The sequence below is a fragment of the Roseburia sp. CLA-AA-H209 genome (assembly GCF_020687575.1).
Classification (GTDB): Bacteria; Bacillota; Clostridia; order Lachnospirales; family Lachnospiraceae; genus Roseburia_C; species Roseburia_C amylophila.
The window spans coordinates 1-42,424 of the sequence record NZ_JAJEQU010000020.1 but is presented as its reverse complement, the minus strand read 5'-3'; the positions used below and the strand labels follow the sequence as shown (position 1 = coordinate 42,424).

Genomic DNA, 42,424 nt, shown 5'->3' with positions numbered 1-42,424 from the left:
TTAGGATTATCAATCATGCCTTTTTCCCTGAAACTGAAAAATTCACGATTGTCTCCACCGACTATGATATGGTCAATGAGCGGTATTCCCATCAGTTCACACAGCTTGTTCATGCGGTCTGTCATCATGGTATCAGCCTTGCTTGGGAATACATTCCCGGATGGATGACAATGGATTAACATCATGCTTGCCGCATTGCTTAAGATACTTGATTTAAACAGTTCCCTCGGATGTGCCATTGCCTCATTTAAAGAACCAACACTTGCAAAATGCACATTGATAGGTTTTAAATCTGACCTTAGATTGACCACACACACTACCTCCCTGTCAAACTGGCACATACAGTCTCCCATGACAGCAGCTATATCCGCCGGATTGTTAAAGGTATGCTCCGAATAAATCGGAGCATCCTTTACAAGTCTTACCGAAACCACATCAAGCTTGAAGTCATTCTTCTTTGGCATCAGACACCGCCTCCTCTCCAAACTCGACACGGATAACAAAGTCACCTTTCTGGCTGTTTATGAGAGCAATGAGTTCTTCCATTGTAAGTTCCTGCTCCATAACTGCCTCCTATCTGGACTTTTCCTTCGCATCATATACAAGGGGAGGTTCTGCAACGATACCATCAAGTCTCTTGTTTGGTGTATCAGTTGCAAGGGTGAGTTTTCTTAAATCCTTATCATAGTGATATACCTGATTGGAAAGTCTCTCGTCCAAAGACACCTCCTGCATATTTACCTCGACTACCATCTGTGCTAGCATCTCAGGGCTTCCCATATCTGAAGATACTGCAATAACCTCATGCACGCTCGAAGGGAGAATATAAAGGTCACTCTCTAGACTCTCTGCCAGCTCATGAAGCTCATTCTCATAAAGCATGGATGCTGCACCATTGATACCCTTTTCATTGGAAATCACCCACATCGTCTGCTCCGGTGGAATCTCAGCTATCATCATCTCTGCGATCTCCTGTGGCATCCCATCCCTTGCGAACATTTCTTTCATAATGTCATTCATGCTACGAACGACAGGTGGGAAGAGTCTTCTTGTGTTTTCCGCTGCACACTTAAAGAGCTGTTCCTCGCTCATTCCAAGTCTTTTTGCAAATTCATTTGTAATTTTTGAACTCTGCACCGCATCCTTATCTGCACTGATTATTACCTTATACACAATAGAAAGATCCTGGAACTCCCTGTGCGGCACCTGTTCCAAAAATGTCTTATTCTGCTCTGTATTGATGAGCTGGAATACAATCTTCTCGTTAGCATCCTTCATAATGCTGTCCACATCAACATCCGGAGCCTGCTCATATGCCCTTTCCATGAAGTCACATGCAGCCATAAGTGTTTCCTCAAGATCACCACAGTCCTGATACTTCTTATACATGTCATTGATATAAATCGTAGGCGAAATGTTCCTGCCTTCTTCTCTTAAGATGATGCCATCAAGAGTCACATTCACCTTTTCCACTGGCTCTGCCACAAGTTCCACTCCTTTGAACTTCTCAGGCATATAATCCATAAACTTTTCTTTTACTACTTCCTTAAAAATCTCATAATTCATCATATTACGGTTCCTCCTTAATCTAAAAAAGCAGGGAACATAAGTCACTGGCTTACATTCCCCGCAAGGTTAATTGTTACTGTTTATTCTTTTTCTTTCTTCCACGAAGTCCGACTCCAACACCTGTAATAAGTGCAAGTGCACCAATTCCAAGATAAAGAAGCGGATTTGCATTGTCTCCTGTCTGTGGAAGCTTAGGCTCTGTCGGTACATTGACAAGCTTAAGAGTTGCTACAACAACATCCGGTGCATTATCATCATATCGAAGTGTTACATCGTGCCATCCACCCTTGCAGTGAACTATTTATCTGTAATGCACGGGACACATAGGACTGTCCCGTATTCTGTGCATCTTAAACTCCTTTCATTATACCAGCTCTCTTATTTTAAAGAAATACTGCATAAGTCTTCTGTTTTTCTTATAATTTAAGAATAAACCCTTTACCTGCATACGCTCACCTCCTCTCAGAATGTGCCCATTCTTACGAATGAAAGAAATATCCTTGCCACCATAGCGAATAGAAGAAGAATTATTCTGGCAAGTCCTAAGACCAGCTTCAACGCTCCAAGAATTATCCTTAATATCCACTTGAGTATCTCTAAAATTACTGTTCCTACGGCTCCCATAACTCTTCTCATAATAATCAGTCTCCTTTCGACATCCATCCCATTGCAAGTCCTGCAACATCTGCATCGTCCATAACATCTTCTGTAGGTTCTTGTGCTTCACTATTGGCTGCCTGCATTATTACCGGCTGACCAACATTCATCCCGGATATCACTCCGCCTAACAGCCTTATGACCTCTTTCCTAGCCTCATTGGTTGCTACTTCAATGACTTCTTCCTTAATATCCTCAATATCTTCTGACCGGATATATTCAGCCCTCTCTTTTTCCTTCTTCTTGATAACAAAGGTTTCTTTTCCATAATTATCAATATAGAACTGAATCGCATCTATGATGAACTGGTTCTTAGATTTGAAAATCTTCGGATCAAGGTTCTGAATCACATCATTGATTTTCACATGCTGAGGATTGCTCATGTTGAGGCGGACAGAAGTTTTTACTTCATATTCAAGTCTTCTTCCCATCATCTGCCTCCTTATGATAATCGCTTAGTGCTTTTAAGTCCCATTGTGGCAAGCTGCTCATATCCTCTTGCATTTGCCTTTACATCAAGGTTATAGGAAATGTTCTTAGCATCATGACTACCAAAATTCTTCATCACAACTGCCCCGCCTCCGACAAATACAATCGGTGTAGTTTTTAAGTTATACCCAAACTCACGGATTGAGTTATATACCTTATCGACAAAATCCTCTATCTCTGCCTTGATAATGGCAAAGTATTCATCATCAATATCTGACCTGCCATATCGCATGATATTCTGTATCTCTGACTCGTCTACCTCTCCGTTAAGCTGTCTTACACACTGCTCATTGATAGAACGCATACAGGTAATAAGACCTTTTGGAATCGTCACACACTTTGATTCATCCGGTGACTTGTTGATTACCGGCATAATGTCGATTGTCCAGCTACCGATATCTACTATCAGCGTTTTCTTTGCCATTGTAGGAATCTTGTCCACTACTGCTGCATAGCACTGAGGAAATACTGCCACATCATCAATTTCAATATGATACGGCTCATTCTCATATTTGAAGCTTACACGCTTATTCTTTGTCAGGTACTTGATAAAATCATTCTTCTCAGCTCCAAATCTTGTAAGTGGAAGTCCTACAGCAAGGAATACTTTTGCCTCTTCAAGACCTCTTCTTTTAAGTTCCTTAGCAACTGTTGCAAGAGTGAGAAGATAAAAGCTGTCATCTTCAACCTTGGTATCCTTTACTTCCTGCCTCACAGTTCCAACCTTATAGAACTTTCCTTCATACTCAAGTACATCGCCGAAAAGTGCCGGAGTTGTTGTAATCTCCTTAACACCTGTGACAAATACCTGAGAGATTGTTTTCATCATTGACCAGCCATGATCAATGCCGATTACTTCTAACTTGTTATTCATGTTCCTTTCACTCCTTTTCTGTATTGTCTGCATTATTGTTTTGCAAAATTTCATATAATTACCCACACCCTTTCAAGTGCTCAGTTTTGTCAGATGCAGGTATATCATCAGACCTGCCATAAAAATGCTTTCTCACTAATTTCTCATACAGTTCATCACTCTCTGCCTTAACTTTCATAAGACAGTAGAGAACCACTGTACTAATAATGATTACGAACCAAATTAACACCTTGCCCATTCGACCACTCCTCTCAAATAAAAAGAGGACCAAACCAGCTGATGGAATATTCCATCTCAAGTGCTAATTTAGTCCTCACTAAATGTTTTTGATATAAAATTGTACCTAATCTAAGCGCACAGATTCACTCTCAGACTGATTGTGGACATCTGTGATGCTGACTTGGATTTTCGGTTTAATATTGCAGCGCTGCCCTATCTTTACCGCTAAAATGGTATAAAAATAAGGACTAAATTAGTGCTAACCCCTTGATTTTACTGGGTTTCATCTAACTTGGTCCTATTATAACTCAAACACCCCTTTCCCATTTTGAGATTGTTTTATCGCTGATACTAAGCTTATCTGCCAATTCCCGTTGAGTATATTTTTTTGCTTTTCTTTCTTCAGCAATAAATTTACCTATCTTAATTTGGTCCATAGGTTCGTGTCCTCCTTTCTGGATTTATTGTATAAATTCCCACTGTTTATTTACACCCACGTAACGTAGAATATGGTGAGTTTTAGCGGTTTCTATGCTCCGTAGAGTTGTAATTTACTTAAAAAACTTCAAATTTGTACATATCTTTTTACACAGTATAGCACATACCTATCTCTATGCACATCAACAATTTAATCATCCTTATCCTCCTGTCGATCCAAATGCCCCGGTTCCACGTTCTTCCCATGATTCAAAGGTAAAATCTGGTATCAGAACCGGCATGATCACAATCTGTCCGACTTTGTCACCTATCTTATCATCTGCTGCGCCTGCCAGTTGTCTGCAAGCTCCGGCACATAATGAAGCATATCCAGATCAATTCTCTTTCCGATCAGCACATCCATTTCCACACCGTCATCCAGATTGTTTGGATCAGCTACCCTGATGCCGATTGCCGGTATTCCATGCATGCCAGACAGTTTCTCGCCTTATGTGAAATTCTTGAAATATACGATATCTATACAGAGTTTGTTGGCCAGAGTCCTCTTAATCCATTCCGGAACCTGAATGAAAATGGAATGAACAAAGTGCTTGAATATATCAGCGATCTGGAAAGCACCGGCAACTATAAACCGGCAGAGATCATTCCTATCCATGTGATCAGGGAAAAAAAAGTATTTTACAATACCGTTTCCGCTGGTACCGGCTCTTTTCTTGATAGTGACGAATATGAGATATTCTCCTCTCCTGACATTCCGGAGGCTGCCACATTTGGCGTATATGTAGATGGTGACAGTATGGAACCTAAATACCATAATAAGGATCTCATCTGGATTGAACAGACAGCATGCCTTGATGATGGCGAAATAGGTATCTTCTATCTTGATGGAAACGCATATGTGAAGAAATTTCAGAATAACAGACTCGGAACCTACCTCATATCACTGAATAAAAAATATGATCCGATTCCGGTTACAGAGAACAGTTCCTTCAAAATATTCGGCCGTGTTCTTTCATAAGTCCTTTTTTTGGAACACTTAAAACTGTAGGATTATTATAGCGGAACAGACCTGAACAATTCTGAATTTGGAGGTGCATATATATGAATACTGATATGGATATAGACATAAACACCATGACAGACACAATTACCTGCAGACTTGTTGAAGCGAGGGCAGATCTTGGCATTACCCAGAAAGAACTTGCATCAGCAACCGGCATCAGCCTGAAAACTATTGCCAATATCGAGTCAAAACAGCATATTCCTTCTCTGCTATACGCCATGAGAATTGCAGATTTTTTTCACAAACCGGTAACAAGCCTGTTCTGCTATCATCTTGGTGTTCAGCAGACTCCCTCTAAAGGAGATGATCTGAATGAATAATAAAAAAATGTTAGATTTCCAGACAATCGCTGTTGATTTTGATGGCACTCTCTGCTACAGCAAATGGCCGGAGCTTGGTCAGCCAAACCAGGCACTGATCGAATATCTCCAGGAATGGAAACGCAATGGCAACAAACTCATTCTCTGGACCTGCCGCGCCGGTGAAGCTCTGTCGAATGCTGTCGAATGGTGCCGGGAACAGAATCTTGAATTTGATGCAGTTAATGACAATCTTCCGGAAAACGCAAAGGCATAGAACCCGTAATGGGGCTATGCCTTTGTGCTTATTCTGGCATTCATTTTTAGTTAGTGCGGGTTATTTACCTAATACAGTTCTTTTCATAATAAAAATCTGTTAGTTAAACTTTTTCAAATTTTGCTACTTCATCCGATAAATCTTCCGAAAGGTTCTTATTTTCGTCCGCCTGCACTGTAATTGCTGAAATTGCTGTTACAAGTTGTGATATCTCTTGTGCTACGTTTGTAACACCTTTTGCAGATTCTTCAATCGCTATAGAAATGTTATTGATACCTTCATTCATATCATTCATTGTACCTAAGCTATCTTTTGACTCAACTGCAAACTCGTTAAATGTATTACTTGCCTGATCAGAATCAGCATCATAATTTCCAATAATTTTTACAAAGTTGTCATAATCAAGTGCTACCTTTTCATCTACAAAACGAATCATTTCTGTTGCATTTCCAGACAGATTGTTTACTGCCTCAATAACTTTTCCACTGATTTCCTGAATATTGTTTGCTGTCTCACGTGAACTATCTGCAAGCTGTCTGATTTCATCTGCAACAACGGCAAAGCCCCTGCCTGCTTCCCCTGCTCTTGCTGCTTCAATCGATGCATTAAGTGCTAGAAGATTTGTCTGTGCTGCGATATTTAAGATATTTTCTGTAAGTTTTGCAATTTCATTTACAGACTTAGATGCTTCTACTGCCTCCGCGACATCCTTTTGAATGCCATCAAATGTTTCTACTGTTTTTTCTTTTGATGCAATCGCTTCTTTATAGCTATTTTCTGCAGTAAGCTTCACTTCATGCATCTTCATTGCAGAGTTCTTAGCATCCTCATTCATGCCTGCCATTTTCTCCAGCAGATTATTACATCCTTGGGCTAAATCAGATAGAGAAGCAGATACCTCTTCCATGGATGCTGCAAGTTCTTCCGATGTTGCACTCACATTGGATGCACTCATATTTGAAGATTCCGCCTCATTTTGTACAAGATAGGAAGATTTTTTCATATCTTTTGATACACTCTGAATCTTTACCATAAGATTTTGTAATGTTTCAATAAAATGGTTGACACCATTTGCAAGCTGACCAATTTCATCACTGGTTTCATCAAATACTCTTAACGTAAGATTACCCTGTCCTGATTCTATACCTAAAATGATATCATCCAAATCATTCTTTGCTCTTTTTGCTGGACGAACAATGGACTTATTAATAACAATCGAAAGAAGTACGATTACAATAATATCAGCTACCACAAGTGCAAGATCAAAAATGATGCTTCCATTTATTCTGTAGTTGATATGTCTGATGGCTTCTGCCACTTCTCCTTTTGCTGTTTCAAAAACTGCGGTATCATTATTTTTCACTGCTTCTTCATATTGTTCAAACTGTTCTATAAGCACATCATTCTTTCCTCGAATAGCTTGTAATGCCATTAAATTCAAGACTGTAACCAAAACTGCAAAAAAGCCTACAGACACTAACATTGTTACTAACTTTTTTCCCAAGTTCTTTCTCTTTTTCATGTTTATTTTTCTTCTTTCTGCGAAAAGCGCCAATGCGTTATGTTTTGGAATTTTTTACCATCATTCTACCCCACCCCACAAAATTTTGTCAATACTTTATTCTCTTGATAGAAAATTTTAATCTTTACTCTGATGAGGATGGCGTGAAACACATCCGTATCAAAGCCAGACCTAATAAATGGCATGAGAATGACTGCCCTTTCTGTCACAAGTCATGTCCTGCTTATGACAAACATTCCAGCAGACCAACCACTTGGAGGGGGCTGGGAAACTGTAGGTCGCTGTGTCAATCGTGCTCTTCACGATTTAGAACCGGAGCGCTCAAGAAGACTTGATGGTCTGGTTAATATCGGCATTGACGAAACCAGTTACAAAAAGGGTCACAGAGTGTGTAAATGAATACACTCCTGACTGCGCCCGTTGTGTTGATTCCTTTCACGTAGTCGAGTGGGCTATGACAGCTCTCGATGAAGTCAGAAAAGATATCTGGCATGATGCCTACAGCGAATATAAGCAGATCAAAAAAGATAATCCATATGGCAAGGGTCGTCCTAAAAAGGATGATCCTGAACTTGCTATTGTGAAAGCAGCTAAAGCTAAAGCAGATGAGATAAAAGGCTCTGCATACATGATAAAGGTTCTCTGTTTCCTTTTTGATACCAAATATCATATGCATTATATAATATCTTTCTTGGGTGGAATTGGTTATCTAATTAACTACATTATTTTCTATCTAAAATATTCATAAATTCGTCACCTGTAATTGTTTCCTTCTCATACAGGTACATAGCCAGTTCGTCCAGTTTTTCCCTGTTTTCAGCAAGGATTTTTCTTGCTTTTTCATGCTCTGCTTTTACGAGCTGCACAACTTTTTCATCAATTTCCTTCTGGGTATCTGCAGAACAGGAAAGAGACGTATCGCCGCCAAGATACTGGTTGGTCACGGTTTCCATTGCCACCATGTCGAATTCATCTGTCATGCCGTAGCGGGTGATCATCGCTCTTGCAATTTTTGTTGCCTGTTCGATATCATTGGAGGCTCCGGTCGTGATCTCACCAAATACGATCTCCTCTGCCGCACGTCCGCCTGTAAATGTAGCAATCTTATTCTCAAGTTCTTTTTTCGTCATCAGATATTTATCACCCTGCTCAACCTGCATAGTGTAGCCGAGTGCACCTGAGGTACGCGGGATGATCGTAATCTTCTGGACCGGTGCTGAATGACTCTGCAATGCAGCTACCAGAGCGTGTCCTATCTCATGATATGCAACAACCTTCTTCTCCTGATCTGAAAGAACCGCATTCTTCTTCTGATATCCTGCAATAACCACTTCTATACTTTCTTCGAGATCAGATTCATTTACAACGGTCCTTCCACTACGGACAGCACGTAATGCTGCTTCATTTATAATATTGGCAAGCTCCGCACCGGATGCACCGGATGCCATACGTGCAATCGTATGCAGGTCAACATCATCAGATGCTTTTATCTTCTTTGCATGAACCTTTAAAATTGCTTCACGGCCTGCAAGATCCGGCAGTTCAACCGGCACACGCCTGTCAAAACGTCCCGGACGTGTAAGTGCCGGATCTAACGACTCCGGACGGTTCGTTGCAGCAAGAATGATGACACCATTATTTCCTTCAAATCCGTCCATCTCTGTAAGAAGCTGGTTTAAGGTCTGCTCCCTCTCATCATTTCCGCCCATTTGTCCGTCACGCTTTTTACCAATGGCATCAATTTCATCAATAAACACGATACATGGTGCCTTTTCCTTTGCCTGTCCGAAAAGATCTCGAACTTTGGAAGCTCCCATACCGACAAACATCTCAACAAATTCTGATCCGGACATTGAGAAAAATGGTACATTTGATTCACCTGCAACTGCTTTTGCAAGCATTGTTTTGCCGGTTCCCGGAGGTCCTACAAGAAGGACACCTTTTGGCATAGACGCACCTACATCGGTATACTTCTTCGGATTGTGAAGATAATCAACGATCTCTGAAAGGTTTTCTTTCGCCTCATCTTCTCCTGCAACATCTGAAAAACGGATTCCCTCGCTGGATTGCACATAAATCTTCGCATTGCTTTTTCCCATTCCAAAAGCCATCGAATTTTTTCCTCCGGCATGCTCCATCAGTTTCTTCGCCATATAATTTCCCAGTGCGATAAAAAGGATCAATGGCAAAACCCCGGTCAGCAGGAAGCTGATGATCGGTGACATCTGCTTATCGATATCTTTTGCGAATACTGCTCCACATTCATATAGCCTGTCCGTCAGGTTCGGATCGTTCATCAGACCTGTTTTATAAATATTTTTTTGATCTTTATCTGTAAAGATGATCTGATTGTCCTTAACTTCTACTTCACCGATATTCTTCTTCTCGATCATGCTCATAAAAGTTCCATAATCCGTTTCCTTTACCTGATGCTCCATAAGGATTGGTGTGACAACCAGATTAAATACGATCAGCACTATTAACACAATCCCATAATAATATGCCAGTGGTTTTTTCGGTGTTTTAACTTCTTTCATGGTCTTTCCTCCTGTTGTTCTGCGTTATGCTTTCTCCGTGCATTTTCGTATTATTTATTCTGCCATCTGACTTCGCCCTTGGACAGAAGCGGATAACAGATCAGCTGATCTGAATCCAGATTTTCGGCATGCATGTCAACCGCTGTGATCTGATGATTATCATAAGTCGTATAATAATAAATACCTTTTGCTGTATTACAACAGGATGTGTATATCGTGATCTCATATTTGCCTTCTGTCACCTCACAGCATCCACGTTGCTGATCTACGGATCCTAAGATATGGAAGAACTGGCTTACACTCTCATCCTCTTCTTCACCGGAGATCGAATTTAATTTTGTAAAGGCAACTTTCACAAATCTTGACTGGCTGGAAAGATCTCCAGGTATTCCCATTCCACCCATTCCTCTGCTATATGCATCAAGCTGTAATACTCCTGCAAAAGTACTCTCCGGCTGTTTTCTGGATACTCCGGCATAATTATTAAGTGCAAACATCTGACCCGGGAATGGTGGATTATTGGTAAGCACTCCTACCGGATTATCATATACATGCAGCCCATCCTTCATAGACTCAACAACAATACAGGAGTCTTTGTCTGCAATGATCCAGTGAAGCTGTGCTGTCGGCAGCTGTTCGCTGAATGCTGTGCCTGTCAGTCTCATTGCTGCCAGCTTCTCTCTCACCTCTTCTACAGTAGCACACTGTGCAAGGATCCATGGGATGAACTCGAACTGTGCCACCTGGCTGACTTCTGTTTCATCTTCCGGCAAAACCTCTTCATATGCCGCATTGCCAACAAAATTAAGACCTGCCATTCCAAGGCCTTTTTCATTAACAGCATCATAATAAAGCGGATAACCTCCTGCAACAAATGCCATTCCGATCAAAGCATAATGGCTTTTTATCTTCCCGGCAAACCGGAAATCAAATTCGTAATTTCTTGGCGTTATCGTGATCTGTTCCCCATAGGAAAATTCATAATCAAGCGTTCTGCCCATATAAAAATCTTTTGTTTTGTAAGTTGCTGCTGTACACATATCGAACACCTCTTCTTTCTGCTATAATAGTCCTGCAAACAATCTCATAAACAACTGTCCGATCCGTAAATATGCACTCCGTCCTGTGCGGTACTTTTCGGTCACTTCCCTGCATTCATTCATGGTTGCTCCAAGATCATCTCTTATATCCAAAACTGTCTGACTACCATTATACTGCATTATAAGGCAGATAAGCAATCTGTCTTTTTGTCATAAAAAACCTTATCTAAATGACATTGAATGACTTATTTTCTATCTAAAATTTTATTAAACCGACTAAAGACTCCATAGTTTGTGTGTTTGACTTACTGTTTATATCTATCTTCTCCTAAATATTTTTCTAGTCATTGCAATATAAAATTGCTTATACAGTCTCTCCCTTAAGAGTCCTGGTATTCTGGATAATATACAGAGCGACCGATATGACCATCATGATAGCGCACAAACCAATCAACAGATCTGATACCATCGGTGTAATGTGGAACCATATAATATGCACCGCTGCAGTTCCATATAATAAAAAGGTTACTATCTTTCCATGCCAGTCTGCACCATGTACTTTTCCTGTCTTTCGTATCACAAGACATCCACTGACTACCATATACAGCTCCTTACCTGCCATTATTACGATTAAAAGAAGCATATGCTGAAAACGAGTAAACAGACAGATTAACATCGCTGCCTGTGTCAGCTTATCAGCCACCGGATCAAGTATTTTTCCTAAATTACTAATCCTATGGAATCTTCTTGCGATATATCCATCAGCAAGATCCGTAAGACCAGACAGCAATAAGATTTCACCAGCTAACAGAGGATTTTTCTTTACACAATAACTCCATATAATTACCGGAATCAGACAAAGCCGAAAAAAAGAAAGAAGATTAGGAACCGTAATAATTCTATTCAAATTTTCTTCCTGATTCACTTCACTCTGCATGTACGGTCACATCACTTTCCTTTTTTTTAGACATAAACCAATAAAATATAACACAAAATGCTAAAGCAAACACAACACCAAAAACATTTTGAATCACTCTAAGACTAACCGCTCCTTGTAGTCCATAAGTCTCTGCAGCAATGGCTAAAGCACCAAATGTGTTAAATACTGCCTGCCAGCCATATTTTGCTGAAAATCCTACACCGATTCCACCAAGAATTCCTATATATGCATAGATTGACGAAGGAAGCAGAAAATATAATATTGTAAAACATATAACACCCGCAATATTTCCGACAATCCTTTTACGGACTCTGTAGTGCATATCTTCCATAAACGGCAAAATCGCGGACATGGCCGCAATACCAGCCCACATTGCACGTGGCATATTACAAAGTTCTGCAATGCAAAGGACAATCGGTACGCATAAAATCTGACATATCTGCCATTTTGTTCTGGAAGAAGTGATATCAAATTCTTGTATCAGATCTTTCAGATTTCTTTTATAAGTTCTGTTTTTATGATTTCGATAAAATACGAAGCAGGTAAGTGCTGCACCTAAAGCCATTCCGACTAATCGCATCTGATAGCTTTTTCCTGTAACATCATAACCATATAGCAGCAGATACCCAAGAACCAATGTAGATTGATTAAACATGAATGGATTATGGCATCCGAACAGAATCAATACAGCCAGTGCCGCAATATTTAACAGCATTCCCAATACCGGTGAAAACTGATTTGCTAAATGCGGACATACAGCCATAATTACAAAGAACAAAGCCAAAAGCATCGTAGATTGTCCGGTATGGATCCCCAGATCCGCATTCCGAAATACCATAAGGCATAATAAAACTACTACACCCACAATACTATTCTCATTTCCAAATAAGATACTGAAAATAGTAACAAATAAAAAACAAAATGCCATTGTAACAGCTATCTTCACCAGATATACCCACATATGATATAATTTTTCTTTTCGTGTTTCACTCTTTTTCAACAGATTTTTAGAACCTGCCTGATTTAACTGCAATTCCTGATAAAATGTCATGTAATTCCTCCTCTATCTGTTTTTCTTAAACTTATATGGCCTCATCTTTCTGTATTGGAAGCTCTACAACAAATCTGCATCCACCATATTCACGGTTTTCTGCTTTGATTGTTCCTCCGGCACTATCTACGATCCGTTTTACAAGTGCAAGACCTAGGCCATTTCCTTCTGCTTTATGAGATCCATCTACCTGATAGAACTTGTCAAATATTCTGGATTTTACATCATCCTCTATTCCTGGTCCTTCATCTTCCAGAATGAACTTAACAGAATCCTGTTCTTGTTTCAGAAACATCGTAATTGTCCCCTTTGAAGGGCTGAACTTAATCGCATTATCCAAAAGATTTATCCAGATATGCATAAAAAGTCCTTCATTCCCAGTATATTTAACTTCCTCCAATTCTACCTGAAAACCAATTTCTTTTTCTGTCCATTTTGTTTCCAATGAAAGAAATGCCTGGCGGATCTGTTCATCCAGACGATATTCTGTTTTTTTCATTGGTATATTCTGATTCTCTAACTTGGATAACAGCAAAATATTACCAACCAATCCGGAAAGTCTTTGGGTGTTAAATAAGATTTTTTCTACATATTCCTCTTGATCCGGAGACAGTTCTTCTCCCTGAAGCAGCATTGTATATCCTTCAATGGCATTAATCGGGGTCTTAAACTCATGAGAAACATTAGATACAAAATCCATCTGCAGCACCTCTGTTGCACGAAGTTCTTTTGTCATAACGTTAAAACTTTGATAAGATTCTCCAACTTCTGCTATACGGCTGTTCGTTTCCAAATGCTGTTCAAAATCTCCCCGAGAAACTTCCTTCATTGCTTTACTAAGTCTGGTAATTGGTTCCAATAACTTTGCATTAATAAAGGAAGTGATCAGCCCTGCAATCAATGTATTGAAAATCAAAAGCCAGCCAAGCACAGGTATGCTGCCCGGCAGATTAAAAAAATGATTCAAAATAGCAAATAATAAAGCAGATATAACTGTTGAAAATACAAGTGCCAGCCAGATTGCACCAGTCAGACAGGATCGGATCCGCAATCCTTTTTCTTTCTTTTGTTCCATTATTTTTTCACCACCTTGTATCCAATTCCACGCATTGTTACGATTTCAAAATCAGGGTTATCTTTAAAACGCTCTCTGATTCTTCCTATATGTACCTCTATCGTATGTGGGTCTGCCTCCGTCTCGTATCCCCATACTTCATCCATCAACTGTTGTTTTGTAAATGTTCTGCCTGGCGAAGCTGCAAGCTTATATAAAAGCAGGAATTCTTTTTTAGGCAAAACAAGACTTTCCTTATCAGTTGTAACCGTCATTGCATCATAATCAAACTCTGTTGAACCGATCACAATTTTGTGTTCATTCAGTATCTGTGCACGGCGAAGCAGTGCTCCGACTCTTAAAACCATTTCATTCACATTTACCGGTTTTACCATATAATCGTCACTTCCCGAAAGAAATCCCTGGCGCATATCATCAAAGGAACCTTTCGCAGTGATCATAAGAACTGGTATCTGATATCCTGCTGAACGAAGTTCTGACACCAGTTCATAACCATCCATAACCGGCATCATAATATCAGAAATGATCAGATCAATATATTCCTTATCCAATACTTCTAATGCCTGTGCTCCATCCGATGCACTTTTGACTTGATATCCATTCTTCTCAAGCACTTTTTGGAATAGCTGGCTTAATTCTTTATCATCTTCTACAATCAATATTTGGAACACGTTTTCCTTCCTCCTTATTAAAACAGATACCTTGCCCATCCAAGCAGATGCTGTACCAAAAATATTTTTCTCTGACGCTTCTTTGTCAATTCAATTGGCTCTACATGATACGGATCACGATAGGTTCCATCTTCCAATACCTGTCGGGACACTCTTTCATATTCCACCATGCTCTCTTCCAACTGTTTATTAATATCTTTACTGCGAATTACAAGCATCAGTTCCGTATCCAGATATGCACTTCTCATGTCCATATTAAAGGAACCGATTACAGACAGATCATCGTCAATCAGAATACTTTTTCCGTGGTATGAATAACCGCCTTCATATTCCCAGATATTAATTCCTGTACTTAAGATTCTATTTCTGTTTTTCGCATAATCGGCAGCCCCAAATGGATTCCCATTATTCGCAACTGAATTTGTCATGATAGAAAAATCTGAAACGTTCTCTGCAATCTCCTCCCATGTATTATACATCATATCATTACAGATAATGTATGGCGTGTGGATCTTCACACGATTTTTTGCATTTTTCATCAATTCTCCCAATTGATACCACACTACTGGTTCTTTGGAACCTGTGTGAATAGGATTTGACACTAATGCAATCTTTTCTGTCTCAAAAGTTTCGTCCGTGTAATCGGTATCGCAGATTCTTTCCTTATTCTCTTCAAAATATTTCTGATAGCCGTTCTGCAGCTCTAAAACTGCGTTCTTTACAGATTTTCTATTTGCCAGTTTTTTATTGTCATGAAAATAACCACTGTCTTCCTGATTCCATATGGTTTCAAAATACTCTAACAACTGGTTAACTGAATTTTCTTTCTCAGGTTCATCGCAAACCACTAACACGTCTCTATCATAGTTCTTATGTCCCGGAAAATCACCCAGGAAATAATTGTATGTATTTCTTCCGCCAAGAATATATGTCTTACCATCTGCAATCAAATATTTATCATGCATTCTACCCATCATTTTCCATGGTTTCAACGGGTTGGCTTTATTATACAGTTTAATTTCAACATTCTCATGAGAAGATAATCCATAGAAATACGGATTTCCTTCCATATCAATCCAGCTCTCCATTCCATCTACTAACAGACGAATATGCACACCTCTGTCTGCCGCATCATGCAGTGCTCCTAAGATTAATTTTCCACTTTCATCGGATTTAAATGCAAAAGTAGAAAGAATAATTTCCTCTTTTGCATTCTGGATCAAACGCACTCTTTGTAAAAGCGCTTCTGGATTCTTTTCTATGATCACTGCACGTTCCGTATTTTCACTGCATTCGTTCCACGAACCATTTTTTGTTTCTTTTTTGGTTGTATTGGACACTTCCGGCTGCTTTTTATATGCAATGCAGATTCCGATCAATTCATAAAAAGCCACACATAAAAAAATTGCCAGTATAACAAGAAGGATTTTACATATTTTATGCTTTTTCATTGTACATCACCTGATTCCTTTTTATTTCATACTTATACAATACAAAGTCAATCTCAATTTAACCTCAACAAGGTTTGTTTTTTTCATCCATGCAAAATTTTCTTTGTACAACAGACTGTTAGATATAGCAAAAACGGCCTTTCAAAAACAGTTAACTTCTAAATCAACTGTTTTTTGAAAGGTCGTTTCATCAGATTCTTATAGCAATCCAGCAAATAATCTCATAAATAATTGTCCCAGTCGCAAATATGCACTTCGTCCGGTTTGATATTGGTCTGTCACATCACGACATTCTCCCATCGTTCTTATCAGATCATTTTTTATTTCCACAACTGCCTGACAATCTACCATAAAACAGCCGTTTTCAAAATGGTGATATAAACTTCGATAATCCAGATTAATTGTTCCACAAGTTGCCATACAGTCATCTGCCACACTCATTTTTGCATGACAGAAACCAGGAGTCCACTCATAAACACGAACACCATGTTTAACTAATCCATGATAAAAAGAACGAGTTATATTATAAATGAATTTTTTATCAGGGATACCAGGTGTGATAATTCTTACGTCTACCCCTCGCTTAGCAGCCAGACATAACGCATGCGTCATTTCATCTGTTATGATTAGATATGGAGTCATAAACCAACAATATTTTTCAGCTTTATTTATCATACTGATATAAACTTCTTCTCCTACTTGCTCATTATCCATAGGGCTGTCTGCATAAGGTTGAACAAACCCAGTTTGCTGTGCCGCATAATCATATTGGAAAAGGTATTTACTAAAATCAGAATCATTAGCATCCTTATCACTTACTGCATTCCACATTTCCAAAAATGTCACCGTAAGCGACTGAACAGCATCTCCTTCTAAACGAATACCTGTATCTTTCCACTGTCCATACGGGTGTGTGTAATTAAAATATTCGTTTGCTAGATTATATCCACCTGTAAATCCGACTTTTCCATCAATAACTGTTATTTTTCTATGATCACGATTGTTCAAAAACAGATTTAAACCTGGCATAAACGGATTGAATACACGGCAATGAATTCCTATTGCCTCCATCTTTTTCACAAAATCTGTGTTAATAAAGCCTATAGAACCCATATCATCGTAGAATACTCTAACTTCCACACCTGCTTTTACTCGCTCTTCCAGAACATCTTGAATCTTATGCCATGCTTCAGCGTCTTCTATCGCATGATATTCCATAAAGATAAACTTCTGTGCTTTCTCCAAATCCTTAAGCTGTGCCTCTAATCCTTTCACTGCTTCATCAAAATACACAATATCCGTATTCTGATAGATTGGATACTGCGAATTTCTTTGTATGTAACTTGCTATATTTCCTGCTTTCGGAATTGTTTCTTTTATTCTGCTCAAACACTCCTGACTGTCCGGAAGCATTGGTAACAATTTGCTATCAATTTCTGCATATCGCTCACGCATTTTATGTGTGCCACCATTCAAACCAATCAACAAATACAGGCCTACACCCATAACTGGGAAAATTAGAATTAAGATGACCCAAGGCATTTTCATAGAGGATGTCTTATTTGATGCGTACAATCCCAAAACCAAGATCCCACTCAAAATCCTTGTAAATAAATTTATGATTTCTGCATATTCATTCAAGCGTGTTACGATAGTAATAATAAAAATCACTTCCAGAAGAATGCAGATTATGGAAAAACACAGCCGTTTTACCCCATTTTTTGTTTTTGCTTTGCCCTCTAAAGTATCTTGTTTCATATATATTCCTCCTTCCTACTTGCTCAGTTTTCTCCCTAAATTTCGTGGAACATACCAATTTTGTCTTTTATTCTCTGCATTTCATTATCTGCTTCAATGATAGCTCTTGCAGAATGAAGTAATTCTTCACTTATCTCATCATAGCCAGGCATTTCTTCAATTCCTTTTTTATAGCGAAGTTGATGTTCCAATGTTGCCCAGAAATCCATACCATTGGTTCGAATCTGTAATTCTACACGCATAGGTGTTTTACCCTTAGCAAAAAATACTGGTATTTCAACAATCATATGATAGCTTCGATAACCATTCGATTTTGGATTTTTTATATAATCTTTTATTTCAATAACTTTAATATCATCCTGTTGGGTAATCAAATCTGATATCATATAAATATCGTCAATAAACGCACAAACTATTCGAACGCCTGCTACATCATTGAGATATGTCTGTATATTTTCTGTTGTAAATTCATATCCCATCTTCTGCAGTTTATCGTAAATACTATTGGGCTTCTTAATTCTTGTTTTTATAAAAGAAATAGGATTTCGATTGTTCTCAACTGAAAATTCATCATCCAAAACCTCAAGTTTAGTTTGTATCTCCCGAATAGCACAACGATACATCATCATTAAATTATAAAATTTTGTAGCATTATTTAAAAACTGTAGTGATTCCGGACTGGCCATCCTAAGTTTTTTTACTTCATCTTTTGTCATGGAACTTTCCTTTCTACCTCATCCCTGATTTCAAAACATTATTTATTTTGATAGTTGATTCGTTCTCCTTGAATTACTGGATAACAAATCATTTTATCACTATCCAGATTTTCTACATGCATATCTACTGCACTGATCTGATGGTTTTCATAAGTATTATAATAATAAATACCTTTTGTAACATTACAACACGACGTATACAATGTGATTTCATATTTTCCATCCGCTACTTCGCAACATCCTCTTTGCTGATCCACAGATCCGAGAATGTGGAAGAATTGGCTAACGCTTTCTTCCTCTGATTCACCTGAAATTGCATTTACCTTTGTAAAAGCTACACGTACAAAGCGTGAGGAAGATGAGAAATCTCTCGGAAGACCTAATCCTCCCATACCTCTAATATATAAATACATCAAGAGCCAAATTTTCGCAAAAAGTATTTCTGGGCTGTTTAGGAGATAAATACATATCATTATTTAGTTGAAACATCTGCTGTGGAAATGGCGGATTATTCTTAAACACTCCTGATATGTAAATTTGTTATTAAATTGCGCGTGAATCAGACAAACTTGAAGTTAGCGATTTCTTTTTCCGGTATTCTCTGTCCCACGGATTTCCTCATGATAGAAATAATCTACGATCACCGGATGCCCCTGCGGGACTCTGCCATAAGGCATTTCATTATCCACAAAGGCACAATCATACTTCTTAGCCATTTTCTCAGCTTTTACTTCAAGTGCTTCAAAGTAGCTGCGGTTATGCTTGTTATAGATCTCGTCGTAAAGTGGTACAAGATCAGGATATTGTCCGGCGATATAATCCATAATTGTCTTTTTGAAACCGCCTCGAAGATTGAGATTTTCGAGCCAGAACAGATCGCACTGATCCTTTACCCGCTCAAAGATTGCTTCAAAATCCGTGATACCGGGGAATACCGGGGATACGAAACAGACTGTACGGATACCTGCTTCATATACCTGCTTCATAGCAGTGATACGGCGCTCAATGCTCGAAGCAGAGTCCATATCGTTCTTGAAATTTTCATCTAGTGTGTTGATCGACCATGAAACGGTTACACGTCCAAGCTTCTTCAACAGATCAATATCCCGTACCACAAGATCCGACTTTGTGCAGATCAGAATATCTGCGTCACTGCCGATCAGCTGCTCCAGAAGTTTTCTGGTATTCCCGAATTGCTCCTCCTGTGGATTGTAGCCATCTGTCACAGAACCGATGACCACCCGCTGTCCGGCATATTTCTTCGGATTTTTAATTTCCGGCCAATGCTTCACATCAAGGAAAGTGCCCCATTCCTCCTTGTGCCCAGTAAAGCGCTTCATAAAAGAAGCATAGCAATACTTGCAGGCATGTGTACAGCCCACATAGGGATTGACCGAGTAACCGCCTACCGGCAGACTAGACTTAGTCATGATATTCTTTGTTTCCACCTCACGAATGAGGATTCCATTTATTACTTCTTCCATGATTTCTGTACCTCTAACACTTTATTAAATTCTTCCGGCATTTCCTGAATCATATTTTCATCCCCTATGATAGGGACAAGGTCTTCCTTCATAAACACCGGAATGCCGAGCTTATGTGCCTGGTCCGCCAGAGACCATGCCCATTCCGGCTCCGTGTGAATCTTCCTGCTCTGAGCTCCAGTCATGGTGCCGACAACGATCCAATTGATTCCGGAAAGGTCAACTGTGCCGGGATCGTCGAATAACGGCTCAAAGGTAACATGGTAATGTTTTGCTCTGACATTTTTCCGAAGGGCGTCGATACGCCACAGTTCTGCTTTCCTCGTCACCGTAACGCCAAACCATACGTTTTCCAGATCGGTATCAAAATCCAGCAAATCAGGTCGCTTGGTAAGGAACAGGAACTGATGCTGTGGATTTTCACGGATTTTTGCAAATACCTCGTCTCTCCATTCCGGCTTCCATCCGGAGAGATCGCTCATGCCGGTAAGAAGAAAGTTCTGCGGACGTTTCTTTTCCATCATCTTGAGCTTACCCGGAAAGAATTCAGGGTCAGCGAAATCATCAATCATATGCCAGCGTTTCATGTTGTTGCGGGCATAGCAATATGTACACCCCACTGTGCAGCCAATGACGATATTCATGTTCTGAATCTGATCTTTGATACAAATACTCATGACTTCTGCCACTCCTCAAGATTCTTTCTGATGCGGTCGAGGCATTCCTCAAACCAGGTAATTTCTTCCTCTGAAAAATCTTTGTAGTAAATACTGCCCATCTCATCAGATACAGAATCGTACTCACCCTTTAAGACTTGTGCTTTCTCAGTCAGAAACAGGAGTGTTTTCCTTTTGTCCGTTTCAGACTGAACACGGCTTATCAGCCCTTGATTTTCCATTCTTTCCAGCATCGTAGTAAGAGATGTTATCGCTAATCCGCATTTAGTCGAGAGTGATCTGATTGAGATACCATCCTCTTGCCACAGCACATAAAGAATACGTCCCTGGGCTCCATTAAACGCATCAATATTCTTTTCACTGAGAATCTTCTCAAAAATCCGGTCTCCAAGCTGTTTTATTTTGGTGACAAGAAATCCTCCATTCATTTCCATACAAAAGCTCCTATATAGTAGTTTATTAAAAACATACTATATAGGAGCCTTATTGTCAACAGTTTATATGTCTTAATAGGTAAATTCCGTTTTTTCAATTCTCCAAACTTGAATTGAGATTTCACATATTCTAAGGGATTTAATAATTGTTATATTATGTTATCAAATTCCTTACAAGCCCTTGAAAACACTAAGTTTATCGCAGGTGAGCTTTCCCTTAGGCTTTCCCTTATGTTATATCTTCCCATACGAGTTTACGAACTCTGATAAGGGAAAGAAAATTATATAAAACAATATAACACAAAATAAAACTGACATGGTGAACTGATTGAAATGCTTCTGATTTTTTTACTGATGATTGAATGATAAGGAGATTCGATACGATGAGAACAATATTTGCAGAATACAATCCTAATCAAAACAGCATTGATGTTTATACCTGTGCAGGCTTTACTTGACAAACTCATCATTTCTTCCATGTCAATACATCCCGGCATACTCATATCAGTTTCTATGCCAGCACATCAAATGTCGAAACTCCGCTTTCCGTCACTCCTATAGAAGTTGAAGTACCTAGCAATTCCACCATTTTTCCTGTCAGGTCAGCTACATCTTTTCCATCAATTTTCAGATTATATTGCCGTTCTTCCTGCTCCTGTTTTTCGGCACGCTGTTTTTCCAGTCTTTCCTCTGTCTCCTTCTTTTCTGATTTCCTTTTCTCGAGTCTTTCTTCAAGTTCTTTCCTTGCTTTTTCTGTTCCCGGATCAACTTCATCTTGAGTACACATTACAGAACTCATGCTATCATATCCATTTATAGTAATACTATAACTCAGTATCTTTGCTCCTCTTGCTGCCACATAAGCTCTTGACTGTTCTATTGTTTTTGGTATTAGCGATAAATTGTACTCCAACCATTGTTTTGTCTTTTCATCTCCCATAGCCTCTGACAAAAGAGAACTGCTTATATTTACGGAATAATCCCTGCTTCGCAAGCAATCGTATTTTTGTGTTAAATAGTTCTTATATTCATGGGCATTCTTATATGTCCTGCCCGTTTTGTTTCCAGCATTTTGTGTATCGCCATAACGATTCGTATATGACGCATAAGTTTCTATTCCTGTAACTGCCATATTAACATATCTCCTTTCATTATTCGGAGTCCTTCCAACTATGCCACCTGTTGGATTTCTCTCAGAATCAATATGATATTGATCACACGCTAGCTTCAAATATACTTTGACTAATACCTTTCATCCACATATTCTGCGTTGCTCCATACCCTCTTTCCTGCCCTATATCATACAACCCACTGCTGTCAAAGCCTATTTTCAATACTAAATCATTTTCTTTTTTCCATCCATTCTTAGCATATTCCAACCATCTATTAGAATAAAGTTCATACCCTGCGCCATTTTTAGACTTTTCCTTAAACAAGGCAAGTAAATCTGTGCCATCCTCTGCAATAAAAGTACCATTTCTATATGTCGCATTGCGTGCATCATACCCTGTTGTCTCATAGACTTCATGCCATAAAGAATATTGGTTCGCCTTTTTCATATTTGCTTGCGAATTAACAATTTCATTGTCTGAATCATGCATACAAATCCACGCATGCGTCCAAATATTTTTTGCATTATCTCCTTCATTCAGCAATTTTTCTATCTGCGATAATGTGTCTCTATCTGCATTTCCTGACACAGTTAATTGATATGTATATGGATCAATAGAAAATGTCAAATCTGCTTGTTTTGATAATGATATTCCATTTTTTGAAAACAGATTTGAAATTTGCTGATTTACAACACTTCTTGCATATTGCTTTTCCTTGTCAGTATTGCGTATATAACCTGTACTTCTTGAACCTCCTGTATATACATCCTTGTAATTTCTTAATGCATAATCATACCGGGCAAATCCAGCCGAATATTTTCCTCCTGTTTGTAACATTCTTTTCTCATTGCGGTAAGCTATGGAACGCTGATCTTCTGTCATATATGAGCAAAAATTAGGTGAGGTCACATCACAATATTTTGATTCGATATATGCCATTGGATCAGAATGAGACAAATTTTCTTTGTACACTTTATCATAATGCTCCTGCAAAACTTTTTGTACGAAACGATCTTCCTCGGTAAGTCCATCATATTGATAACCTACAGTTGTACCTGCACTGGAAGTGTTTGGCAGATTATTTAAATCCCTGCCTACTGGAATGTTATTATAATAGTCAGAATTATTTACAGTAACCATACTATCCCCTACCTTATATAAGTCTCATAACAACTGCCAACATTCTCTTACAACATTAAACAACCTTTCATGTCTCTAGAAAATATTTTTTTTAGCATTGTGATATATTGTTTTAGCAAATAACCTCTGAGTCGTTTCCATAAAGTTCTTATCGCTACTCATAATATCCCCAATTACACTCTTTGCAATTCCTGCTGTGTATTTCGGTTCTTCACGCATTTCTAAAAATCTTTTTTGTGCTTTCTCCATCATGGATACCGCAGTATCTATATATTCTTTTTGTTCTGCTGTATTCTTCTTCACATTAGTTGTTTGAAAGAATTTAGAACCGTCATTTGTCTGCTGACATACAATATATCCCGCCAGATTTGCTAATCGCTTATTATATGCCCTGTCTAAACCTGCCAAGTCTTCATCTAGTGTTAATGAATTTTCTCCTGTGAGATTATAAGAAACCTGACGTTCTCCATTCTCATGTTCTTTCACAATATAATTGTAACGTGTTTCATAAGCATCCATCATAGACTTCATCACATCTTCTAGATTGTATTTTCCGTCTTTTAACGTCAGTCCACTATATTCTCTCATAGAAATATAATGTTCCCATTCAACCTCATTTGTATCTTGTATTGTTAATTCATATCCTATCGGTTCCTCAACTTTTGGCTTTACTTCTCTTAATTTTTCCCGCAATGCCTGCCTTCCTTCATTCGATATTTCTACATTGTCTATCTGCTTATTTTTATAAGCAACATTGTCATCCATACCTCTGAAATCTTTACTCTTTCTTTCCATTTCGAATAAACAAAACCTATCGTAAGAAGGTGTTTGAAATATTTTCATATCCGCTCCTTTCACATTTCGCAATCGCCTATTCACTTTCATGTTTACTAATTAGTGATATACATTTGCTTAAATTAGTCACTCATACAATATTCCTATACTTCCTTATCAATCTTACTTGACGTTAGAGAAGAATTCGTTTTAGAATATGTACCATTGTTTGTATAAGTCGCACTTGCGCGATTCGCAGCATTTGATATACCAGCTGCTTTCTGGGCTGTTTTGCCTGCAAAGGAATTGTAACCTGTAAAAACCGTTTTCAATGAACTGATATCTGCTTTCTTCAATTCATCTTCATCCAGCTCCAGCTTATTCCCCTTTCCTATGGTAATACCTATTTTAGAAAGTAAATGACTGGTTTTGTCTGTCATGCCTGTCATCCATGAAGCATTTCTAAGGACATCTTTTGTATTGGATTCTCCTGCCTCCTTAACAACATCATTATAATCATCAATAAAAGATTTCACTTTTTTGGTAATTGCATCCCAGTCATAATCCTCTACCTCTGTTTCTTCCCCGGTCTTTTCATCCTTCTTTTTTATTTTCTTTTTTTCCCAGAGTGACGCATCGTTTAGTGCATCTGCTGATTTTTTCAGGGAATCCGCACTTGTTTTCATCAGTGTAAGCTTCTGTAAAGTATCGCCTTTACCCGATAATTTTTCTGCATCCTGCTTTGCATAATATGCTTTCATAAGTTTTCCATAGCTTCCGTTTTTAATCGCAGCATAATCAGAAAGCATATTGGTGTTTCCTACGGATGAACTGTCGGAAGTTCCTCCAAATAATGCGGAATAATCTACATTGCTGTTATATTTACTTGTGTAATCACTAAAACTCTTAATCTCTGACATAATACCATTCTCCTTTACCAACTATAAACGAATATCAATCGGTGTATACACTGCCTGCTGTGTTGCATTCTGTGCATTTTCCAGAGTCGGTGTTTCTACTGTCACCTGTGTTTCCCCTTTGATATCCGTATTCTTTACGCTGTCTGTCTCCTCTGCCGCAGCCCCCGCAGATTCCTGTGTTTTCTCGGATTTATCAGTATTGTTCTTTGTTGCAGTGTCTTCTGTATTGCTGTTCTCCGCTTTTGCAGCTTCTTCTACTGATTTATTTGCATCTGCAAGTGTAGACATCTGTGCTGCTGTCGCAGACTGTGCCTTTGCCTGCAGCTCTGCCAGTTCTTCTTCCTTCTTCTCAGTATTTCCTTTTCCGGCATCCTGTTTGATTTCAGATTCAAGCACACTGGCACGTCCCTGTATCTGTGTTGCCATACTTCCCTGCACCTTTGCCTGTTTCATGGAAGAATCTGCGGAGATCATCGCCTGCATACTTGCCTGTGACAATCCGGTGTCTTTCTTTTTAGAAGTGCTACTTGTTCCAGCCACCATATCATCCATAGATGACGAATTTTTACTCTGCTGTTCCTTTCTCTGCTCGATCTGGTGCTGTCTTAACTGCTGATTGAGATTGTTAATCTCCTGCTGTATCTCCTGACGCTTTTTCATCTTATCCTCTAATGACATTTCTTCATTCGATGATAAATCCTGTAGCTTCTGCTGTGCATTTGCAATCTGATTCTGAATATTTTTACTTACAGAATCATTCCCCTGTGTCATTCCCATTGTTCCTGTCTGCGTATTTGTCCCACTAAATCCATTGATCCTCATCGTATTGTCCTCCTTGAGCTTAAATTCTGAAATCCGTTTCCTTAAAAATCTGTACAACATGATTTCTCTTTACTGATTCTTTCGGCATATCTTTCTTTACAATAAACAGCGATGTTGTGAACCGCCCTTTTTTTGTTGTGAAGCAAATAAAAAACACTAAATATTCTGATGTTTCACAGATTACTTAGTGCTTTTTGTCCTTATTCTACCTGTAACATAATACTTAGAACCACTTCCTGATTCTCCTGCTCTAAAAATATATCTCCCATATACATCCTTGCAACCCTCCGGATATTATGCAGTCCAATTCCATGCTCCTTCCCGGATTTCGTTGTTTCCGGCAGATCACTGTCCTTATAATTTAACTCTCCCTCATATCTGTTCTTTATGGTTATCATAAAAATACTGTTTTTCCGAAAAGAAGAGATACTGATATAAGGATTTTCTCCACTTACATTTTCCATGCAATTATCCAGTGCATTGTTTAAGATCACGCTTAAATCAAATGCATTTAATTTCGTATCTTTTGGATAATGAAAATCTGATATAAAACGAATCTGCTTTTCCTTTGCTTCTCTTAACTTTTCCATCAGAATCACATCAATGACAGGACTCCCCGTTTTTATCTCAGGAGATATTTCATTCCACTCCTTTTTCAAATGCTCCATATATTCTGCTGCATCATCCATATGATTCTCTGCCACAAGATGTTCCAGCATCTGTATATGATTCCCCATGTCATGACGCAGGCTGCGGATATCCTGATACAGCTTTTCCACTTCCCCGATATGCTTTTTCATATCACTGACCTGATTTAATACCAGCTCCTGCCCTGTCTGTTCTTCCTGTGCCACCTTCCAGTTTTGAAACATCGTAGTCATAACAAGAATTGCTATGATAGAGATAAAATAATGCACGAAGCTTAAAGTTCCATAAAATCCATAGGTATCTGTCAGGCTCTTTCCTGTATCTTTTTCATAAATATTCAGATAATATTGCAGAATACCATACCCTGTAACTCCCACAAGAGAAGGTATGATAAGCATTACCAGCTCTTTAACGCTCATTTCATCATTTTTGTATACATATGCTTTATTGATCAGACCGATTGCAACTGCAAGGAAAACGATACAAAGCACAATATCCAGAATTCTCGTTCCAGCATAAAGTACATATTGCAGCCATTGTCTTCCTGCAATCGTATTTCCAAAAACCAGAGCTTTTGTGATAAAATCATCCATTCTGCCTGCCATTGCAACCGCAAGCCAACGGATAGAAAAAAATGTCACTGCAAGAAATATTTTCTGATAAATGTTTCTTCTGTCCTGTACATACATCACAAGAAATGCAGCCACAACTCCCAGCATATATGCAGAAAAATTGCCAATCTGCTGCGGTATCAGATACAGCACAGACATAATTCCAATATAAACAATACTGACCAGAGCAGCTTCCCTTTTCTTTTTCATATATGGATATACAAAAACACCAAAACAGTTTCCTGTAATAATCAAAATTGCAATAACAGAAAACTTCGATGTGATCATCCAACATCTTTCCACTAAACTCATCTGACTTCATTTCCTTTCCTCTGGTTATACTTCAGATATTGCTTCACAAACTCCGGATAATTCTTTTTTGCAATCAATGCAGTTCCATTTTTCATAATTACACAAGTTGCATCATATTTTTCTACATATTTAAAATGTACAAGATAGGCTCTGTGTGTTCGGAAAAAATCTGTTCCTGCCATATCACTTAATTCCTGTAATTTACCATAGTATTCAATATCCGTACTTCGTGTATGGATAATAACTTTCCGGTTATACACCTCGGCATACACAATATCACGCAGAAAAATTTTTATATGACTTCCGGCGGTCTGTACCATGATATATTTTTCGTCTTTTTCAAGTCTGGAACTCCTTTTTATGTTATGGACTGCCTTTGTCACAACCTCTTTAAATTTCTCATCGGAAAATGGCTTAACCAGATAATGAAATGCTCCGACATCAAATGCCTGAAAAACATACTCCTCTGCTGCTGTCACAAAAATGAGTATCATATCCTCATTGTTCTGACGAAGTACCTTTGCCGTTTCCATCCCATCCATTCCCGGCATCTGAATATCCAGAAAAAGAATATCCGGCTTACTGCCACTTGCGATCAGTTCATCACCCGATAAATATTTATCTATAACCGCATCCGGCAATAACTTTTTTATTTTTTCTTCCAATACCTGAACCATAGATACTTCATCATCGCAGATAGCAATTCGCATATTGTCACTTCCTTGCTTACATATATTTATAGCTATTATATCGGATAAGTTCATGCAATATCTATCTGGAATGTTGTGAATTGACCTTTTTTTGTTGTGAAAAGGTCATCAATTTATGTTAACAAATTTGTAAACATGAATAGAAGAACATAGTAATCCATATAATAGGGAAAACAGAAGAATTTATCTCGCCCATTTGGCTTGGTTCTGTTTATTATATTGCCTAGAACTTTCCACCTCATTCTGCAGTCTATCAAGTTTCTCCGACATTGTTTCTGTCTTATCCTTTGAAACAACTACATTGTCATAGCCTTTCTTCCAATCTTCAACTTTCTGCTGATAATCTGCAAATGCCGTCTTAGATTCCTTATAACTTAGATGAAATTCATTCATGTTCTCAAATCCATAATTGCGAACCATGTTTGAAAGTCCAATCTTCAGGCGATCAATATAATCTGTCTTTTCATCAATCTTTCTCTGCAACTCTGCTTTCCTTGTGAGCTTTATCTACCAAATCAAGAAGTTCCGGAATAAGCTCTGTTAATCGTACAAATCTTTGTACCTGAGCTCTACTTTCCCCAACTTGCTTACTCAAGACTTCATCCGATTTCAACTTCGTCTCATTTTGAGACAAAGTTAAATCTGTTCTGATTCCCTGCCTTTTCATTGCCTCAAGTTTCATCTTATAAGCAAAAGCTTTCTCACTCAGTCATCTTGACTCCTTTCCTCCAGGATTCAGGAAATAAAAAATGCCTGCCTGGAACTTTTATAGATAGTAAAGTTCCAAACAGACATTGCTGTTTGACTATTAGCTACAGCTAATAGAATTGAATACTGTTTCAGCTAATTCATGTTTGCAGGTTTGGGAGAGATTGTTTCTTTTCCCGCCTTTTCTCTGATTTACATCCCCGAATAAGGGGTGACAACAGAGCGGAATCCAAATGTTAGCTGGACTTCCTAAAACCCATGTTTGCAAAACGGTAATTTTGATTAGCTGTCAGCTAACAAAAATCGGATTACGTTAGCTGGAAATTGATTATTTTGAATGGAATTTCATGTCACGAACGTGATTAGAAAACAAAAAAAGCGTTCGTTGTCAGCTAATCCAGCTAACATTTTCGAACGCTTTGAAGCCCGTCGCCAAGAGGATTTGAACCTCCGACCCCTCGCTTAGGAGTTCAAGTCCATACTGGAAACCTATATTATTTTAAGTTAATACAAGTCAAGTAAAGCATTGATTTTTCTACCTTTCCTGTAAATCCATGTCAAAATAAGAAAACTGAAAATCATCTAAGTTAAGCACCTCTCGCTGACAAATGAGTGACACTGTCACCCTGAGGGTTCAACCATTCCGTTCCTACGAATTCATATTTATGGCTACCATTCTCACTCAATATGCGGTAATGATAACACTGTTTTCTTATTAGATTACCTATATTATAACGTGTGCGAGGTCGGATGTCGATTGTTTTTTGACCATTATTTACTTCTATTTGCTTTAACTTAAAAAGCCAGAAGCTAATGCTCCCAGCTTTACTTTTTTTATTCCATCAGTTTTACAAACTTGAATTTGACTAATTATTGTGTTTTAATGATTCTATAAACTACCCCCAATTGAGCAGGGTATGTTTCTTGAATCATTCCATTAAACCATATTGTAACGATATCTCCCACCTGAACATCTTCCGCTAAATTTTCTGCCGATACATAATACTCTCCATCATTCATCTGACAAAAGCCTTCAGCTGTACTCACATGCGTTACAAGAAGTTCTCCATCATCGGTAATTTCTTTTACTTTTGCATTAAAATTGATAACCTCTATTGGAATAGACGTATCATCTTTTTCAATATCTCTAAATATGATTCGTTCGTCATCAATGACTACTATGAGCTGACCTTCAGAACTCCTTTGATAATAATATCCGCTTCCGAAATTTGATTGATTATTTTCAGATGGTAACTCTGTCCCTGCCACTGTTGACACAATTTCTCCATCCATTGTTCCACAACCAGGCATTGACGCTACATATCCTGTGTCTTTATATATAACACCATCAACCATAACACATGGAGGATATGAGCCAGTATCTGCTATTTGCTCATTTTGTACTACATCATCATTTTCTTTATTTTCTGTTTCTACGGACACATTTCCAGACACAGGTTCTTTATTTTCTTGATTCGTTCCACATCCAGCCATTCCCAGCACCATACATAATACAAGCAGATAGATTACTTTTTTCATAATACATGCCTCCTTAACTTATATTTTTTAACTCTATAAACTGGAATTTTCTCAATTCTTCATCTCTGTTTTTTCCCTTTTCCAATTAATTAATAGACCAATCGTTGAAATAACAAAAATTAATGCTGATGTTAGAGAAAAAATACCATCAGTAACCACAAATATGATAAACGTGGCTAATGGAATATAATTAAGAATACTTTTCAAAATTTTCATGTCCAATCCTCCTTTTTAAAATCTCATTAATCTTATAAAATATTTTGTTCTAAAAACTCCGATTTCTCAGTTTCAAAAATTAGAATTTAAGGTTCTCTTTTATTTTCAAAATAAGCTTCAATCTTTTTATCTACAACAATTCCTACAGGTGTCAAAACCAATAAAATAATTACCATTATTATCAATGTAAAAACCATCGCCCCATCAAAACATTTATCAGCAATAAGTTATTTTTCTTCTATAGCTTCTGTTACATTAGTTCTATATTTCTCTTCACATGCTTTTAAGTAATCAAAGCATAATCCTCCATCACATCTATAGAAAAACGGATCTTTACAAATTGTATTATCACTATTGAGAATAAATACAGGTATGATATCTTTATCGTTGCTGTTTATATAACTAATTTTAAAACTGTATCCCATTCTTCCAAGTGAAATGCCATCTCTTTTCATTGAAATACCTTGAATATTCGCCACTATATATTCAATATCTTCTGAATCGGTGATAGTAAAACCAGTTCCTGTATTTCCATCGAACACATTTATATGGTCTACCTCAGAAGGATTTACATTCTTACCGAATTTCTTTGGCATGAAATAGTAACCTACTGTTCCTACCAATAACACAGCAATTAAAATAACCAGAATACGCAGTTCCTTTTTCATACACTCTTTACCTCCACAAATATCGATTTGTTTATTGCCCTTTTATAACGGTTGCATCATTTCAAGAATGATTCCATCCGGGTCTCTGAAATAAAACGCTCTGCTTTCCCCGAATCCATCTGCCCTGAAATCGAAATACTGCGGTTCAGACAAGCACTCCACATGATTTTCAATCAGGGTTCTGTAGACAGAATCAATGTCATCCGTATAGAAGCACACTTCTGAGATAGAGGTCATAAACAAGTCAGATTGTTCTTTATGGATTTCGCTGTCTACAAACTGAATCAATTCAACAGGTGGTGTTTCAATATTCTCAGAACCATTCAAATAAGCAACCCTTGCCTTACAATTTTTCTTTTGAAACATTTTATCTGTCTCTTCGCCAACCATCATGATTTCTCCTTGATATTTAAGTCCAAGTATATCTCTATAAAATGCAATTGATTTGTCTAAATCTGAAACCGTCAATCCTACATGATATATTCTTCCAACCATTTACTATTCCTCCTTAACAAATGATAAATACCGATTTACAGACTTCTCGTATATATATTTTACCACATAATTTTTCTAAAACACAGACTTCTTAATCCTTAATTTTCATATCTGCTATTATACGTTCTTCCCTCTGTCTCTCTTCACAATAATCCCAGAAGTCTTTCAATGCTTCCTCATCCGATTTCCACGGCAATGGTATGGGATCCAATTCATCTAATCACTTCACAAGTTTGCGTACCTCTTCGGTATCGAACTCCTCATCACTTGCCTCCATTACATAAAAATCCAGTTTTTCATTTATCATTCTGATTTCTTCGTCTTTGGTCATGTTAAAACCTCCCTACATTATATACATGGCACTTCTCGACAAATTCTTACAAATAACTACAAATTTTTTCACAAGAAACGAAAAAAACGATACTGCATAGATTTCCTACTCCACACAATATCGTTCTTCTATATTTATACTTTCATTGTCTTCACCAGAGAAGTAAGCAAAGCCGCCATCTCCGGATTGCCAAGTACTTTCATCAGCAGTTCGGGATCTACTCCCTCCGGTATGCAAAACAATTTCTTCTGCCCGGTTGTGAATGTTATTGCAATGCTGCACCCATTCCATTTGACAGGTACGCTTTAATTCCTCGGTCACGCCCTCGGCAGCTTTCATCTGCTCCATGATGGTATCTAACTGTTCCTGTGCCTGTTCGTTCAGGTCTGCAAGATATGTCCACAATTCTCCGATCAGTATCAATGTATTCAATCTGACTGGGTGGACTTCTCTTAAATATTCCCTGTGCATCCGTCCGTACTTTCCGATGGGACGGTGTTCTTCTGGCAACTTCAAGTTTGGGATATAGTAATCTCCGACAAGAATATAATCAATTCCGTTTTCTGTTATTCTTGATTTCAATTCGCTCATATTTCTAATCTCCTCATTCTGGCCCATTTTTTTGCAAGTCTGGCTCTCCAGAAATATTGGTAAATCATTGATAAAATTGAGAATGAAACATAAGAACTGCCATTTATAGAAGTATTTAAGACGATTTGAGACTTTTATTCTGAACAGCAAATCCTGCCGTGGCAGAGACATACTGAAATTTGACTTGCCTATTTTCTTAAAATCTCATGTGGAGCTTCTATTTCATTTGCCAAGGTATGCTCTGTTAATTCTGACATCAATTTCAATTTTTTATTAATCAATGGTCGCATACAATTAGGAACATGTTCCTGATGCGCTCTGTGGATTGCTACACATACCTTGCCATTTCTCAGATTAGAAAAGCCATCCGAAATCGCCTGGTCTTCCATTGAAGAAATCCATAAGCGCTCGAATGGCTTTTTGCATTTTGCCTGATTGTACACCAGACGGAATATCAATTCTCCTTCACGTCCGGCATCTGTTGCTTCTACTAATCCTGTTACATCTTCCCTCTCCATCAGCTTTTTTAAGATGCTAAACTGCTTTCTGGTCGCAGCTACAATCTGATAATTCCATTGTGAGGGAAGAATTGGGAGATCATCATATCTCCATTTTTCGTATTTCTCATCATAAGACTCCGGGGATGCAAGCTCCACCAGATGTCCCACACACCAGCTGACGATATATCCATTGCCCTCCAGGTATCCGTCTTCTCTCTTATCTGCACCAATTACCTTCGCAATGGACTGTGCCACCGAAGGCTTCTCGGCAATCACTAATTTATATGACATTCAAATCCTCCTTTTGTGGTAAAAAAATATAGGCGTTTGCGAAACGCCAAAAGCCGCATAAATACGGCATTTTTTTTTAAAAATAAAATATCTCCTCAAGGTTTATGGTAAAATAGAGTTGCGAGAAACTATCAACCAATCCACCTAAAGGAGATATACCTACATGATAACACATAAGCAGCTCACTTTGGCAAAAATTTTTGATGATTGCCAAAATAAATTCGACAATGACAAATACCAGTTCCTTTCACTTCTTGATGAAATTGTTCCTGTTTCTTTTGTTTCTCATTTTCACGCTTCAACCGGAAGACCTCGCAAGCACCAACTTTATCCAATGCTTAAAGCTTTTCTGATTCAGCGTATATTCTCAATCCCGACTGATATGCTCCTGATCGTTTTCTTGAAATACTCTCAGGAATTACGTGATTTCTGTGGCTTTGATGTTGTTCCTGATGCCTCAAAATTTACCCGTTTTAAACAGGATTTCCTGATGGACTTACAATCTATGTTCGATCACATGGTTGATATGACCGAACCGATATGCCAAAAACTTGATCCTCATCTGGCAGCTATGACCATCTTCGATACCTCTGGCATTGAAGCCTGGGTGACTGAAAATAATCCAAAATACGCAAACCGTATTATCAAGCAGTTAAAGGCTTTCAAGAAATCCCATAACCTTGATGATTCCTATGATCCTTATAAGGCTGCTTATGGTTCCATGCCTACGCATGCTGCTTCCAATCAGGCAATCCAGCAGATGTACATTAATGGACATTTCTGTTACGCCTATAAGTTTGGCATTGTAACCAACGGACTTGGCATTGTCCGTGATATCACTTTCTATAACAAAGAGTTCCTAAAGGCTCATCCGGATATCGTTGTGGAAAAGAAATCTGACTCTCCTGATGAGGATAAATCTCTTGCCGATTCAAAAGCCCTGCTTCCTGTCCTGGTTGATTTCTTTCAGAAGCATCCGCTTATCGCCCCTAAGACTTTTCTTGGTGATGCTGCTTTTGACACGATTGAAATCTACAAATCTCTTTTCGGTGAAATTGGATTTGAAAAAGCATTTATTCCTCTCCGCGTAAAACTTTCTATGAAAGATAACGGTTATACTATCAACGAAAATGGTGTTCCCTGTTGTCCTCATGATTCTTCGCTTCCTATGAAAAGAGAAGGTAGTAAATCACACTTAAAAAGCAAAATTCCCACGCTGAAATTTGTCTGCCCGAAAATGAAATGGGAATACAATAAGGCAGATAAAACAAAACGCCGTGTATGCCATTGTGATAATCCCTGCACAACATCTTCCTGTGGAAGAATGATTTACGTTTATCCTGAAAAGAATCTTCGTGCCTATCCCGGAGTGGAACGGGGTTCAGAAGAATGGGAAGAAACATATAAAATCCGTGTAAACGTTGAAAAATCTATTAACCACTTTAAAGACAGCTTTTACGAATAAATAACTCACAATCAATATATAACACACATAACGCACGGATGTCAACCTTTTTCTGTTCTAGCGTATAAAATACAACATGTAAACCCTTGCATCCACAGATTTATCTTTTTGAATACAAGCTACTACCGACATAAAAGCCAAATTTAGTAAACGGTTAACTGGATGTTCCACAAAAACCGTGGAACGATCAGTTAATTTTTTTAGGCCACAAAAACAGTGGCTAAAAAAACGTAGCCGTTGACAAAATTAGACTTTTATATACACGGGCGAACAAGCACAGCTTAGGCAAGCTGTGCTCCGCACACTATCTATTCGCATTCCGTTCCGCATCTTCTTCCGCTTCTTCCATGGTATCACCAGTACCGAAAGATACTTTCGGATAAACAGTACCATCACTATCTATCCAATCACCATCCGAATTATAATAGCCATCAGTACCGATAACACTAGAATAAACCGAACGAAAACAAATATATTCTTTTAATTTTACCCCACAAAACACTAATGCAAAAGCAACCAATAAAAAACAAAGAAAATTTATACTTTTTCTTAAATTGGAAACTTCTTTTACAAGTTTATCATCATCCATGCATTGCACCCCCTTTTCAGAATACAATGATTATAACACAAGTGCCTTTGTCCGCGCAAGCTGTCCGGACAAAGGCACTAAGTTTATCTTTTTTTCATTCTTTTTTTTAACCGTTTCGAACGATTGGTAATAGCATCATTATCCGGATTTATTTCTCCACGCATGGTAAGTATTTCTTCCTCACATGAGTAAAAAGTGTCCCCATAGTCAAGTAGGGGACACCCTGCCACTCGGGACTAACTATTCAAATGGGGTAAAAAAATAGATAGCCCACAACCTTTCTTTTGATTATGAGTTATCTATATTTTTTTTATCTCACACGATAATTTATATCGTAAAAGCTCCATTTTGCAAATAGTTTGTAACCGCCATGCTCAGAGGGGGAGATAAAAATATCGCATGGCACAAACTACCATTCCGGCTGCGCCTGCATTTTCGCAAAACACCGTTCACTTTTGCGTAGCTAATCGTAAAACCCAGAACGAAAAAACGCTTCATGCCGATTTACTTTTGGCTGGCATAGCTCAACTTGTTACAGTAATCGTTGCTGATAAAATTCATCAACATCAATACATTCGAAGTCTTAAGCCTTTGATTGCTTAAAATTGAGATTTTATAAATTTTTCTGCTTCATACTAACTATGAAGCCTTTTTGTCATGCCCTAAATGAATGACTGCCACCTTCCATTCCAAGAATCCTGCATTGCAGGATTTTATCCTTGTTTTCAATCAAGATTGCGAACTTGTTTCGCAATTACCTATATAGTAGTAAAAATCCTCAGCAGAATTTCTCCTGCTGAGGCACCTTTATCTCATTCCATCTGTTTACTTTATGTACTTATCCAGTTCATGAGATACCGCAAGCACATTGTCAAGTTTCTGTTTTGCCTGCTCGGCATTGTTTAAATTCTCAACTGACAGATCCGCTACCTGTACGGAAGAGGACGTCACTTCTTCCGTTGTTGCAGAAAGATTACTGATATTGTCTACAATCTGATTGTTTGCATCCGACAGACGGTTTAACATGCCGTCAATGCCTTCGATCTCCTGAACCAGTGTATTGACATTCTCATTCATTCCCGAAAAACTCTCAGACGCTTTCGCAATCATGGAATCCTGCGCATTGGTAGCCTCAATCGAACGGCTCACCGCCGTTGCTGCATCCTCTGCATTTTTAAACAATTCATCCAGAATCTGTGCAATGCTTTCTGTCTCACTTCTGGTTTTCTCTGCCAGCTGACGGATTTCATCAGCCACTACAGCAAACCCTTTTCCGGCTTCCCCTGCACGGGCACTCTCAATAGAAGCATTGAGCGCCAGCAGATTGGTCTGACTGGAAATGGAAAAGATGGTATCTGCAATACTCTTTACTGCCTCGGTACGCTCCTGTAACGCTTTCATGGAATCTGCCACTCCGGAGTTTGTCTCTGCGATTACCGCGGACTGTTTCTTCAGATGTTCCATGATCTCCATACTCTTCTGATTCAGTTCCCCGGACTGCTTTGCCACTTTTACCATATTCTCGGAACTTTCCAGTGTCTGCTCAATTGAATGCTGGATATCCTGTGTCATGGTTGTCTGTGTCTGGATATTTTCCGCCGTGCTATGCGTGCTGGAAGAAATATCTTTCATCGCACCATTGACCACCTCTGTCGATCCATTCAGATCATTGACAATCTTCATCACGGATTCCGTACCCTTACGCACTTCTTCCGCCACACCGATCACATCGTCTAAAATTGCCTGCTGCTTCCGCTGCTCCTGCTGTTCACTGTGCCGGGTATCATGGTTGAATTTCTGTGCCACATTTGTTGTAAAGATCACAGCAAATACCAGTACCCCCAGTGCCAGCAGATCCAGTACAAGATTGGTTGTCCCGGCTACGCCTTCCGGCTGCTGACGGATCTGACCAAAGACAGTCAGCGCATTCAATACAAGATAACCGATGCCGCCGATTCTGGAATATTTCGGATCAAAAAACAAAATACAGCCGATAAAAGGAGCCAGTCCCAGAAAACGGATAAAGCTCTCCGTATAAGCAAAAGTCATGAAAAATGATACGAGATATAACCCGATCAGTGCCAGATATCTCAGCCGCTCCGATTCCGGACGCCACTTCCATCCGATGAGCAATGCACCTCCGGAGACTACTGCAATCACACTGACAAATGCCGCAAAGCCCAAAGAACGTACTCCTTTTGCTCTTGATGCCCAGAGCATAAACAGAATAAATGCATAAAAAATCAGATATTCTGTTACAAGAAAACGGTTTACTCTCTGTATCTGCTGCCCTTTTTCCGCAAAGCGATAATATTTTTCTTTTATTTTCATAATCAGTCCTCTTTCCTGTTATAGTTATAACACACGAAAGTTTCTGTTTCCATACTAGCACAGAGCAAAATAAAATGCAATTCTGTCCGCTGTAATAATCTTATTCCAGTTCTTCCATGACACTCTTATATGCCGGACGAATAATTTTGTTGCATCCCACCAGCTCCTCCAGCCGGTGTGCACTCCATCCTGCAATTCTTGCAATGGCAAACAATGGTGTATATAATTCCGATGGAATGCCGAGCATTTCATACACAAAACCACTGTAAAAATCCACATTTGGACTGACGCCTTTAAAAATATGACGCTTCTCTGCGATCAGTTCCGGAGCCACTTCTTCTATCATATTGTAAAGATTCATGTCTTTCTGGCGCCCTTTTGCCTCCGCGAGATGCTCCACATAGCTGTGGAACACACGCTCTCTCGGATCAGACAGGGAATACACGGCATGTCCCATACCATAGATCAGTCCCTTCTTATCAAAGACCTGTTTCGGTGAAATTGGATTTGAAAAAGCATTTATTCCTCTCCGCGTAAAACTTTCTATGGAAGATAACGGTTATACCATCAACGAAAATGGTGTTCCCTGTTGTCCTCATGATCCTTCGCTTCCTATGAAAAGAGAAGGTAGTAAATCACACTTAAAAAGCAAAATTCCCACGATGAAATTTGTCTGCCCGAAAATGAAATGGGAATACAATAAAGCAGATAAAACAAAACGCCGTGTATGCCATTGTGATAATCCCTGCACAACATCTTCCTGTGGAAGAATGATTTACGTTTATCCCGAAAAGAATCTTCGTGCCTGTCCTGTACCCATACTCTTCCGATTGTTTTGATCAGCTGCTGTAATCCTTTGACCGGGAGATAAGCAGCCTGCACCGGTATCAATACAGAATCTGCACATGCCAATGCGTTAATTGTCATCATTCCAAGTGAAGGCATACAATCAATTATTATGTAATCATAAAATTCTCTCAGCCTGTCTACCATAGATCTCAGAATCAGTTCCCTGCTCATGGCATTTACCAAAGACACCTCTATCGCTGATAATTCAATGTTGGCTGGGATAAGGTCCACTCCTTCCTTATGGTGTAAGATAGTCTTTTCTATATTCAGTTTTTCATCATTCACAATGTTCATCATCAGTGTTGCCAGAGAATACTCCATTTCATCCGGCTCCTCATAACCTAAGCTGATTGTAAGACTTCCTTGTGGATCAGCGTCTATCATAAGCACTTTCTTTCCTTCCTGTGCCAAACCTATTCCCAGATTCACACATGATACAGTCTTTCCGACTCCACCTTTTTGATTTGATACTGCAATAACCTTACACATAACATTTCCTCCTGTTTTTAATAATTCAATACATACAATTTCAAAAGTTCAATTATTTCTCTCTTCATCTGTTCCGTAGAATAATTCTTTGGAAAATACTTATGAAGCTGATCATTCTTAAACACTACCCTGTCCGTTTCTTTCTGCTTTATTTCGCTTAGAATATCTTCAACTCTCTGGGTTGTTAATTTTCCATCATCACTCAGTTTTTTCATACGCATTGCCTGTGATAACGATGGCGTGCATAATGTTAATTCCATAGCATCAAGAACATCCTTCTGCTCTTTTTTCTTTAGATATGCAATCTGCACGGCCGGAGTAAATCCCATTGAACCATCATCTACCTTTTCCAAAAGTTCAGGAATCAGATCTGCCATCTTGATATACCTCTGTACCTGCTTAGGACTGTCTCCAGTTTCCTCACTGATAATCTCCAATCCCTTTTTCCCTGAATTGTGGTCAACTTGTCCAGCTTTCCTTCTTCCTGATTTTCTTTTAAGCACATCATATTTCATCTTATAGGCAAATGCTTTTTCACTCGGCTGGATTCTCTCCCTTTGCAAGTTTGAATCTACCATTGCGATAACTGCCTGATCATCTGTCATAAAGCGGATTATCGTAGGTACTTTTCTATATCCCAGTTTTTCCGCTGCAAATATTCTTCTATGACCTGATATGATTTCGTAATATCCTTCCTTTCGTGGTCTCACTATTACCGGAGTTATTATTCCGTATTTCTTGATACTGTCCTGAAGATCTTTCATCTGGCTATCCATTTCCACTCGAAACGGATGGTTTTCAAATACTCTTAGCCGTTCAATCGCTATTTCAACGATCTTTTCATCTGGATCCATCTGATCCACTTTTTCTGCCATAGGCATCCTCCTTCTCCCTGAAATAAAAAAAATCCGCCCAGATTAGAACCTAATCTAATCTGAACGGAATACTCATTCAGGCTTGATATTTTCCAAGCAGAAATATTTTTAACCATTACCCTTTTGTTAGCTACACCAATTTACAGCCCTTTACACCAGTTGCATTATAGCTTTTCATTTCTGTTAGCAAATCTACAATAATTTTACTGTTAGCAATTTGCATTTTCTGTTAGCAAAAATGCTCATTTTTCGATTTGCTGTTAGCAGAAAAACAACAAAAAAACGGCAATGATTTTTCTCTCATTACCGCTTAAAATAGAGCGTTCCCTATAGGAATCGAACCTACAATAGAGTCTTAGGAGTTCAAGTCACTACAGAAAATCTATGTTTTTCTTGGTCAACATAAGTCAAGCAACAACTTGATTTTACTGACTTTCCTGTAAATCCATGTCAAAATAAGAAAACTGAAAATCATCCAAGTTAAGCACCTCTCGCTGACAAATGAGTGACACTGTCACCCTGAGGGTTCAACCATTCCGTTCCTGCGAATTCATATTTATGGCTACCATTCTCACTGAATATGCGGTAATGATAACACTGTTTTCTTATTAGATTATCTATATTATAACGTGTGTGAGGTCGGATGTCGATTGTTTTTTGACCATTATTTACTCCGCATTACACGTACTCTCTTCTATGTTATAAAATCAAGCATCTTCTGCATATACACCATCTCCATAATATAGAAAAGAGGAGTCCCCGCAGGTTCTCCCCCGGTCGCAGGCCTCACAGGTTTCTGCAACGCGATCACTGTATTTGCAGTTTATTCCGCAATGGGAATGGGTTTTCGGTCTCCATCCCGACCACTGGAACAGGTTTAAGGTCTCTGTTCCGACCTTATATACATCTTTTATATTTTAATTATGCAAGATAACTTTAGAATCTGCAACAAGTTGTTGCTAAATTAACTGCTTATTTATGAACTCAATTCCGTTACCAGTGAAGAATATCTTTTTGTCCGGTTCTTTATATCCTCCTCACTGACACCATAATAACAATATAAATCTCTGGCTATTTTCTTAAACCTTTTTATGACCGACTTATTTCCAGAGTAAGATATTCCAAATATATTCCAGGTATAATCTACCTCTATTTCCATTAAATCCTCACCAATTTTTATTTCATATAAATGAAAATCCATGGGAATTACATTATCAGGCATTTGGTCAATCAATTTATTTCTAATTTCCATTTCATTCAAAAAATTTTTAACAGATTCTTCATTATGAAAATCTGGTTTTGGAATATCCTTCCTTTGGCCCAAAAGTTCTGGTTTATGCTGCATAATCAAACTAGCTTTTAGATTTTTCTGTCGTTCTATCCAATTTGTTGCGGCAGGATTGATTTCCACTAAATCATAATGATCCTTTGCGTATTGCACCACTTCCGCAAGGGTATGCGGGTTGGCCGCTATTCTCTTTTCTATCCTTTTTCGTCTGGATTGATAGATAGCTTTTCGGATTCTAATCTTTAGAGATTGCTTTTGAGCTTCTCCAAATATAAAAACACTTGTGGGACCATCTTCACCATTTATTATAGAAACTTGATTGATACTTTTATTTTTCATAAGTGCCCTCTACTCACAAATCCCGATTATATCGGTGATTCACAATCTTTTAGCCAAAATCGCAGTTCCATAACCGTCACAGCAATTTTATACTTTACTTCGATTTCAATCTTTTCTGGTGGATTGACTAAAAGCCTATCAATATCATTTTCCTCAACACCAGCCATTTTTGCTATCGTTAGCTTGGATATGCCATAATAGGAAACAAGCACTTCCAACTAATGCATTGATTTGATATTTTCCTTTTACCGAACCCTCTTATGCCTTAATATCAAAACTTGATCTATCAGGTGCAGAAATACTCACAGATTCTGCTACAAGGCTTTGTGTCATACTTTTTACATCAGTACCAGTTACGGATAAGGTATAATCACCCGTTTCCTTTCTTTCTGCCGATTTTTCTGCACGTTTCTTTGCAGCTTTTTCTTCCTCTGCTTTTTTAGCAGCTCTTTTCTCTTTTACTTTTTCCTCTTTTTCTCTGTTCTCTTTTGCTTTTCGTTCAGCATTCTCTTTCGCTATTTTCCCATCTGGATCATTTGTACCAGATATTGCCACCGAAATATTTCCGTT

44 protein-coding genes and 9 pseudogenes are annotated in these 42,424 nt (G+C 38.4%); 8 read left to right on the top strand and 45 right to left on the bottom strand.

Annotation, left to right across the window (positions count from 1 at the left end; translation table 11 throughout):
• The 8 genes from LKD41_RS13970 to LKD41_RS13935 form a co-directional block, all read right to left on the bottom strand.
• Positions 1-464: JAB domain-containing protein (locus tag LKD41_RS13970; RefSeq protein WP_227701502.1), on the bottom strand; the 464-nt coding region annotated here is incomplete at its 3' end.
• 109 nt (positions 465-573) lie between these two features.
• On the bottom strand, positions 574-1,569 hold the full coding sequence (locus LKD41_RS13965) for a DUF5688 family protein (RefSeq protein WP_015516970.1): 996 nt from the start codon (positions 1,567-1,569) through the stop codon (positions 574-576).
• Positions 1,570-1,642: 73 nt separating this feature from the next.
• Entirely contained in the window at positions 1,643-1,870 is a 228-nt protein-coding gene (locus tag LKD41_RS16085; RefSeq protein ID WP_081021251.1) for an LPXTG cell wall anchor domain-containing protein, read from the bottom strand.
• 161 nt (positions 1,871-2,031) lie between these two features.
• A complete protein-coding gene (locus LKD41_RS13955; RefSeq protein WP_015516967.1) occupies positions 2,032-2,205 on the bottom strand; it encodes a hypothetical protein in 174 nt (57 codons plus the stop codon).
• 5 nt (positions 2,206-2,210) lie between these two features.
• Complete coding sequence (locus LKD41_RS13950; protein ID WP_227701501.1) at positions 2,211-2,657, bottom strand: ATP-binding protein; 447 nt, start codon at positions 2,655-2,657, stop codon at positions 2,211-2,213.
• Between the two features lie 11 nt (positions 2,658-2,668).
• Positions 2,669-3,589 (bottom strand): ParM/StbA family protein, encoded by a 921-nt coding sequence (locus LKD41_RS13945; protein ID WP_117922569.1) that lies wholly within the window; start codon positions 3,587-3,589, stop codon positions 2,669-2,671.
• 527 nt (positions 3,590-4,116) lie between these two features.
• Positions 4,117-4,245, bottom strand: coding sequence for a helix-turn-helix domain-containing protein (locus LKD41_RS13940; RefSeq protein ID WP_227701500.1), 129 nt, complete (start codon positions 4,243-4,245; stop codon positions 4,117-4,119).
• Positions 4,246-4,553: 308 nt separating this feature from the next.
• On the bottom strand, positions 4,554-4,715 hold the full coding sequence (locus LKD41_RS13935; protein ID WP_156454684.1) for a hypothetical protein: 162 nt from the start codon (positions 4,713-4,715) through the stop codon (positions 4,554-4,556).
• 108 nt (positions 4,716-4,823) lie between these two features.
• Here LKD41_RS13935 and LKD41_RS13930 point away from each other — a divergent pair, with 108 nt between their 5' ends.
• The 3 genes from LKD41_RS13930 to LKD41_RS13920 all read left to right on the top strand — a co-directional run bounded on the left by LKD41_RS13930 (position 4,824) and on the right by LKD41_RS13920 (position 5,885).
• Positions 4,824-5,264, top strand: coding sequence for a S24 family peptidase (locus tag LKD41_RS13930; protein ID WP_227701499.1), 441 nt, complete (start codon positions 4,824-4,826; stop codon positions 5,262-5,264).
• Between the two features lie 83 nt (positions 5,265-5,347).
• Positions 5,348-5,629 carry a helix-turn-helix transcriptional regulator gene (locus LKD41_RS13925; RefSeq protein WP_117699037.1) on the top strand — a complete coding sequence of 94 codons (282 nt, stop codon included), beginning with the start codon at positions 5,348-5,350 and terminating at the stop codon, positions 5,627-5,629.
• Complete coding sequence (locus LKD41_RS13920) at positions 5,622-5,885, top strand: hypothetical protein (protein WP_117699036.1); 264 nt, start codon at positions 5,622-5,624, stop codon at positions 5,883-5,885. Before LKD41_RS13925 ends, LKD41_RS13920 begins: the two co-directional genes overlap by 8 nt.
• A gap of 103 nt (positions 5,886-5,988) precedes the next feature.
• Here LKD41_RS13920 and LKD41_RS13915 read toward each other — a convergent pair whose 3' ends face one another.
• A complete protein-coding gene (locus LKD41_RS13915) occupies positions 5,989-7,389 on the bottom strand; it encodes a methyl-accepting chemotaxis protein (RefSeq protein WP_227701498.1) in 1,401 nt (466 codons plus the stop codon).
• Positions 7,390-7,741: 352 nt separating this feature from the next.
• Here LKD41_RS13915 and LKD41_RS13910 point away from each other — a divergent pair, with 352 nt between their 5' ends.
• Entirely contained in the window at positions 7,742-8,155 is a 414-nt protein-coding gene (locus tag LKD41_RS13910; protein ID WP_227701497.1) for a transposase, read from the top strand.
• Here LKD41_RS13910 and ftsH read toward each other — a convergent pair.
• From ftsH to LKD41_RS13845, 13 genes and pseudogenes are all read right to left on the bottom strand, one after another.
• Positions 8,130-9,944, bottom strand: coding sequence for an ATP-dependent zinc metalloprotease FtsH (gene ftsH / locus LKD41_RS13905; protein ID WP_227701496.1), 1,815 nt, complete (start codon positions 9,942-9,944; stop codon positions 8,130-8,132). The genes LKD41_RS13910 and ftsH overlap by 26 nt on opposite strands.
• A gap of 50 nt (positions 9,945-9,994) precedes the next feature.
• Entirely contained in the window at positions 9,995-10,984 is a 990-nt protein-coding gene (gene bsh, locus LKD41_RS13900) for a choloylglycine hydrolase (RefSeq protein ID WP_118173522.1), read from the bottom strand.
• Positions 10,985-11,348: 364 nt separating this feature from the next.
• Complete coding sequence (locus LKD41_RS13895) at positions 11,349-11,921, bottom strand: CDP-alcohol phosphatidyltransferase family protein (protein ID WP_227701495.1); 573 nt, start codon at positions 11,919-11,921, stop codon at positions 11,349-11,351.
• Positions 11,911-12,975, bottom strand: a complete 1,065-nt coding sequence (locus tag LKD41_RS13890) for an FUSC family protein (RefSeq protein WP_227701494.1) — start codon at positions 12,973-12,975, stop codon at positions 11,911-11,913. The genes LKD41_RS13895 and LKD41_RS13890 overlap by 11 nt, the downstream gene beginning before the upstream one ends.
• A 31-nt stretch (positions 12,976-13,006) precedes the next feature.
• Positions 13,007-14,050 carry a HAMP domain-containing sensor histidine kinase gene (locus LKD41_RS13885; protein ID WP_012740924.1) on the bottom strand — a complete coding sequence of 348 codons (1,044 nt, stop codon included), beginning with the start codon at positions 14,048-14,050 and terminating at the stop codon, positions 13,007-13,009.
• Positions 14,050-14,760 carry a response regulator transcription factor gene (locus tag LKD41_RS13880; RefSeq protein WP_003693048.1) on the bottom strand — a complete coding sequence of 237 codons (711 nt, stop codon included), beginning with the start codon at positions 14,758-14,760 and terminating at the stop codon, positions 14,050-14,052. Before LKD41_RS13880 ends, LKD41_RS13885 begins: the two co-directional genes overlap by 1 nt.
• On the bottom strand, positions 14,739-16,172 hold the full coding sequence (locus tag LKD41_RS13875) for a phospholipase D family protein (protein WP_227701493.1): 1,434 nt from the start codon (positions 16,170-16,172) through the stop codon (positions 14,739-14,741). Before LKD41_RS13875 ends, LKD41_RS13880 begins: the two co-directional genes overlap by 22 nt.
• Positions 16,173-16,370: 198 nt before the next feature.
• Positions 16,371-17,930: a cardiolipin synthase gene (cls, locus tag LKD41_RS13870; protein WP_118173527.1), complete on the bottom strand. Its 1,560-nt coding sequence runs from the start codon at positions 17,928-17,930 to the stop codon at positions 16,371-16,373.
• A 35-nt stretch (positions 17,931-17,965) separates the two neighbouring features.
• Positions 17,966-18,646, bottom strand: coding sequence for a GTP pyrophosphokinase (locus LKD41_RS13865; protein ID WP_117699024.1), 681 nt, complete (start codon positions 18,644-18,646; stop codon positions 17,966-17,968).
• Positions 18,647-18,684: 38 nt separating this feature from the next.
• A pseudogene (locus tag LKD41_RS13860) lies at positions 18,685-19,171 on the bottom strand (linear amide C-N hydrolase); the annotation flags it as partial.
• A 50-nt stretch (positions 19,172-19,221) separates the two neighbouring features.
• Entirely contained in the window at positions 19,222-20,130 is a 909-nt protein-coding gene (locus LKD41_RS13855) for a radical SAM mobile pair protein B (RefSeq protein ID WP_117480066.1), read from the bottom strand.
• Positions 20,118-20,807, bottom strand: coding sequence for a radical SAM mobile pair protein A (locus LKD41_RS13850; protein ID WP_227701492.1), 690 nt, complete (start codon positions 20,805-20,807; stop codon positions 20,118-20,120). The genes LKD41_RS13855 and LKD41_RS13850 overlap by 13 nt, the downstream gene beginning before the upstream one ends.
• Positions 20,804-21,241, bottom strand: coding sequence for a radical SAM mobile pair system MarR family transcriptional regulator (locus tag LKD41_RS13845; protein WP_227701491.1), 438 nt, complete (start codon positions 21,239-21,241; stop codon positions 20,804-20,806). The genes LKD41_RS13850 and LKD41_RS13845 overlap by 4 nt, the downstream gene beginning before the upstream one ends.
• 362 nt (positions 21,242-21,603) lie before the next feature.
• Between LKD41_RS13845 and LKD41_RS16000 the strand changes: the two are divergent.
• A pseudogene (locus LKD41_RS16000) lies at positions 21,604-21,693 on the top strand (DUF6061 family protein); the annotation flags it as partial.
• A gap of 59 nt (positions 21,694-21,752) precedes the next feature.
• Here the strand turns inward: LKD41_RS16000 and LKD41_RS13840 are convergent.
• From LKD41_RS13840 to LKD41_RS13770, 15 genes and pseudogenes are all read right to left on the bottom strand, one after another.
• Positions 21,753-22,373 (bottom strand): DUF6033 family protein, encoded by a 621-nt coding sequence (locus tag LKD41_RS13840; RefSeq protein ID WP_227701490.1) that lies wholly within the window; start codon positions 22,371-22,373, stop codon positions 21,753-21,755.
• A gap of 82 nt (positions 22,374-22,455) precedes the next feature.
• Positions 22,456-23,493, bottom strand: coding sequence for a DUF4885 family protein (locus tag LKD41_RS13835; protein WP_227701489.1), 1,038 nt, complete (start codon positions 23,491-23,493; stop codon positions 22,456-22,458).
• 75 nt (positions 23,494-23,568) lie between these two features.
• Positions 23,569-24,336 carry a hypothetical protein gene (locus LKD41_RS13830; protein WP_227701488.1) on the bottom strand — a complete coding sequence of 256 codons (768 nt, stop codon included), beginning with the start codon at positions 24,334-24,336 and terminating at the stop codon, positions 23,569-23,571.
• 95 nt (positions 24,337-24,431) lie between these two features.
• On the bottom strand, positions 24,432-25,187 hold the full coding sequence (locus LKD41_RS13825) for a hypothetical protein (RefSeq protein ID WP_227701487.1): 756 nt from the start codon (positions 25,185-25,187) through the stop codon (positions 24,432-24,434).
• A 21-nt stretch (positions 25,188-25,208) separates the two neighbouring features.
• Entirely contained in the window at positions 25,209-26,009 is an 801-nt protein-coding gene (locus LKD41_RS13820) for a FlxA-like family protein (RefSeq protein WP_172676012.1), read from the bottom strand.
• A gap of 200 nt (positions 26,010-26,209) precedes the next feature.
• Positions 26,210-27,580: a GHKL domain-containing protein gene (locus LKD41_RS13815; protein ID WP_202194018.1), complete on the bottom strand. Its 1,371-nt coding sequence runs from the start codon at positions 27,578-27,580 to the stop codon at positions 26,210-26,212.
• Positions 27,577-28,290 (bottom strand): LytR/AlgR family response regulator transcription factor, encoded by a 714-nt coding sequence (locus LKD41_RS13810; protein ID WP_227701485.1) that lies wholly within the window; start codon positions 28,288-28,290, stop codon positions 27,577-27,579. Before LKD41_RS13810 ends, LKD41_RS13815 begins: the two co-directional genes overlap by 4 nt.
• A 183-nt stretch (positions 28,291-28,473) precedes the next feature.
• Positions 28,474-28,773 (bottom strand): hypothetical protein, encoded by a 300-nt coding sequence (locus LKD41_RS13805; protein ID WP_227701484.1) that lies wholly within the window; start codon positions 28,771-28,773, stop codon positions 28,474-28,476.
• 22 nt (positions 28,774-28,795) lie between these two features.
• Positions 28,796-28,996, bottom strand: a pseudogene (locus tag LKD41_RS13800) (ParB/RepB/Spo0J family partition protein); the annotation flags it as partial.
• Positions 28,997-29,868: 872 nt separating this feature from the next.
• Complete coding sequence (locus tag LKD41_RS13795) at positions 29,869-30,537, bottom strand: YobA family protein (RefSeq protein WP_227701483.1); 669 nt, start codon at positions 30,535-30,537, stop codon at positions 29,869-29,871.
• A 51-nt stretch (positions 30,538-30,588) separates the two neighbouring features.
• Complete coding sequence (locus LKD41_RS13790) at positions 30,589-30,753, bottom strand: hypothetical protein (RefSeq protein WP_227701482.1); 165 nt, start codon at positions 30,751-30,753, stop codon at positions 30,589-30,591.
• Positions 30,754-30,980: 227 nt separating this feature from the next.
• Complete coding sequence (locus tag LKD41_RS13785; protein WP_154269392.1) at positions 30,981-31,421, bottom strand: hypothetical protein; 441 nt, start codon at positions 31,419-31,421, stop codon at positions 30,981-30,983.
• A 42-nt stretch (positions 31,422-31,463) separates the two neighbouring features.
• Positions 31,464-31,916 (bottom strand): VOC family protein, encoded by a 453-nt coding sequence (locus LKD41_RS13780; protein ID WP_154269144.1) that lies wholly within the window; start codon positions 31,914-31,916, stop codon positions 31,464-31,466.
• 565 nt (positions 31,917-32,481) lie between these two features.
• Positions 32,482-32,838 (bottom strand): annotated as a pseudogene (locus LKD41_RS13775) (TnpV protein); the annotation flags it as partial.
• 338 nt (positions 32,839-33,176) lie between these two features.
• Positions 33,177-33,629: pseudogene (locus LKD41_RS13770) on the bottom strand (toprim domain-containing protein); the annotation flags it as partial.
• A gap of 163 nt (positions 33,630-33,792) precedes the next feature.
• On the opposite strand from LKD41_RS13770, the gene LKD41_RS13765 reads away from it, so the two are divergent.
• Complete coding sequence (locus tag LKD41_RS13765; RefSeq protein ID WP_227701481.1) at positions 33,793-35,094, top strand: transposase; 1,302 nt, start codon at positions 33,793-33,795, stop codon at positions 35,092-35,094.
• 304 nt (positions 35,095-35,398) lie between these two features.
• Here the strand turns inward: LKD41_RS13765 and LKD41_RS13760 are convergent, their stop codons facing one another.
• Positions 35,399-35,683: a hypothetical protein gene (locus LKD41_RS13760; RefSeq protein WP_227701480.1), complete on the bottom strand. Its 285-nt coding sequence runs from the start codon at positions 35,681-35,683 to the stop codon at positions 35,399-35,401.
• Between the two features lie 453 nt (positions 35,684-36,136).
• Between LKD41_RS13760 and LKD41_RS13755 the strand changes: the two are divergent.
• Positions 36,137-36,286, top strand: a pseudogene (locus LKD41_RS13755) (ISNCY family transposase); the annotation flags it as partial.
• 222 nt (positions 36,287-36,508) lie between these two features.
• Here the strand turns inward: LKD41_RS13755 and LKD41_RS13750 are convergent.
• Entirely contained in the window at positions 36,509-38,014 is a 1,506-nt protein-coding gene (locus tag LKD41_RS13750) for a methyl-accepting chemotaxis protein (RefSeq protein WP_227701479.1), read from the bottom strand.
• Positions 38,015-38,114: 100 nt separating this feature from the next.
• Positions 38,115-38,507 (bottom strand): annotated as a pseudogene (locus LKD41_RS13745) (citrate/2-methylcitrate synthase); the annotation flags it as partial.
• A 4-nt stretch (positions 38,508-38,511) separates the two neighbouring features.
• On the opposite strand from LKD41_RS13745, the pseudogene LKD41_RS13740 reads away from it, so the two are divergent.
• Positions 38,512-38,826, top strand: a pseudogene (locus LKD41_RS13740) (ISNCY family transposase); the annotation flags it as partial.
• Positions 38,827-38,833: 7 nt separating this feature from the next.
• On the opposite strand, the pseudogene LKD41_RS13735 reads toward LKD41_RS13740, so the two are convergent.
• The 5 genes and pseudogenes from LKD41_RS13735 to LKD41_RS13715 form a co-directional block, all read right to left on the bottom strand.
• Positions 38,834-39,352, bottom strand: a pseudogene (locus LKD41_RS13735) (ParA family protein); the annotation flags it as partial.
• A 17-nt stretch (positions 39,353-39,369) separates the two neighbouring features.
• Positions 39,370-40,227, bottom strand: a complete 858-nt coding sequence (locus tag LKD41_RS13730) for a ParB/RepB/Spo0J family partition protein (RefSeq protein WP_331470930.1) — start codon at positions 40,225-40,227, stop codon at positions 39,370-39,372.
• Between the two features lie 976 nt (positions 40,228-41,203).
• Positions 41,204-41,854, bottom strand: a complete 651-nt coding sequence (locus tag LKD41_RS13725) for a hypothetical protein (protein ID WP_055171124.1) — start codon at positions 41,852-41,854, stop codon at positions 41,204-41,206.
• A 26-nt stretch (positions 41,855-41,880) separates the two neighbouring features.
• Positions 41,881-42,066, bottom strand: a complete 186-nt coding sequence (locus LKD41_RS13720; RefSeq protein WP_330615378.1) for an HTH domain-containing protein — start codon at positions 42,064-42,066, stop codon at positions 41,881-41,883.
• Between the two features lie 46 nt (positions 42,067-42,112).
• A complete protein-coding gene (locus tag LKD41_RS13715; protein ID WP_227701477.1) occupies positions 42,113-42,409 on the bottom strand; it encodes a hypothetical protein in 297 nt (98 codons plus the stop codon).
• Between the last annotated feature and the right edge of the window lie 15 nt (positions 42,410-42,424).

Bases quoted from the DNA above. Each gene is read 5' to 3' on its own strand.
- LKD41_RS13965 (WP_015516970.1), bottom strand. From the start codon at position 1,569: ATGATGAATTATGAGATTTTTAAGGAAGTAGTAAAAGAAAAGTTTATG.
- LKD41_RS13955 (WP_015516967.1), bottom strand. From the start codon at position 2,205: ATGAGAAGAGTTATGGGAGCCGTAGGAACAGTAATTTTAGAGATACTC.
- LKD41_RS13950 (WP_227701501.1), bottom strand. From the start codon at position 2,657: ATGGGAAGAAGACTTGAATATGAAGTAAAAACTTCTGTCCGCCTCAAC.
- LKD41_RS13945 (WP_117922569.1), bottom strand. From the start codon at position 3,589: ATGAATAACAAGTTAGAAGTAATCGGCATTGATCATGGCTGGTCAATG.
- LKD41_RS13940 (WP_227701500.1), bottom strand. From the start codon at position 4,245: ATGGACCAAATTAAGATAGGTAAATTTATTGCTGAAGAAAGAAAAGCA.
- LKD41_RS13935 (WP_156454684.1), bottom strand. From the start codon at position 4,715: ATGCATGGAATACCGGCAATCGGCATCAGGGTAGCTGATCCAAACAAT.
- LKD41_RS13930 (WP_227701499.1), top strand. From the start codon at position 4,824: ATGAACAAAGTGCTTGAATATATCAGCGATCTGGAAAGCACCGGCAAC.
- LKD41_RS13925 (WP_117699037.1), top strand. From the start codon at position 5,348: ATGAATACTGATATGGATATAGACATAAACACCATGACAGACACAATT.
- LKD41_RS13920 (WP_117699036.1), top strand. From the start codon at position 5,622: ATGAATAATAAAAAAATGTTAGATTTCCAGACAATCGCTGTTGATTTT.
- LKD41_RS13910 (WP_227701497.1), top strand. From the start codon at position 7,742: ATGGTCTGGTTAATATCGGCATTGACGAAACCAGTTACAAAAAGGGTC.
- ftsH (WP_227701496.1), bottom strand. From the start codon at position 9,944: ATGAAAGAAGTTAAAACACCGAAAAAACCACTGGCATATTATTATGGG.
- bsh (WP_118173522.1), bottom strand. From the start codon at position 10,984: ATGTGTACAGCAGCAACTTACAAAACAAAAGATTTTTATATGGGCAGA.
- LKD41_RS13895 (WP_227701495.1), bottom strand. From the start codon at position 11,921: ATGCAGAGTGAAGTGAATCAGGAAGAAAATTTGAATAGAATTATTACG.
- LKD41_RS13890 (WP_227701494.1), bottom strand. From the start codon at position 12,975: ATGACATTTTATCAGGAATTGCAGTTAAATCAGGCAGGTTCTAAAAAT.
- LKD41_RS13885 (WP_012740924.1), bottom strand. From the start codon at position 14,050: ATGGAACAAAAGAAAGAAAAAGGATTGCGGATCCGATCCTGTCTGACT.
- LKD41_RS13880 (WP_003693048.1), bottom strand. From the start codon at position 14,760: ATGGGCAAGGTATCTGTTTTAATAAGGAGGAAGGAAAACGTGTTCCAA.
- LKD41_RS13875 (WP_227701493.1), bottom strand. From the start codon at position 16,172: ATGAAAAAGCATAAAATATGTAAAATCCTTCTTGTTATACTGGCAATT.
- cls (WP_118173527.1), bottom strand. From the start codon at position 17,930: ATGAAACAAGATACTTTAGAGGGCAAAGCAAAAACAAAAAATGGGGTA.
- LKD41_RS13865 (WP_117699024.1), bottom strand. From the start codon at position 18,646: ATGACAAAAGATGAAGTAAAAAAACTTAGGATGGCCAGTCCGGAATCA.
- LKD41_RS13855 (WP_117480066.1), bottom strand. From the start codon at position 20,130: ATGGAAGAAGTAATAAATGGAATCCTCATTCGTGAGGTGGAAACAAAG.
- LKD41_RS13850 (WP_227701492.1), bottom strand. From the start codon at position 20,807: ATGAGTATTTGTATCAAAGATCAGATTCAGAACATGAATATCGTCATT.
- LKD41_RS13845 (WP_227701491.1), bottom strand. From the start codon at position 21,241: ATGGAAATGAATGGAGGATTTCTTGTCACCAAAATAAAACAGCTTGGA.
- LKD41_RS13840 (WP_227701490.1), bottom strand. From the start codon at position 22,373: ATGGCAGTTACAGGAATAGAAACTTATGCGTCATATACGAATCGTTAT.
- LKD41_RS13835 (WP_227701489.1), bottom strand. From the start codon at position 23,493: ATGGTTACTGTAAATAATTCTGACTATTATAATAACATTCCAGTAGGC.
- LKD41_RS13830 (WP_227701488.1), bottom strand. From the start codon at position 24,336: ATGAAAATATTTCAAACACCTTCTTACGATAGGTTTTGTTTATTCGAA.
- LKD41_RS13825 (WP_227701487.1), bottom strand. From the start codon at position 25,187: ATGTCAGAGATTAAGAGTTTTAGTGATTACACAAGTAAATATAACAGC.
- LKD41_RS13820 (WP_172676012.1), bottom strand. From the start codon at position 26,009: ATGAGGATCAATGGATTTAGTGGGACAAATACGCAGACAGGAACAATG.
- LKD41_RS13815 (WP_202194018.1), bottom strand. From the start codon at position 27,580: ATGAGTTTAGTGGAAAGATGTTGGATGATCACATCGAAGTTTTCTGTT.
- LKD41_RS13810 (WP_227701485.1), bottom strand. From the start codon at position 28,290: ATGCGAATTGCTATCTGCGATGATGAAGTATCTATGGTTCAGGTATTG.
- LKD41_RS13795 (WP_227701483.1), bottom strand. From the start codon at position 30,537: ATGAAAAAAGTAATCTATCTGCTTGTATTATGTATGGTGCTGGGAATG.
- LKD41_RS13790 (WP_227701482.1), bottom strand. From the start codon at position 30,753: ATGAAAATTTTGAAAAGTATTCTTAATTATATTCCATTAGCCACGTTT.
- LKD41_RS13785 (WP_154269392.1), bottom strand. From the start codon at position 31,421: ATGAAAAAGGAACTGCGTATTCTGGTTATTTTAATTGCTGTGTTATTG.
- LKD41_RS13780 (WP_154269144.1), bottom strand. From the start codon at position 31,916: ATGGTTGGAAGAATATATCATGTAGGATTGACGGTTTCAGATTTAGAC.
- LKD41_RS13765 (WP_227701481.1), top strand. From the start codon at position 33,793: ATGATAACACATAAGCAGCTCACTTTGGCAAAAATTTTTGATGATTGC.
- LKD41_RS13760 (WP_227701480.1), bottom strand. From the start codon at position 35,683: ATGGATGATGATAAACTTGTAAAAGAAGTTTCCAATTTAAGAAAAAGT.
- LKD41_RS13750 (WP_227701479.1), bottom strand. From the start codon at position 38,014: ATGAAAATAAAAGAAAAATATTATCGCTTTGCGGAAAAAGGGCAGCAG.
- LKD41_RS13730 (WP_331470930.1), bottom strand. From the start codon at position 40,227: ATGGCAGAAAAAGTGGATCAGATGGATCCAGATGAAAAGATCGTTGAA.
- LKD41_RS13725 (WP_055171124.1), bottom strand. From the start codon at position 41,854: ATGAAAAATAAAAGTATCAATCAAGTTTCTATAATAAATGGTGAAGAT.